Source organism: Burkholderia sp. SR8, assembly GCF_052851275.1.
The window spans coordinates 115,344-171,310 of the sequence record NZ_JAULUC010000002.1; the positions used below are offsets into that span (position 1 = coordinate 115,344).

Annotated in this window: 53 protein-coding genes (2 of these 53 cut by a window edge); 13 read left to right on the forward strand and 40 right to left on the reverse strand. The window is 67.3% G+C overall.

The genetic code is table 11. The annotated features are described in order from the left end of the window. The 3 genes in view from Q3A80_RS02805 to Q3A80_RS02815 are tightly spaced (at most 35 nt apart) and all read left to right on the forward strand, a layout consistent with a single transcriptional unit that may run on beyond the window. Positions 1-545, forward strand: partial view of an acyltransferase family protein gene (locus Q3A80_RS02805; protein ID WP_446327563.1) — the 3' portion only. It extends 520 nt beyond the left edge of the window; the window shows 545 of its 1,065 coding nt (coding positions 521-1,065); the start codon falls outside the window, past its left edge; it ends in the stop codon at positions 543-545. Positions 546-580: 35 nt separating this feature from the next. Continuing rightward, entirely contained in the window at positions 581-1,627 is a 1,047-nt protein-coding gene (gene gmd / locus Q3A80_RS02810; protein ID WP_446327564.1) for a GDP-mannose 4,6-dehydratase, read from the forward strand. After that, entirely contained in the window at positions 1,614-2,576 is a 963-nt protein-coding gene (locus Q3A80_RS02815; RefSeq protein ID WP_446327565.1) for an NAD-dependent epimerase/dehydratase family protein, read from the forward strand. The genes gmd and Q3A80_RS02815 overlap by 14 nt, the downstream gene beginning before the upstream one ends. Before the next feature lie 101 nt (positions 2,577-2,677). Here the strand turns inward: Q3A80_RS02815 and Q3A80_RS02820 are convergent, their stop codons facing one another. From Q3A80_RS02820 to leuC, 18 genes are all read right to left on the reverse strand, one after another. Then, entirely contained in the window at positions 2,678-3,868 is a 1,191-nt protein-coding gene (locus Q3A80_RS02820) for an O-succinylhomoserine sulfhydrylase (RefSeq protein ID WP_446327566.1), read from the reverse strand. Positions 3,869-4,126: 258 nt separating this feature from the next. Further along, positions 4,127-5,659: an amidophosphoribosyltransferase gene (gene purF / locus Q3A80_RS02825; RefSeq protein ID WP_446327567.1), complete on the reverse strand. Its 1,533-nt coding sequence runs from the start codon at positions 5,657-5,659 to the stop codon at positions 4,127-4,129. Between the two features lie 51 nt (positions 5,660-5,710). Then, entirely contained in the window at positions 5,711-6,205 is a 495-nt protein-coding gene (locus Q3A80_RS02830) for a CvpA family protein (protein WP_151062396.1), read from the reverse strand. 6 nt (positions 6,206-6,211) lie between these two features. Then, entirely contained in the window at positions 6,212-7,057 is an 846-nt protein-coding gene (locus Q3A80_RS02835) for an SPOR domain-containing protein (RefSeq protein ID WP_446327568.1), read from the reverse strand. A 29-nt stretch (positions 7,058-7,086) separates the two neighbouring features. After that, positions 7,087-8,397 (reverse strand): bifunctional tetrahydrofolate synthase/dihydrofolate synthase, encoded by a 1,311-nt coding sequence (folC, locus tag Q3A80_RS02840; RefSeq protein ID WP_446327569.1) that lies wholly within the window; start codon positions 8,395-8,397, stop codon positions 7,087-7,089. A gap of 100 nt (positions 8,398-8,497) precedes the next feature. Further along, positions 8,498-9,370, reverse strand: a complete 873-nt coding sequence (gene accD, locus Q3A80_RS02845; RefSeq protein ID WP_009691548.1) for an acetyl-CoA carboxylase, carboxyltransferase subunit beta — start codon at positions 9,368-9,370, stop codon at positions 8,498-8,500. Between the two features lie 64 nt (positions 9,371-9,434). Next, positions 9,435-10,253, reverse strand: a complete 819-nt coding sequence (gene trpA, locus Q3A80_RS02850) for a tryptophan synthase subunit alpha (protein WP_446327570.1) — start codon at positions 10,251-10,253, stop codon at positions 9,435-9,437. Positions 10,254-10,294: 41 nt separating this feature from the next. Next, a complete protein-coding gene (locus tag Q3A80_RS02855; protein ID WP_446327571.1) occupies positions 10,295-11,146 on the reverse strand; it encodes a DNA-methyltransferase in 852 nt (283 codons plus the stop codon). A 7-nt stretch (positions 11,147-11,153) separates the two neighbouring features. After that, positions 11,154-12,347: a tryptophan synthase subunit beta gene (trpB, locus tag Q3A80_RS02860; protein ID WP_446327572.1), complete on the reverse strand. Its 1,194-nt coding sequence runs from the start codon at positions 12,345-12,347 to the stop codon at positions 11,154-11,156. A gap of 56 nt (positions 12,348-12,403) precedes the next feature. Continuing rightward, a complete protein-coding gene (locus Q3A80_RS02865; protein WP_446327573.1) occupies positions 12,404-13,105 on the reverse strand; it encodes a phosphoribosylanthranilate isomerase in 702 nt (233 codons plus the stop codon). Then, positions 13,102-13,914, reverse strand: coding sequence for a tRNA pseudouridine(38-40) synthase TruA (gene truA, locus Q3A80_RS02870; protein WP_446327574.1), 813 nt, complete (start codon positions 13,912-13,914; stop codon positions 13,102-13,104). Before truA ends, Q3A80_RS02865 begins: the two co-directional genes overlap by 4 nt. Then, positions 13,914-15,992: a FimV/HubP family polar landmark protein gene (locus Q3A80_RS02875; RefSeq protein WP_446327575.1), complete on the reverse strand. Its 2,079-nt coding sequence runs from the start codon at positions 15,990-15,992 to the stop codon at positions 13,914-13,916. The genes truA and Q3A80_RS02875 overlap by 1 nt, the downstream gene beginning before the upstream one ends. Positions 15,993-16,297: 305 nt before the next feature. Next, a complete protein-coding gene (asd, locus tag Q3A80_RS02880; protein ID WP_440621608.1) occupies positions 16,298-17,419 on the reverse strand; it encodes an aspartate-semialdehyde dehydrogenase in 1,122 nt (373 codons plus the stop codon). Between the two features lie 82 nt (positions 17,420-17,501). Then, entirely contained in the window at positions 17,502-17,621 is a 120-nt protein-coding gene (locus Q3A80_RS02885) for a hypothetical protein (RefSeq protein WP_039319027.1), read from the reverse strand. Between the two features lie 118 nt (positions 17,622-17,739). Further along, positions 17,740-18,807, reverse strand: coding sequence for a 3-isopropylmalate dehydrogenase (leuB, locus tag Q3A80_RS02890; RefSeq protein ID WP_446327576.1), 1,068 nt, complete (start codon positions 18,805-18,807; stop codon positions 17,740-17,742). Between the two features lie 71 nt (positions 18,808-18,878). Beyond that, positions 18,879-19,529 (reverse strand): 3-isopropylmalate dehydratase small subunit, encoded by a 651-nt coding sequence (leuD, locus tag Q3A80_RS02895; RefSeq protein WP_040139419.1) that lies wholly within the window; start codon positions 19,527-19,529, stop codon positions 18,879-18,881. A gap of 65 nt (positions 19,530-19,594) precedes the next feature. Further along, positions 19,595-19,741: an entericidin A/B family lipoprotein gene (locus tag Q3A80_RS02900; RefSeq protein WP_446327577.1), complete on the reverse strand. Its 147-nt coding sequence runs from the start codon at positions 19,739-19,741 to the stop codon at positions 19,595-19,597. A 3-nt stretch (positions 19,742-19,744) separates the two neighbouring features. Beyond that, positions 19,745-21,154, reverse strand: a complete 1,410-nt coding sequence (gene leuC, locus Q3A80_RS02905) for a 3-isopropylmalate dehydratase large subunit (protein WP_124659968.1) — start codon at positions 21,152-21,154, stop codon at positions 19,745-19,747. 275 nt (positions 21,155-21,429) lie between these two features. On the opposite strand from leuC, the gene Q3A80_RS02910 reads away from it, so the two are divergent. Together Q3A80_RS02910 and Q3A80_RS02915 are read left to right on the forward strand one after the other, a co-directional pair. Continuing rightward, positions 21,430-21,762, forward strand: a complete 333-nt coding sequence (locus Q3A80_RS02910; RefSeq protein WP_446327578.1) for a cupin domain-containing protein — start codon at positions 21,430-21,432, stop codon at positions 21,760-21,762. A gap of 128 nt (positions 21,763-21,890) precedes the next feature. Further along, positions 21,891-22,616 (forward strand): glutathione S-transferase, encoded by a 726-nt coding sequence (locus Q3A80_RS02915; RefSeq protein WP_446327579.1) that lies wholly within the window; start codon positions 21,891-21,893, stop codon positions 22,614-22,616. A 34-nt stretch (positions 22,617-22,650) separates the two neighbouring features. Here Q3A80_RS02915 and Q3A80_RS02920 read toward each other — a convergent pair whose 3' ends face one another. The 5 genes from Q3A80_RS02920 to Q3A80_RS02940 form a co-directional block, all read right to left on the reverse strand. Further along, a complete protein-coding gene (locus tag Q3A80_RS02920; RefSeq protein ID WP_446327580.1) occupies positions 22,651-24,219 on the reverse strand; it encodes an amino acid permease in 1,569 nt (522 codons plus the stop codon). 141 nt (positions 24,220-24,360) lie between these two features. Continuing rightward, the gene (locus Q3A80_RS02925) at positions 24,361-24,825 is read right to left on the reverse strand and encodes an Lrp/AsnC family transcriptional regulator (RefSeq protein ID WP_446327581.1); all 465 of its coding nucleotides are present in this window, start codon (positions 24,823-24,825) and stop codon (positions 24,361-24,363) included. A 101-nt stretch (positions 24,826-24,926) separates the two neighbouring features. After that, on the reverse strand, positions 24,927-25,685 hold the full coding sequence (locus Q3A80_RS02930; RefSeq protein ID WP_446327582.1) for a dimethylarginine dimethylaminohydrolase family protein: 759 nt from the start codon (positions 25,683-25,685) through the stop codon (positions 24,927-24,929). Between the two features lie 208 nt (positions 25,686-25,893). Then, a complete protein-coding gene (locus Q3A80_RS02935) occupies positions 25,894-27,147 on the reverse strand; it encodes a DUF1479 domain-containing protein (RefSeq protein ID WP_446327583.1) in 1,254 nt (417 codons plus the stop codon). Positions 27,148-27,257: 110 nt separating this feature from the next. Next, positions 27,258-27,647 (reverse strand): VOC family protein, encoded by a 390-nt coding sequence (locus tag Q3A80_RS02940; RefSeq protein WP_446327584.1) that lies wholly within the window; start codon positions 27,645-27,647, stop codon positions 27,258-27,260. Positions 27,648-27,719: 72 nt separating this feature from the next. On the opposite strand from Q3A80_RS02940, the gene Q3A80_RS02945 reads away from it, so the two are divergent. Next, complete coding sequence (locus Q3A80_RS02945) at positions 27,720-28,709, forward strand: helix-turn-helix domain-containing protein (RefSeq protein ID WP_446327585.1); 990 nt, start codon at positions 27,720-27,722, stop codon at positions 28,707-28,709. A gap of 90 nt (positions 28,710-28,799) precedes the next feature. Here Q3A80_RS02945 and gltA read toward each other — a convergent pair whose 3' ends face one another. The 7 genes from gltA to Q3A80_RS02980 form a co-directional block, all read right to left on the reverse strand. Further along, entirely contained in the window at positions 28,800-30,101 is a 1,302-nt protein-coding gene (gene gltA, locus Q3A80_RS02950; protein ID WP_011881720.1) for a citrate synthase, read from the reverse strand. Positions 30,102-30,167: 66 nt separating this feature from the next. Further along, a complete protein-coding gene (locus Q3A80_RS02955) occupies positions 30,168-30,440 on the reverse strand; it encodes an FAD assembly factor SdhE (RefSeq protein ID WP_446327586.1) in 273 nt (90 codons plus the stop codon). Positions 30,441-30,446: 6 nt separating this feature from the next. Further along, positions 30,447-31,148 carry a succinate dehydrogenase iron-sulfur subunit gene (locus Q3A80_RS02960; RefSeq protein ID WP_038570896.1) on the reverse strand — a complete coding sequence of 234 codons (702 nt, stop codon included), beginning with the start codon at positions 31,146-31,148 and terminating at the stop codon, positions 30,447-30,449. A 21-nt stretch (positions 31,149-31,169) separates the two neighbouring features. After that, positions 31,170-32,945: a succinate dehydrogenase flavoprotein subunit gene (gene sdhA, locus Q3A80_RS02965; RefSeq protein WP_446327587.1), complete on the reverse strand. Its 1,776-nt coding sequence runs from the start codon at positions 32,943-32,945 to the stop codon at positions 31,170-31,172. A gap of 3 nt (positions 32,946-32,948) precedes the next feature. Next, the gene (sdhD, locus tag Q3A80_RS02970; RefSeq protein WP_006399546.1) at positions 32,949-33,317 is read right to left on the reverse strand and encodes a succinate dehydrogenase, hydrophobic membrane anchor protein; all 369 of its coding nucleotides are present in this window, start codon (positions 33,315-33,317) and stop codon (positions 32,949-32,951) included. A 4-nt stretch (positions 33,318-33,321) separates the two neighbouring features. Further along, positions 33,322-33,738, reverse strand: a complete 417-nt coding sequence (gene sdhC / locus Q3A80_RS02975; RefSeq protein WP_151062419.1) for a succinate dehydrogenase, cytochrome b556 subunit — start codon at positions 33,736-33,738, stop codon at positions 33,322-33,324. A gap of 170 nt (positions 33,739-33,908) precedes the next feature. Then, a complete protein-coding gene (locus Q3A80_RS02980) occupies positions 33,909-34,733 on the reverse strand; it encodes a GntR family transcriptional regulator (RefSeq protein ID WP_446327588.1) in 825 nt (274 codons plus the stop codon). Positions 34,734-35,021: 288 nt separating this feature from the next. Between Q3A80_RS02980 and Q3A80_RS02985 the strand changes: the two genes are divergently transcribed. The 5 genes from Q3A80_RS02985 (at position 35,022) to acnA (ending at position 42,173) form a co-directional block, all read left to right on the forward strand. Beyond that, on the forward strand, positions 35,022-36,008 hold the full coding sequence (locus Q3A80_RS02985; protein ID WP_006487742.1) for a malate dehydrogenase: 987 nt from the start codon (positions 35,022-35,024) through the stop codon (positions 36,006-36,008). Between the two features lie 182 nt (positions 36,009-36,190). After that, a complete protein-coding gene (locus tag Q3A80_RS02990) occupies positions 36,191-37,195 on the forward strand; it encodes an HpcH/HpaI aldolase/citrate lyase family protein (protein WP_446327589.1) in 1,005 nt (334 codons plus the stop codon). A 222-nt stretch (positions 37,196-37,417) separates the two neighbouring features. Beyond that, positions 37,418-37,927, forward strand: a complete 510-nt coding sequence (locus Q3A80_RS02995) for a hypothetical protein (RefSeq protein WP_446327590.1) — start codon at positions 37,418-37,420, stop codon at positions 37,925-37,927. A 24-nt stretch (positions 37,928-37,951) separates the two neighbouring features. Further along, positions 37,952-39,403, forward strand: coding sequence for a bifunctional 2-methylcitrate dehydratase/aconitate hydratase (locus Q3A80_RS03000; protein ID WP_446327591.1), 1,452 nt, complete (start codon positions 37,952-37,954; stop codon positions 39,401-39,403). A 52-nt stretch (positions 39,404-39,455) separates the two neighbouring features. Continuing rightward, positions 39,456-42,173: an aconitate hydratase AcnA gene (acnA, locus tag Q3A80_RS03005; RefSeq protein WP_446327592.1), complete on the forward strand. Its 2,718-nt coding sequence runs from the start codon at positions 39,456-39,458 to the stop codon at positions 42,171-42,173. A gap of 177 nt (positions 42,174-42,350) precedes the next feature. Here acnA and Q3A80_RS03010 read toward each other — a convergent pair whose 3' ends face one another. From Q3A80_RS03010 to Q3A80_RS03020, 3 genes are read right to left on the reverse strand one after another with little or no spacing between them, the layout of a single operon-like run. Next, positions 42,351-42,791 carry a DUF1801 domain-containing protein gene (locus tag Q3A80_RS03010; RefSeq protein WP_446327593.1) on the reverse strand — a complete coding sequence of 147 codons (441 nt, stop codon included), beginning with the start codon at positions 42,789-42,791 and terminating at the stop codon, positions 42,351-42,353. Then, positions 42,788-43,219 carry an SRPBCC family protein gene (locus Q3A80_RS03015; protein ID WP_446327594.1) on the reverse strand — a complete coding sequence of 144 codons (432 nt, stop codon included), beginning with the start codon at positions 43,217-43,219 and terminating at the stop codon, positions 42,788-42,790. The genes Q3A80_RS03010 and Q3A80_RS03015 overlap by 4 nt, the downstream gene beginning before the upstream one ends. Then, a complete protein-coding gene (locus tag Q3A80_RS03020) occupies positions 43,219-43,542 on the reverse strand; it encodes an ArsR/SmtB family transcription factor (RefSeq protein ID WP_446327595.1) in 324 nt (107 codons plus the stop codon). The genes Q3A80_RS03015 and Q3A80_RS03020 overlap by 1 nt, the downstream gene beginning before the upstream one ends. 698 nt (positions 43,543-44,240) lie before the next feature. Here Q3A80_RS03020 and Q3A80_RS03025 point away from each other — a divergent pair. Beyond that, complete coding sequence (locus Q3A80_RS03025) at positions 44,241-45,980, forward strand: S53 family peptidase (protein WP_446327596.1); 1,740 nt, start codon at positions 44,241-44,243, stop codon at positions 45,978-45,980. 91 nt (positions 45,981-46,071) lie between these two features. On the opposite strand, the gene Q3A80_RS03030 is transcribed toward Q3A80_RS03025, so the two are convergent. The 5 genes from Q3A80_RS03030 to Q3A80_RS03050 form a co-directional block, all read right to left on the reverse strand. Then, positions 46,072-47,490: an MFS transporter gene (locus Q3A80_RS03030; RefSeq protein ID WP_446327597.1), complete on the reverse strand. Its 1,419-nt coding sequence runs from the start codon at positions 47,488-47,490 to the stop codon at positions 46,072-46,074. A 274-nt stretch (positions 47,491-47,764) separates the two neighbouring features. Further along, on the reverse strand, positions 47,765-48,601 hold the full coding sequence (locus Q3A80_RS03035) for an ABC transporter permease (RefSeq protein ID WP_040141016.1): 837 nt from the start codon (positions 48,599-48,601) through the stop codon (positions 47,765-47,767). 37 nt (positions 48,602-48,638) lie between these two features. Continuing rightward, entirely contained in the window at positions 48,639-49,904 is a 1,266-nt protein-coding gene (locus Q3A80_RS03040) for an ABC transporter permease (protein ID WP_446327802.1), read from the reverse strand. 102 nt (positions 49,905-50,006) lie between these two features. Continuing rightward, on the reverse strand, positions 50,007-51,053 hold the full coding sequence (locus Q3A80_RS03045; RefSeq protein ID WP_446327598.1) for an ABC transporter substrate-binding protein: 1,047 nt from the start codon (positions 51,051-51,053) through the stop codon (positions 50,007-50,009). A gap of 76 nt (positions 51,054-51,129) precedes the next feature. Further along, positions 51,130-52,224 carry an ABC transporter ATP-binding protein gene (locus tag Q3A80_RS03050; RefSeq protein ID WP_446327599.1) on the reverse strand — a complete coding sequence of 365 codons (1,095 nt, stop codon included), beginning with the start codon at positions 52,222-52,224 and terminating at the stop codon, positions 51,130-51,132. Between the two features lie 107 nt (positions 52,225-52,331). On the opposite strand from Q3A80_RS03050, the gene pdxR reads away from it, so the two are divergent. After that, complete coding sequence (gene pdxR, locus Q3A80_RS03055; protein WP_446327600.1) at positions 52,332-53,855, forward strand: MocR-like pyridoxine biosynthesis transcription factor PdxR; 1,524 nt, start codon at positions 52,332-52,334, stop codon at positions 53,853-53,855. A gap of 54 nt (positions 53,856-53,909) precedes the next feature. Here pdxR and Q3A80_RS03060 read toward each other — a convergent pair whose 3' ends face one another. Then, the gene (locus Q3A80_RS03060; RefSeq protein WP_446327601.1) at positions 53,910-54,950 is read right to left on the reverse strand and encodes a lipase secretion chaperone; all 1,041 of its coding nucleotides are present in this window, start codon (positions 54,948-54,950) and stop codon (positions 53,910-53,912) included. A 3-nt stretch (positions 54,951-54,953) separates the two neighbouring features. Continuing rightward, on the reverse strand, positions 54,954-55,967 hold the 3' portion of the coding sequence (locus Q3A80_RS03065; protein ID WP_446327602.1) for an alpha/beta fold hydrolase. The gene runs 81 nt beyond the window's last position; the window shows 1,014 of its 1,095 coding nt (coding positions 82-1,095); the start codon falls outside the window, past its right edge — the gene reads right to left on this strand; the stop codon is at positions 54,954-54,956.

The following is a 55,967-nucleotide window of genomic DNA, read 5'->3' on the forward strand; positions in this document are numbered from 1 at the left end:
CGACGCCGTGGTTCGATTCGTTCTGGCCGATCTACTACCTGACGCCGTTCCGGATGGACCTGCTCGCCGCCGGCGCGCTGCTCGCGATCGTGCTGCGCCGCGACCGGCGCGCGCTCGACCCGTTCTATCCGCTCGCGATCGTCGGCGCGCTCGTGGCGCTCGCGATCCTCGGCTGGCTGCACCTGTCGTTCCCGCGCTTTCGCGCGGCGAACACGCCGATGTCGAATGCCGCGCTCTACAGCATCTCGCTGCTGCTGTGCACGTCGATCGTCGTGATCGCGCTGCGCGGACGCGGCCTCGTGCAGCGCGTGCTGACGAATCCGCTGCTCGTCTACGTCGGCACCGTCAGCTACACCGTCTACCTGATTCACCTGAGCGTGCTGTATGCGCTGTGGCCGCTGCACCTGAACCGCTTCGTCACCGCCGCGCTCGCCCTCGCGATCACGCTCGCGTACGCGACCGTGAGCTGGTACGGCTTCGAGCGCCGCCTGACGCGCGGCCCGGCCCGCGGCGCGGTGCCCGCCGCCGCGCGCACGACCGCCTGACTTTCTCAATCCATCGTTTCGACCAGGACATTGCCATGAGCCAAAACCGCAAGAAGGCCATCATCACGGGGATCACGGGGCAGGACGGCGCCTACCTGACCAAGCTGCTGCTCGACAAGGGCTACGAGGTCACCGGCACGTACCGCCGCACCAGCTCGGTGAACTTCTGGCGCATCGCCGAACTCGGCGTCGATACGCACCCGAACCTGTCGCTCGTCGAACACGACCTGACGGATGCCGGCTCGAGCCTGCGTCTGCTCGAACGCACGCAGCCGGACGAGCTGTACAACCTCGCCGCGCAGAGCTTCGTCGGCGTGTCGTTCGACCAGCCGGCGACGACCGCCGAAGTGACGGGCATCGGGCCGCTGAACCTGCTCGAGGCGATTCGCGTGGTGAGCCCGAAGACGCGCTTCTACCAGGCGTCGACGTCCGAGATGTTCGGCAAGGTGCAGGCGATTCCGCAAACGGAAACGACCGCGTTCTACCCGCGCAGCCCGTACGGCGTCGCGAAGCTGTACGCGCACTGGATGACCGTGAACTATCGCGAGTCCTACGACCTGTTCGGCTGCAGCGGCATCCTGTTCAATCATGAATCGCCGCTGCGCGGCCGCGAGTTCGTCACGCGCAAGATCACCGACACCGTCGCGAAGATCAGGCTCGGCAAGGCGACCAGGCTCGAGCTCGGCAACCTCGACGCGAAGCGCGACTGGGGCTTCGCGCTCGAATACGTCGAAGGGATGTGGCGGATGCTGCAGGTCGACGAGCCGGACACCTACGTGCTCGCGACCAACCGCACAGAGACCGTGCGCGACTTCGTGCGGATGGCGTTCGCGGCCGCCGGCTACCAGATCGAATGGACCGGCAAGGGCGAGCAGGAGCGCGGCGTCGACGCGTCGAACGGCAACGTGCTCGTCGAAGTGAATCCGAAGTTCTACCGCCCTGCCGAAGTCGACCTGCTGATCGGCTGCGCGGACAAGGCGAAAGCGAAGCTCGGCTGGGCGCCGGAGACGACGCTCGAACAGCTTTGCCAGATGATGGTCGAAGCCGATCTGACGCGGAATCGTCACCATGACACGTACTGAAGCCGGCCGCCCGTCGCGCCGTGCGTTCGTCACGGGCCTGACGGGCTTCACCGGCCGCTACATGGCGCAACGCCTCGAAGCGGCCGGCTACGACGTGTGGGGCACCGTCGCGCCCGGCGCGGCGCGCCCCGACGATCCGGCGTTCGCGAACTGCACGCTGCTGCCGGTCGACCTGCTCGACGCGAACGCGGTGCGCGCAGCGGCGGCCGATGCGCGGCCCGATGCGGTCGTGCATCTCGCCGCGCGTGCGCACGTCGCACAGGACGAACCGTCGCAAACCTACGCGGTCAACATCGTCGGCACGCGCAACCTGCTGGCCGCGCTCGCGGGCCTCGACAGCCGTCCGTCGGCGGTGCTGCTCGCGAGCAGCGCAAACATCTACGGCAATTCGACGGCCGGCGTGCTCGACGAAACGGTGCCGCCCGCGCCCGCGAACGACTACGCGGTCAGCAAGCTCGCGATGGAGTACGCGGCGAAGCTGTGGGCCGACCGCTTGCCGATCGTGATCGCGCGGCCGTTCAACTACACGGGCGTCGGCCAGGACGACGCGTATCTGCTGCCGAAGCTCGTGTCGCACTACGCGCGCAACGCGCCGCGCATCTCGCTCGGCAATCTCGACGTGAGCCGCGATTTCTCCGACGTACGCGACGTGACGGCCGCGTATCTGAAGCTGCTCGAAGCCGCGCCGGCCGGCGAGACGTTCAACGTGTGCTCGGAGCGCGCGTATTCGCTGAAGGAAGTGCTGGCGATGCTGTCGCGGATTGCCGGTTACGTGATCGACGTGACGATCGATCCGCGCTTCGTGCGGCACAACGAAGTCAAGCGTCTGTCCGGTTCGCGCGACAAGCTGCGGCGCGCGGTGGGCGAGCTGCCGGTGACGCCGCTCGACGACACGCTGCGCTGGATGATGGACGCAACGCGCAACGAGCCGGCCGCGCAGGCCGGCTGATCCGGGCAACACGCGGGCTCGGCATCAGCCCAAAAGAAAACGGGCCGCTCGATGTCGAGCGGCCCGTTTTCATGTCGGCCCGGAAACCGGTGCGGTCGTGCTCAGCCCTCGAGGCCGCGCGCGAGATCGTTGCGCAGGTCGCCGGCGTCTTCGAGGCCGACCGCGACGCGGATCAGCCCTTCGGTGATCCCCGCGGCCGCACGCGCTTCCGGCGTGATCCGCGCATGCGTCGTGGTCGCCGGGTGCGTGATCGTCGTGCGCGTGTCGCCGAGGTTGCCGGTGATCGAGATCAGCTTCGTGCTATCGATCACGCGCCATGCGTTCGCGCGCTGCTGCTCGGGCGTGTCGCCCTTCAGCTCGAACGACACGATCGCGCCGCCCGCCTTCTGCTGGCGCTTCGCGAGCGCGTGCTGCGGATGCGATTCGAGCCCCGGATAGAACACGCGCGCAACGGCCGGATGCGAATCCAGCCAGCGCGCGATTTCCAGCGCATTCGCCGACTGCTTTTCGACGCGCAGCGACAGCGTTTCCATCCCCTTCAGCAGCACCCACGCGTTGAACGCCGACAGCGTCGGGCCCGCACTGCGCACGAACGGGAACACCTTGCCCATGATGAAGGCCTTCGAGCCGACCAGCGCGCCGCCGAGCACGCGGCCCTGCCCGTCGAGGAACTTCGTGGCGGAGTGCATCACGACGTCCGCGCCGAGCTTCAGCGGCTGCTGCAGCACCGGGCTGCAGAAACAGTTGTCGACGACGAACAGCGCGTTCGCGGCCTTCGCGATCTTGCCGATCGCTTCGATGTCGGCGAGTTCGGTCAGCGGGTTCGACGGCGTTTCGAGGAAGAACATCTTCGTCTCGGGCCGCACCGCTTCCTGCCATGCGTTCAGGTCGGTCGGATCGACGAACGTCGTCGCGATGCCGAACTTGCTGAAGATCTGCGAGAACATGCCCAGCGTCGAGCCGAACAGGCTGCGCGAGCTGACGAGATGATCGCCCGCCTGCAGTGCGGACATCACGACCGACATGATCGCGGCCATGCCCGACGCCGTCGCGATGCACGCCTCGCCGCCTTCGAGCGCGGCGAGACGATCCTGGAACATGGTGACGGTCGGGTTCGTGAAGCGCGAATAGGTGAAGTAGTCTTCCGAATTCGCGAAGCGCTCGGCCGCCTCCGCCGCGCTCGTGAAGCAGAAGCTCGACGTGAGGAACAGCGCTTCCGAATGCTCGTTGTAGTCGCTGCGCTGCGTGCCTGCGCGCACGGCGAGCGTGTCGAAGTTGAGGGAGTCGTCCATGTTCCGTTTTCCGTATTCGAGGGCCGCGCCGGCGGTCATGCATCGGGCGCGCACCCAGCCACAAAGTCAGGCCAAAACAAAAAGCCCGCTATGCGTCGGCATCAGCGGGCTTCGGTGCGGTACGACAGCGATCGACTCGGGCCGGCTGCCGCCGGCCTTCGCTTTAGCTGTTTTGGGAAGTCGCCCCGCGTCCGCAAGCTGAATCAAATCGACGCAAGGCCACATCCTATCACGCTTCGTCGGAAGCGTGCGCCGGCATCACTCGACCGACAGTTGCAGGTTCATCTGCGAACGCGCGGTGTCGCTGGCCGTATCGCGATCGGCCTGCGACGCCGGCGCGAGGCGCGCGCGCTCGATCGCGTCGAGGTACTCGGGCGTCACGGCGCCGGTGATGTAGTTGCCGTCGAAGCACGACGCCTCGAAGCGTTCGAGCTTCGGGTTGATGTCGCGCACCGCGCGGCGCAGGTCGTCGACGTCCTGATAGATCAGGTAGTCGGCACCGATGATCTTCGCGACTTCCTCGTCGGTGCGGCCGTGCGCGACCAGCTCGCCGCGCGTCGGCATGTCGATGCCGTACACGTTCGGGAACTTCACGGGCGGCGCCGCCGACGCGAAGATCACCGACTTCGCGCCCGCATCGCGCGCCATCTGCACGATCTCGTGCGAGGTCGTGCCGCGCACGATCGAGTCGTCGACGATCAGCACGTGCTTGTCCTTGAACTCGATGCTCATCGCATTGAGCTTCTGGCGCACCGACTTCTTGCGCACGGCCTGGCCCGGCATGATGAACGTGCGGCCGACGTAGCGGTTCTTGAAGAAGCCTTCGCGATACTCGACGCCGAGCTTCGCGGCGACCTGCATCGCCGCCGGACGCGACGAATCGGGAATCGGCATCACGACGTCGATCGGCACGTTCGGCAGCTCGCGCTTGATCTTCTCGGCGAGGTAGTCGCCCATGCGCAGCCGCACGTTGTAGACCGGCACGCCGTCGAGGCAGGAGTCCGGACGCGCGAGATACACGTATTCGAACATGCACGGATTCAGCGTCGGGTTCTCCGCGCACTGCTGGCTGTGGAAGTTGCCGGCCTTGTCGATGAAGATCGCTTCGCCCGGCTGCACGTCGCGCACGAATTCGAAACCGATGCCTTCGACGGCCACCGACTCCGACGCGACCATCCACTCGGTGCCGTTCTCGGTCTCGAGCTTGCCGATGCAGAGCGGGCGGATGCCGAACGGATCGCGGAACGCGAGCAGCCCGTAGCCGGCGATCAGTGACACGATCGCGTACGAGCCCTGCAGGCGGCGGTGCACGCCGGCGACCGCCTTGAACACGGCGGCCGGATCGAGTTCGAGGCCCGTCGTCGACAGTTGCAGCTCGTGCGCGAACACGTTGAGCAGCACTTCGCTGTCGGAATTGGTGTTGATGTGCCGGCGGTCGATCCGGAACATCTCGTCCTTCAGCTGTTCCCAGTTCGTCAGGTTGCCGTTGTGCGCGAGGATGATCCCGAACGGTGCGTTCACGTAGAACGGCTGCGCCTCGGCTTCGCTCGACGCCGAGCCGGCCGTCGGGTAGCGGACCTGGCCGATGCCGAAGGTGCCGGGCAGGCTGCGCATGTTGCGCGTGCGGAACACGTCGCGCACCATGCCGTTCGCCTTGTACATGTGGAAATTGCTGCCGTCCGCCGTCGCGATGCCCGCTGCATCCTGACCGCGATGCTGCAGCAGCAGCAGGCTGTCATAGATCAGCTGATTGACCGGGGATTGGGAGATAACACCTACGATGCCGCACATGGCATGTCCTTCAAGATGACAAAATCGGTTCCGTCCTGCCCGGCCGCGTCGTCACACGCGTACGTACTGGGCCATGCCGTCGGGCAGGAGCTGCTTCAGCTCGTGCACGCCCTGTTCGGCGATAGGACGCAATAGCGCATTGCGCCAGAAATCCTGTTTGGGCAATTCGGTCAGCCCGGCCGCCGCGACCAGCAGCACCACCAGCACGCAGCCGCGGACCAGCCCGAACATCATGCCCAGCGAGCGATCGACCCCGCCGAGGCCCGTTGCCTGCGCGATCCGCGACAACAGCGCGTTCGCGACGCCGGCGACGAACACGACGCCGATCACGATCAGCGCGAACGCGAGCACCCACTGTGTCAGCGCGCCGCCCGGCCAGTTCGCCGGGATGTACGGCACCACGAGTCCGACATAGCGCGCCGCGATCACGACCGCCGCGATCCAGCCGATCAGCCCGAAAATCTCCGAGACGAAACCGCGCCACGCGCCACGCAGCGCAGACAACGCGATCACCGCCAATACAGCGTAGTCGAAAGCCGTCAGCATCGCACGTTACTGCGTGAGTCCGGCTTCGCGCACCTTCGCGATCGCGGCCGATGCCGCCGCGCGATCCGCAAACGGGCCGGCACGCAGCAGTGTAGCCGTGCTGCCGTCCGCCTGCTTGCGATGCTCGACATATGCGGGCACGCCCGCGGATTTCAACTTGGTGGCCCACGAGCGGGCCGTCGTGTCGTCCTTGAACGATCCGAGCTGCACCGCGAAGCGCGCACCGGCCGGCGACGCCGGCGACGATGCGTCGCCGCTGTCGGCTGCGGCATCGGCGTTCGCGACCGCCGCGGGCGCCGGCTTCGGTGCAACCGGCTTCGCCGCAGGCGCGGCCGCGGCCGGCTTCGCAGCGGGCTTCGGCGGCGCGACGCTGGCCGTGGTCGTCGAGGTCGTGGCATCGGGCTTCGCGGCCGGCTTGGCCGCATCCTTCGCGGGGGCCGGAACGGCTGCCACCGCAGCATCGGACGCCGGCGGCTCGTCGTGCGCGACGCCGGCCTGCACGTCGGCCGCCTCGTCGTCACGCGGCGCGACCGCCTGATGCGCGGGCCGGTTCGGGATGTCGATCGCGATGTCGTCCGTCACCGGCTTCGGGTGCGAATCGAGCACCATCGGCAGCACGATCACCGCGGCGACCACGAGCGCGATCGCGCCGACGAGGCGCCGGCGCGCGCGTTGCTTTTCAGGAAGGGTCGGATCGAGGAGCAGTGCATCCGATTCCGGACGCTCGGTGCGGCGCGTGCGGCGCTCGACACGTTCAGTGCGCTCCGTGCGCGCGTTCCGGGAGGCCCCGGTACGACCGCCGCGCCGCGAGGGCGCGTCGTCGTCTTTCTTGCCGAACGAGAAAATTCCCATGAATGGCTGAGTCCGAAACTGCCCGTCAGTCAGTGTTGCTGCGATTTCCGGTAGGCCATCACACCTGCCACCGTATGGAAACTGCCGAAAACCACGATTCTATCATTCTCGGATGCTCTTTTTAGTGCATCGCGAAACGCGTCGGCGGGCGATGCGAAGCGCGTCACGCTCGAATCGGCGCCGTCTTCCACGCCGGCCTTGCGCAGCGCGGCTTCGAGCTGCTCCGCGCTCGCCGCGCGCGGCAGCGGCAGATCGGTCACGCACCAGTGGTCGATCTCGCCCTTCAAGTGCCGCAGCACGCCGTCGATGTCCTTGTCGTGCATCGCGCCGAACACCGCGTACGTGTACGGGAAGAAGCCCATGTTGCCGAGATTCTGCTCGAGCACGGCCGCCGCATGCGGGTTGTGCGCGACGTCGAGCACGATCGCGGGCTTGCCCGGCAGCACCTGGAAGCGCCCCGGCAGCTCGACGTTCGCGAGCCCGAGCCGGATGTCCTGCGCGGACACCGGCAGCACCGGGCGCAGCGCCTCGAGCGCGGCGAGCGCGGCCGATGCATTGATCAGCTGATTCGCGCCGCGCAGCGCCGGGTACGCGAGCGCCGGATAACGCTTGTCGCGGCCGAGATAGCTCCATTGCTGGCGCTCCGCGCCCGGCTGCGCCTCGTAGCGGAAATCGCGCCCGACCAGCCACAGGTCGGCGCCGATCGCGGCCGCATGCTCGACCAGCGTGTCGGGCACCGCGGGATCGCCGCAGATCGCCGGCTTGCCGGCGCGGAAGATCCCGGCCTTCTCGAACGCGATCTTCTCGCGCGTGTCGCCGAGGTATTCGGTGTGGTCGATGTCGATGCTCGTGACGATCGCGCAATCGGTGTCGATGATGTTGACCGCATCGAGCCGGCCGCCGAGGCCGACTTCGAGGATCACCGCGTCGAGCCCGCGCGACGCGAACAGGTGCAGGATCGCGAGCGTCGTGAATTCGAAATACGTGAGCGACACCGGCTCCGGCAGCGACGTGCGCGCCGCTTCGACGGCCTCGAAGTGCGGCAGCAGCTCGGCATCGCTGACCTGCTGCCCGTTCACGCGCGCGCGCTCGCTGAATTCGAGCAGGTGCGGCGACGTGTGGCAGCCGACCTTGTAGCCCGCGTGCACGAGGATCGCCTCGAGGAACGCGCAGGTCGAGCCCTTGCCGTTCGTGCCGCCGACCGTGATCACCGGGCACGCGAATTCGAGCTGCAGCGCCGCCTTGACCTGCCCGATACGGGTGAGGCCCATGTCGATGCCGACCGGGTGCGCGCGTTCGAGATGCGAAAGCCACGCGTCGAGAGTGGGAAAAGTGCTCATCGGATCAAATCTGAATCGGTACCGCCACTACGCCAAAAAACGAAACGCGCCGCCCGGCGGTTCAGCCGGGCGACGCGCGCAGTTCACAACGCCGCGCCTGTCAGGCCAGCGCGTCGGCCGGCTGCCGCTGCAGCAGCGCGAGCAGCTGCGCGATCTCGTCGCGCATCTTGCGGCGATCGACGATCATGTCGATCGCGCCAGTCTTCAGCAGGAATTCCGCGCGCTGGAAGCCTTCCGGCAGCTTCTCGCGAACCGTCTGCTCGATCACGCGCGGGCCGGCGAAGCCGATCAGCGCCTTCGGCTCGGCGATCACGACGTCGCCGAGGAACGCGAAACTCGCCGACACGCCGCCCATCGTCGGGTCGGTCAGCACCGAGATGAACGGCAGCTTGGCTTCGGCCAGCTTCGTCAGCATCGCGGTGGTCTTCGCCATCTGCATCAGCGACAGCAGGCTTTCCTGCATCCGTGCGCCGCCCGACGCGGTGAAGCAGATGAACGGCACGTGCTGTTCCAGCGCGTTCTGCGCGCCGCGCGCAAAGCGCTCGCCGACCACCGAACCCATCGAGCCGCCCATGAACGAGAACTCGAAGCAGGCCGCGACGACGGGCAGCGTGTGGATCGCGCCGCCCATCACCACCATCGCGTCGGTCTCGCCGGTCTCGTCCATCGCTTCCTTCAGACGATCGGGATACTTGCGGCTGTCCTTGAACTTCAGCGAGTCGACCGGCACGATTTCCTGGCCGATTTCATAGCGGCCTTCCGGATCGAGCAGCCCGTCGAGGCGCTCGCGCGCGCCGATGCGCATGTGGTGATCGCACTTCGGGCATACGTGCAGGTTCGCGTCCACGTCGTTGCGGTACAGCACGGCCTCGCAGGACGGGCACTTGACCCACAGGCCTTCCGGAATGCCCTTGCGGCTTTTCGGGTCGGTCTGCTTGATCTTCGGCGGCAACAGTTTGTCGAGCCAGCTCATCGTGTATGGTTTCCTGTTCCGTGGCGGGGCGGGCCGACCGGCCCGTTCCCGCTTCCTGTTGTGTTTATCGCGCCGTGTTGCCGGCGCCGTCCAGCGCGGCGCGCAGCTCGGCGATGAACGCCTTCAGCGCGGCGGCGGCGCCTTCCGGCGCAGCGCTCTCGAGCAGCTGCACCAGGCGGCTGCCGATCACGACGGCGTCCGACACTTCGGCCACCGCGCGCGCCGTTTCGGCGTCGCGGATCCCGAAGCCGACGCCGACCGGAACCGGCACGCGCGACTTGATGGCCGGGATTTTACCCGCAATGCTCGAAACATCCAGATTTCCGGCGCCGGTCACGCCCTTGAGCGACACGTAATACACGTAGCCGCTCGCGATCTTGCCCACGTCGGCGATGCGTTCGTCGGTCGACGTCGGCGCGAGCAGGAAGATCGGATCGATCTGCGCGCCGCGCATTTTCTCGGCGAACACGCCCGCCTCTTCTGGCGGATAGTCGACGACCAGCACGCCGTCGACGCCGGCCGCCTGCGCTTCGGCTGCGAACGCGTCGACGCCCATCCGCTCGATCGGGTTGGCATAGCCCATCAGCACGACGGGGGTTTTCCGGTCGGTCTCGCGAAAGCGCTTTACGTCGGCGAGCACGCTCGTCAGCGTGACGCCGCGCGCGAGCGCGCGCTCCGACGAGCGCTGGATCACCGGGCCGTCGGCCATCGGGTCCGAGAACGGCACGCCGAGCTCGATCACGTCGGCGCCGCCTTCGGCGAGCGCGTGCATGAATTCGACGGTCTTCGCGGGATCGGGGTCGCCGGCCGTGATGAACGGGATCAGGCCCTTGCGGCCCTGTTCGGCGAGTGCGGCGAAGGTCTGCTGGATACGGGAGGACATGGCAATTTTCCTTGATGCGATCGGCACTGCGACGGCGCGACTCACGCGCACGCCTGCGCGGCGAGCGCGCTCACGCGCTCGTGCGCGATCGCGCAATAACTTTCGTTGATCTCGTAGCCGACGAAGTCGCGCCCCTGCCGTGCGCAGGCCACCGCGGTCGTGCCGCTGCCCATGAACGGATCGAGCACGCGGCCGCCCGGCGGGCAGCTCGCGAGCACCATCCGCTCGATGATTTCCAGCGGCTTCTGGGTCGGATGATCGACGCGCTCCGCGTGCTGCCGATGCAGGCGCGAGACCGACCAGACGTCCTTCGGGTTGTAGCCCATCTCCAGCCACTTGCTGCCTTCGAACAGCTTGCGCGAGCGGGCCTTCTTCGTGTCGGCGTCGTACGGGATGCGGACCGGATCGAGATCGAAGTAATACGCCTTGGAAACCGCGAAAAAGCCGATGTTGTCGTGCACCGACGTGAAACGGCGCGTCGTGCCGCCCATGCTCGGCACGCGCCGGTCCCAGATGATCTCGTTGACCATCGTGAGCTTCGTCTTCAGGAAGCTGAAGATTTCCGGCGCGTACTGCCACGTGCAGAAGATGTACATCGACCCGCTCGGCTTCAGCTTCGGAATCGCGAGCTCGAGCCACTCGCGCGTCCACGCGAGGAAATCGTCGCCCGAACGCTTGTCCGAGTCGTTGCCGTAGTCCTTGCCGAGCCCGTACGGCGGATCGGCGACGATCAGGTCGATCGACGCGTCCGGCAGCCGCCCGGCTTCGGTCAGGAAATCGCGGTTGTGCAGCTCGATCCCGGACGGCAGCGCGCACGGCACGGCGGCGACGGGTTGCCCCGCGTCCGCTTCGCTCGCGGCGCCGCCGCCCGGTTGCTCGATCAGGTCACGCATCGGGGGGTCAGAGGGCGATGCCCGATCGCTCGGCGACCGTGTGCATGTCCTTGTCGCCGCGGCCCGACAGGTTGACGAGCAGGATCTTGTCCTTCGGCAACGTCGGCGCGAGCTTCACGCCATACGCGATCGCGTGGCTCGACTCGAGCGCGGGGATGATCCCCTCGATCCGGCAGCAGTCGTGGAACGCCTTCAGCGCCTCGTCGTCGGTGATCGGCACGTACTGCGCGCGGCCGCTGTCCTTCAGCCATGCGTGCTCGGGGCCGACGCCCGGATAGTCGAGGCCGGCCGATACCGAATGCGTCTCGATGATCTGGCCGTTGTCGTCCTGCAGCAGGTACGTGCGGTTGCCGTGCAGCACGCCGGGGCTGCCGGCGATCAGCGACGCCGCGTGACGGCCGGTGTCGAGCCCGTCGCCGGCCGCTTCGACGCCGATCAGCTGCACCGACGTATCGTCGATGTACGGATAGAAGATGCCCATCGCGTTCGAGCCGCCGCCGACGCAGGCGATCACCGCGTCCGGCTGACGGCCGGCGAGTTCGGGCATCTGCACCTTGCACTCGTCGCCGATCACGCGCTGGAAGTCGCGCACCATCGCCGGGTACGGGTGCGGGCCCGCGACCGTGCCGATGATGTAGAACGTGCTTTCGATGTTCGTGACCCAGTCGCGCATCGCTTCGTTCAGCGCATCCTTCAGCGTGCGCGAACCCGATTCGACCGGCACGACCGTCGCGCCGAGCAGCTTCATCCGGTACACGTTCGCGGCCTGGCGGCGCACGTCCTCGGCGCCCATGTAGACGATGCACTCCATCCCGAAGCGCGCGCAGATCGTCGCGGTCGCGACGCCGTGCTGGCCGGCGCCCGTCTCGGCGATCACGCGCTTCTTGCCCATCCGCTTCGCGAGCAGCGCCTGGCCGATCACGTTGTTGATCTTGTGCGCGCCGGTGTGGTTCAGGTCCTCGCGCTTCAGGTAGATCTGCGCGCCGCCGAGCGTCTCGCTCCAGCGCTGCGCGTGATAGATCGGCGACGGACGTCCGACGAAGTACTTCAGCTCGCGCTCGTATTCGGCGACGAAATCGGGGTCGTTCCGGAATTTTTCATACGCGTTGCGCAATTCGTCCAGCGCGTGAATCAGCGTTTCGGCGACGAACACGCCGCCATACGGGCCGAAGTGGCCGCGATCATCAGGAAGGTTGTACATGGTGTCACTCTCGATCGGTCGGTGCGTCCCGCGGGTCGGGGCCGCACCGGCTTGCATCACCTGGCATCCGCGTCGCGCACCGCGCGTACGAACGCCGCCATCCGGGCGTGATCCTTCACGCCCTTTGCGCCCTCCACTTCGATGCCACTCGAGACATCGACAGCAAACGGGCGCAACTGGCGGATCGCATCACCGACGTTTTGCGCGTTCAAGCCACCACTCAAAACGGCCCGATGCGCGAGCTCTGCGGGAATAAGTGACCAATCGAAGACCTTGCCGCTACCGCCGTAGTCCGGCACCAGGGTGTCGAACAGGAGGCCGCGCGCTTTCGAATAACGAAGAGCCGATTCTACCAAATCGGCCGGCTGCGTCGAGGGGCCGACGCGCACCGCGCGCAACCACGGCAGGCGCGCCGCGCGGCCGAGCGCGTCGCACTGCTCGGGCGTCTCGTCGCCATGGAATTGCAGCACCGTGAGCGGCACGTCGCGCACGACCGCCTCGATCTCGGCCTCCGTCGCGTTCACGAACAGCCCGACCACCGACACGAACGGCGGCGCGAGGCTGGCGAGTTCGGCCGCCTGCGCGATCGTCACCGCGCGCGGGCTCTTCGGATAGAACACGAGGCCGATCGCGTCGGCGCCGAGCGCCGCGGCATGCAGCACGTCGTCGCGGCGCGACAGGCCGCACAGCTTGATGCGCGTGCGCGGCGCGAGGCCGGCCGCGGCGGAAGTCGAAGAAGACACGGTGTGATCCGTCATGATTGCGGGTCCAGATCGGCCCAGACGCTGCTCCACGGCACGCTGCCGAGCTGCGCGGGCGGGACGGCGAATTCCGCCGGGTAGCCGACATGGGCGAGGTACAGCCCGTCGGCCATGAACGTGGGCGCGGCGAGGTTGCGATCGCGCCCGGCCAGCACGTCGGCGACCCAGTCCGCCGGGTAGCGGCCGCGCCCCACCGCGACGAGGCAGCCCATCAGGTTGCGCACCATGTGGTGCAGGAACGCATTCGCGCGGAAGCGGAAATGAATGAAGTGGCCCGCGCGCCGCACGTCGATCTGGTACAGGTGTTTGACCGGCGTCTTCGACTGGCATTCCGACGACCGGAACGACGAGAAATCGTGCTCGCCGAGCAGATGCGCGGCGGCGGCGCGCATCGCGTCGTCGTCGAGCGGCGTGTGGACCCAGCCCGCGCGGCCGGCCAGCATCGGCGAGCGCACCGGATGCACGTACAGCGCGTAGTAGTACGTGCGTTCGAACGCCGAGAAACGCGCGTGGAACGTGTCCGGCATCGGCTTCGCCCATTGCACCGACACGGTCGGCGGCAGGAACGCATTGGTGCCGCGCACCCACGAGAAATCCGCGCGGTCGAGTTCCGTGTCGAAGTGCACGACCTGCCCGAGCCCGTGCACGCCCGTGTCGGTTCGTCCCGCGACCGTCGTGTGCAGCGGCACACAGGCGAATTCGCCAAGCGCGCGCTCGAGCGCGTCCTGCACGGTCTTGCCGTGCGGCTGCGCCTGCCAGCCGCAGAACGCGGCACCGTCGTACTGAATCCCGAGCGCGATCCGCATCACGCGTGATCCGCCAGTTTCGCGAGCAGTGCGCGCGCGTCGTCGCGGGTCGCGGCGTCGTTCGCATCGATCACTTCCTGCAGCAGCGTGCGCGCGCCGGACAGATCGCCCAGCTCGACGTACTCGGACGCGAGATCCAGCTTGTTGCGCGCGATGCGGGCGAGCTCTTCCGGCGTCAGCGCGGGCAGTACGGCACCGGGCGTCGACGGCAGGTCGAGATCGAAATCGAGCTTCAACGCGCCGAACTGCGCGCCGCCGAGCGGCGGCAGCGACGACGGCGCGGACGCCCCGCCGCCGCCCGTGCCGGCGGCAGGTGTGGCCGCATCCGGCTCCCAGTCGAGCTCGTCGTCGTGGTCGGCCCGATGTTCCGGCGGCAGATTGTCCGCGCCAATCGGCGGGTGCTGCGCGGATTGACCGTTAGTTGCGATTTGCCCGCTTTCCGCGTGCGCTGCGTCGGCGGCCGGCTCGTCCGCCGTTCTCGGCGGCAGCGGCATGTCGAGGCTGTTGAGCGCGCTGATCGCGTTCTGCATCAGCGCCGCGTGCTGGGCGTCGTTGTTCGCCGGTGCGGCGGGCGCTTCGGTCGGCGTCTCGGCGGCCGCTTCCGCGACCGGCTTCACGTCGTGCGGGGCCGGCGCTGCGTCACTGTCCGGCGCGGCGGGCGCGGACGGCGCATCCGCGTGATCGTCATGCGGATGCGCCGTATCGGACGGCGACGAGACTTCGGGGGCGCGCGTATCGACCGTTTCCGCCGCTGCGGCAGCCGCCGTGACCAGACTCACATCGCCGGCCGCATCGCGGGCAAGCGGCGTCTCGGGGAGGATCGGTGCCAGCGGTTCGACGGGCGACGTCGATGGGCCGGCATCCGCTGCAGCCGATCCGCCGGATACCGGCGTGACGTCATCCGCACGCCGCGCCTTGCGGCGCTTGCGCCACGCAAATCCGGCAGCCAGCACGATAACGGCCGCACCGGCCGCCGCGGCCGGGCGCCAGTCGATCTGCTGCGAATCGCGGGCGGGCGCAGCGGACCTCACCGGCACGGCCGGTTGCACGGGCGCCGAGGCCGGCTGCACCGCGCTCGCGACCACGCCGGACGCCGCTTCGCTCGCAGCCGGCGACGGCGCGGCAGCCGATGCGCCGGCGTCACTCGCGGCCGAACGCGGCGCAGCGGGTGTCGGTGCAGGCACTGGCGCCGGTGCCACGTTGTTCGTCGTGGCCGGCTTGCCGATTCCGTGCTTCTGCAGTTCCATCAGCACGCGATTTTTCAGCGCAAGCAGCTGCTGCAGGCTCGACGGCCGCGCCTGCGACGCGGCCGCGACGGGAGCCGCCGACGACGGTTCGTGCATCCCATGCGCCGGGCCGCCCGGTGCGAGCGGGACAGACGCTTCGCTCGCGGACGACGGCGCGGACTGGATCGAGCCACTCCACACGTGCGGCCCGCTTGCGCCAGCCGCAGGCGTTGCCGGCGATACGGCTTCGACCGTCGACGCACCGTGCGCGACGGACGCCCCGCTCGGCGCCGATGCGCCGGCCGCACTCGTGCCGCTCGCACCGCTCACCGGTGCCGGATGCGCGACCGGCGCAGCCGGAGCGGCTTGCGCCACTTGCGCGGCCGACCCCGGATGCGACGCGGACGCGCCATGCTGCGCGACGGCGGCCGTACCCGACGCGGCGGCCGCAGCGGAAGCAGTCGAGACGCCCGACGCTGCCGATGCCCCGGCCGGCGCGAGCGCCGCCCCGGTCGCATCGAGCGCGGGCACCGTCAGCGTCGCGCCGACCTTCAGGCGGCTCGGGTCGCGCTTCATGAACGCTTGCGGATTGGCGTCGAACAGCGCGCGGCCGGCGCGCGCGAGCACGGCCGGGTCATGCGACTGCGTCGCGGCTTTCGCGAGATCGTTCAACGACTGGCCCGGCTGGACCGTCACGGTGAGCGGCGCGGGGCCGCCTGCGGCGGACGCCGGCAGGTCGCCGGCGCCGGCCGCCCAGGCCGACGCGACCGCGCCGAGCGCCAGGATCGCCAGCGCGCCACGCACGGCGCGCGACAAACGGGACTGACGCGGAAACAAGGAAATTCGGGACATCGTAGGCTCTATCGCCGCGCGCGGGCGCAGCTCGGATTCGCGTAGGGAAGCGTCAATAAAGTTGCCGCAGAAATGCAAAAGCGTCGCGCTGAACGCGACGCTTTCGGCGGCTCTGCGCGTCGTAACCGCATAGTTTACTTCACACGATCGGATTCCGGCCGAATTCGTCGCCGATGGCGCCGGCTGCCGCGCTCGTGCCGCGGCACGCCGGCCGGCGCGCACCAACAAAAAACGCCTGCCGCCCGGCGAAGGGCTGGCAGGCGTTTCGCGTCGCGCGCCGATGCGCGCGCAGCGCGGCCCGATCGTTACTTGTCGAGCAGGATGCGCAGCATGCGGCGCAGCGGCTCGGCCGCGCCCCACAGCAGCTGGTCGCCGACCGTGAACGCCGACAGGTATTCGCCGCCCATCGCGAGCTTGCGCAGACGGCCGACCGGCACCGTCAGCGTGCCGGTGATCTTCGCCGGCGACAGGTCGCGCATCGACGCTTCGCGCTCGTTCGGCACGACCTTCACCCAGTCGTTCGCCGATGCGAGGATGCCGTTGATCTCGTCGAGCGGGACGTCCTTCTTCAGCTTGATCGTCAGTGCCTGCGAGTGGCAGCGCATCGCGCCGATCCGCACGCACAGGCCGTCGACCGGGATCGAGCCCGGCTCGCCCATCGCCGGCTTGCCGAGGATCTTGTTGGTTTCCGCGCCGCCTTTCCACTCTTCCTTCGACATCCCGTTGCCGAGATCCTTGTCGATCCACGGGATCAGCGAGCCGGCGAGCGGCACGCCGAAGTGGCTCGTCGGCATCGCATCGCTGTTCATCGTCGCGAGCACGCGGCGGTCGATGTCGAGAATCGCGGAAGCCGGATCGGCCAGTTGTTCCTGCACCGAACCGTGCAGCGCGCCCATCTGCGACAGCAGTTCACGCATGTTCTGCGCGCCCGCGCCCGATGCGGCCTGGTACGTCATGGCCGTCATCCAGTCGACGAGGTTCTCGCGGAACAGGCCGCCGAGCGCCATCAGCATCAGACTGACCGTGCAGTTGCCGCCGACGAAGTTCTTCGTGCCCTTGACCAGCGCGTCCTTGATCACGTCGAGGTTGACCGGATCGAGGATGATGACCGCGTCGTCCTTCATCCGCAGCGACGACGCCGCGTCGATCCAGTAGCCGTTCCAGCCGGCCGCGCGCAGCTTCGGGAACACGTCGTTCGTGTAGTCGCCGCCCTGGCACGTGATGATCACGTCGCACTTCTTCAGCTCGTCGACGTTGGTCGCGTCCTTGAGCGTGGTCTCGTTTTTCGCGAACGACGGCGCCTTGCCGCCCGTGTTGCTGGTGCTGAAAAACACCGGTTCGATCAGGTCGAAATCACCTTCTTCCTGCATGCGTTGCATCAGCACGCTGCCGACCATGCCGCGCCAACCTACGAGACCTACGTTCATGACTAACCCTTTGAATGGAGCTTCCCCGCCATTTCCGCCCCCGGCGTGACCGCGCGGGGAAACAGGCGGGCACGACGGACGATCAGCGTTTGATGATCGTTTTCGTGGTAATGGTTTTCGTGATGACGATGGCGCGCGTACCCGCACGGGCAGTGTTGCCGTGGAGTTTCAGGACCGGGGAGATCAGGGAAATCAGCGCCATCGTTCGAGTCTACACAAAGCCGGTTGCCCGCACAACGGCCAACCGTGCGCGAACCGGCCGTTTTTGCGGCCCGTTCGCGCCCTTTCACCATCAATTACCGCACTTCGTTTCCGTCCGCTTACAGCGCCGCGATCACCGCGTCGCCCATCGCGGCCGTGCCGACCTGCTTGCAGCCCGGCGTCGCGATGTCGCCGGTGCGATAGCCTTGTTCGAGCACCGTTTTCACCGCGCGCTCGATGCGATCGGCCTGCTCCGCGCGGTTCAGCGAGTAGCGCAGCAGCATCGCGGCCGACAGGATCGTCGCGAGCGGGTTCGCGATGCCCTTGCCCGCGATGTCCGGCGCCGAACCGTGCGACGGCTCGTACAGGCCCTTGTTGTTCTTGTCGAGCGACGCCGACGGCAGCATGCCGATCGAGCCCGTCAGCATCGACGCTTCATCCGACAGGATGTCGCCGAACATGTTGCCGGTCACGATCACGTCGAACTGCTTCGGCGCCTTCGCGAGCTGCATCGCCGCGTTGTCGACGTACATGTGCGACAGCTCGACGTCCGCGTATTCCTTCGACACGTCGATCATGATGTCGCGCCAGAACTGCGACGTCTCGAGCACGTTGGACTTGTCGACCGACAGCAGCTTCTTCGCGCGCTTTTGCGCGGCCTGGAACGCGACGTGCGCGATGCGGCGCACTTCCGGTTCCGAATAGCGCATCGTGTCGAAGCCTTCGCGCGCGCCGGCGAACGGGCCGTCCGGCGCCGCACGCACGCCGCGCGGCTGGCCGAAGTAGATGTCGCCGTTCAGTTCGCGCACGATCAGGATGTCGAGGCCCGCGACGAGCTCCGGTTTCAGCGGCGATGCGTCGACGAGCTGCGGGTAGCAGATCGCCGGGCGGAAGTTCGCGAACAGCTCGAGATGCTTGCGCAGCCCGAGGATCGCCTGCTCGGGGCGCAGCGCGCGCTCGAGCGAGTCGTACTTCCAGTCGCCGACCGCGCCGAACAGGATCGCGTCGGCTTCCTTCGCGAGGTTCAGCGTCGCGTCCGGCAGCGGATGGCCGCTCGCCTCGTAACCCGCGCCGCCGACCGGCGCGTGCTCGAGTTCGAACTTCTCGTCGAGGGCGTTCAGCACCTTGACCGCTTCGTTGACGATTTCCGGACCGATGCCGTCGCCGGGCAGCACTGCAATCTTCATGCGTTATTCCTGACTGGGTAGGTTAGGGGCAGGTCGGCGAGCGCGTCGCGCGCGCCCGCCCGGAGGCAATCTCAGCCGACCAGCTTGTTGTTGAGCCACGGCTGCTTCGCGAGCCGCTCGGCTTCGAACTGGCGGATCTTGTCCGCGTGGCGCAGCGTCAGGCCGATGTCGTCGAAACCGTTCAGCAGGCAGTACTTGCGGAACGCGGTGATCTCGAACGGATACTCGCGGCCGTCGCCCGAGCGCACGACCTGCGCGTCGAGATCGATCGTCAGCTGATAGCCGTTGAACGCATACGTGTCGTTGAACAGGTGATCGACCTGCTGCTCGGTCAGCACGATCGGCAGCAGCCCGTTCTTGTAGCAGTTGTTGAAGAAGATGTCCGCGAAGCTCGGCGCGATGATCGCGCGGAAGCCGTACTGCTGCAGCGCCCACGGCGCGTGCTCGCGCGAGCTGCCGCAACCGAAGTTCTTGCGGGCAAGCAGCACCGATGCGCCCTGGTAGCGCGGCTGGTTCAGCACGAAGTCCGGGTTCAGCGGGCGCTTCGAGTTGTCCTGGCCGGGCTCGCCGTGGTCGAGATAACGCCACTCGTCGAACGCGTTCGGACCGAAGCCCGTGCGCTTGATCGACTTCAGGAACTGCTTCGGGATGATCGCGTCGGTGTCGACGTTCTCGCGATCGAGCGGCGCCACGACGCCGGTATGCACAATGAATTTTTCCATGATCCGTCTATCCGGTTGAAGGGCCGGCATTCAGCCGGCGCACATCGACAAATTCTCGGTGAGCGTCAGTCCGCGGCGCGCTGCAGCGCGTTGCCGGCGGCGTTGACGTCCTCGCCGAAGCCTCGGACGGTATTGCAGCCCGCAAGGCCGAAGACGAGCCCCGCGAGCGCCAGCACGGCGGCGAGCCGCGCGATCAGCTTCGATTTCGTCACGCGTTACCCCAGCTTGCGAATGTCGACGAAGTGGCCTTCGATCGCGGCTGCCGCCGCCATCGCGGGGCTCACGAGATGCGTGCGGCCGCCCGCGCCCTGCCGGCCTTCGAAGTTGCGGTTCGACGTCGATGCGCAACGCTCGCCCGGGTCGAGCCGGTCGGCGTTCATCGCGAGGCACATCGAGCAGCCCGGCTCGCGCCATTCGAAGCCCGCGTCGGTGAACACCTTGTCGAGCCCTTCGCGCTCGGCCTGCGCCTTCACGAGACCCGAACCCGGCACGACCATCGCGAGCCGCACGTTGGATGCGATGCGGCGGTTCAGCTTCTTCACGACGTATGCGGCCGCGCGGATGTCTTCGATGCGTGCGTTCGTGCACGAGCCGATGAAGATCTTGTCGACCTTGATCGATTCGATCGGCGTGTTCGGCTCGAGCGCCATGTAGGCCAGCGCGCGCTCCATCGCGTCGCGCTTGACCGGATCCTTCTCGCGCTCGGGATCGGGCACGCGACCGTCGATCGACGTGACCATTTCCGGCGACGTGCCCCACGTGACCTGCGGGACGATCTCGGCCGCGTTCAGTTCGACGACGCGGTCGAACTGCGCGCCTTCGTCGGACTTGAATTCGCGCCAGTACTCGACGGCCTGGTCCCATTCCGCGCCGGTCGGCACGAACGGACGGCCCTTCAGGTAGTCGATCGTCGTGTCGTCGACGGCGACCATGCCCGCGCGCGCGCCGGCTTCGATCGCCATGTTGCAGACGGTCATCCGGCCTTCCATCGTCAGCGCGCGGATCGTCGAGCCGCCGAATTCGATCGCGTAGCCCGTGCCGCCGGCCGTGCCGATCTTGCCGATGATCGCGAGCACGATGTCCTTCGCGGTACAGCCGCGCGGCAGCGTGCCTTCGACCTTCACGAGCATGTTCTTGCTCTTTTTCTGCAGCAAGGTTTGCGTCGCGAGCACGTGCTCGACTTCCGACGTGCCGATGCCGTGCGCGAGCGCGCCGAACGCGCCGTGCGTCGACGTGTGCGAATCGCCGCAGACGATCGTCATGCCCGGCAGCGTCGCACCCTGCTCCGGCCCGATGATGTGCACGATGCCCTGGCGCACGTCGTTCATCTTGAACTGCGTGATGCCGAACGCGTCGCAGTTCGCGTCGAGCGTGTCGACCTGCAGCTTCGAGACCGGATCGGCGATGCCGTGGCTGCGATCCGTGGTCGGGACGTTGTGGTCCGACACGGCCAGGTTCGCGCTGATGCGCCACACCGGGCGGTGCGCGACGTTCAGCCCTTCGAACGCCTGCGGGCTCGTGACTTCGTGCAGCAGCTGACGGTCGATGTAGAGCAATGCCGTGCCGTCGTCCTCGGTGTGGACGACGTGGGTATTCCACAGTTTGTCGTAGAGAGTCTGTGCCATGGGTATGCGGGGTCGTTGTGACTACAAGCCTTACTGGTGCGATCGATTATGCCACGCAGAACGCGTCGCGGCGCAGGCTCGACACGAAAAAACCCATTAAAAACAGTGGTTTGGCTGGTAGTGCCAATACCTGTATCGGCATTACCCGGCAAACGGGTGCGCATCGCCCGGAGTGCGCCGCGCGACCGGAACGTTCGCCGCGCACCGGATTCCGGCATACGATGGGACGGTCACGCGTGCACGCCCGCACGACCCGCCCTCCGGAGCCCACGACGATGAAGCTCGGCATCCACGACTCGCTCGCCCGCCTCGACGCTGAAGGCACGCTGTTCACGACGCTGTTTCGCCACGGCACGCTCGACATCGAGCTGTACCGGCCGCGAGGCGAGGACCGGCAAACGCCGCACACACGCGACGAGGTCTACGTGATCGCGGCAGGCACGTCGCGGTTCGTCCTCGACGGACGCGAATGCGGGGTCGCGGCCGGCGACGTGCTGTTCGTCCCCGCATTCGCGGAACACCGCTTCGCCGGGTTCTCCAGCGACTTCTCGGCATGGGTGTTGTTCTACGGGCCGGAAGGCGGCGAGCGCGACGAACGCGGCGCATGACCCAACGCGCCCCAGGCATTTCCCGCTCGATCTCCTAGACTGTCTATTCGCAACGGGCGGCACGCGGCCGCCCTCCCCGCCATCCCGATGCGGGCATCGCCTGACGCATCGACGGACAGGAGCATTGCATGCGATACGAACTCTATTACTGGCCGGAAATCCAGGGCCGCGGCGAATACGTGCGGCTCGCGCTCGAGGCGGCCGAGGCCGACTACGTCGACGTCGCGCGCGAATCGCGGCGCGGCATGGGCGTGTCGGCGATGATGCAGATGATGGACAGCACGAAGGCCGAATGCGTACCGTTCGCGCCGCCGTTCCTGAAAGCCGGCGACGTGGTCGTCGGACAGACCGCGAACATCCTGCTGTTTCTCGGCGCGCGGCTCGGGCTCGCGCCCGCCGACGAAGCCGGACGGCTGTGGGTGCACCAGTTGCAGCTGACCGTCGCCGACTTCGTCACCGAGATCCACGACACGCATCATCCGATCGGCAGCGGCCTGTACTACGAGGACCAGAAGGCAGAGGCCGCCGAACGCGCGGCCGATTTCCTCGCGCACCGGCTGCCGAAGTTCCTCGGCTACTTCGACCGCGTGCTCGCGCAGAATCCGCACAAGAGCGGCTACATCGCCGGCAGCGCGCTCAGTTACGCGGACCTGTCGCTGTTCCAGCTGATCGAAGGGCTGCGTTACGCGTTCCCGAACGCGATGAAGCGCGCGGAACGCAAGGTGGCGGGGCTCGTCGCGCTGCACGACCGCGTCGCCGAGCATCCGCCGATCGAGCGCTATCTCGAGTCGGAGCGCCGTATCCCGTTCAACGACATGGGGATCTTCCGGCACTATCCGGAGCTGGACACCTAGCGGCGGCGCGGCATCCGCGCGCGCCGCCCGGCGCTCAGCGCGGCTGCCCGTGCTGCTCGCGCTGCCCGTGCTGCTCGCGCTGCCCGTGTTGCGTCAGCACCGCATCGACGGCGTCGACCGAGCGCGTGAGCCACGGCCCGATATCCATCTCCTCGTACCGCACGAGCCGGCTCTTGCGCACGCGGCGATACGCGCACCAGATCGCGACGAACAGCGGAATCCACACGTAGATTGACAGCACTTCCATCCAGTCGATGCGCGCCGCGAAGAATGCCTGGTAATCCTGCCCGAGCGAGATCGCGATGCAGATCGCGATCGCGAACAGCGGTCCGAACGGAAACCACTTCGCGCGGTACGGCAGCTGGTCGAGCCGGTAGCCCTGCTTCAGGAAGCCCTTGCGGAAGCGGTAATGGCAGACCGCAATGCCGAGCCACGCGATGAAGCCGGTGATGCCGACCGTATTGAGCAGCCACAGGTAGATGCTCTGGTTGCCGGTCAGCGACGTGAGGAAGCACAGCCCGCCCACCGCCATCGTCGCGTACAGCGCGTTGCGCGGCACGCCGCCCGGCGACAGCGTCGCGAACATCGCAGGCGCCCGCCCTTCCGCGGCGAGGTTGTACAGCATCCGCGCGGCCGCATACGTGCCCGAGTTGCCGGCGGACAGCACGGCCGTCAGGATCACGAGGTTCATCGCGCCGGCCGCGAGCGGAAACCCGGCATGGCTGAACACGAGCGTGAACGGGCTCACGCCGATATCCGTCACGTCGCTCTTCAGCAGGTTCGGATCGGTGTACGGCACCAGCAGGCCGATCACGAAGATCGCGAGCACGTAGAACAGCATGATCCGCCAGAAGATCTGCTTTACCGCGCGCGGAATCGTCTTGCGCGGGTTTTCCGATTCGCCGGCCGTGATGCCGACCAGCTCGGTGCCGAGAAACGAGAAGCCCGCGATCAGCGCGACGCTCATCATCGCGTGCACGCCGCCGACGAACGGCGCGTCGCCGGTCCGGAAATTGCGCCACCCGACCGGATGTCCGTTGCCGAGCACGCCGGCCGCGATCAGCAGCCCCGCCGCGATGAACGCGATCACGGTGACGACCTTGATCAGCGAGAACCAGTATTCCGATTCGCCGAAACCGCGCACGGACAGCGTGTTCAGCAGGAAGATCAGCACCAGGAACGCCGCGCCCCACCACACGCCCGGCACGGCCGGAAACCAGTAGCGCATCACGATCTGCGCGGCGACCAGCTCGATCGCGATCGTCACGGCCCAGCTGTACCAGTAGGTCCAGCCGAGCGCGACGCCGAACCCCGCGTCGACGTACTTCTCGCCGTAGATCGCGAACGAGCCCGACACCGGCATCAGCGCGGCCATCTCGCCGAGCCCGGTGACGACGAAGTAAACCATCAGCCCGATCGCGATATACGCGGCGATCGCGCCGCCCGGTCCCGCCTGCGCGACCGACGCGCCCGACGCGACGAACAGCCCCGTGCCGATCGAGCCGCCGATCGCGATCATCGCGATGTGGCGGCCCTGCAGCCGGCGCTTGAGCGCCGTCCCGGACGGCGCGGCCGTCTGCGCTGCCGCTTGCAAAGCATCCATAGTGTTCACCCTGAGTGGAGCCGGGCCGCTCGAATTGATTCGGAATACCAATCAATCAGCCCGGTTATTCGCGTCGAAAAACCGTCGTACCTGGCGTGCCGCGCATCCGGTGCCGGCGGGCGCCGGACGCGCTCGACGATGTCAGACGATGCTGCGCTTGATCGCCTGCAGCTCGGCCGTCGTCACGATCTTCTCGATCCGGAACCGCGGGCTCTCCAGCCACAGGTTCGCGATCCGCCGGTATTCGTCGAGGTCCTCGCACGCGAGCCGCACGAGAAAATCGAACGTGCCGCTGACGAGCCAGCAATCGAGCACCGCCGGGTTGTTCCGCATCTCGTCCTCGAACGGCGCCTGCGAACGCCCGTGATCGGCCAGCACGATCTGCGCGATCACGACGATCGGCTTGGTCGCGCGCGGCGCGTTGATCACCGCGCGGTAGCCTTCGATCACGCCGAGCGCCTCGAGCCGCTCCACGCGTGCCTGGCACGGGCGCGCCGTGAGGTTCACGAGCTCCGACAGCTTCCGGTACGAAATCCGGCCGTCGGTGCGTAGGATGTCGAGGATCCGGAGATCGATCTTGTCGAGCTGCATCTTCTTGTCGGTCATCCGCGTTTGCTCCGGTCGGGTCGTGGCTGGTGCGCGGAGCGTCTTCTCCCGTTCCGCGCGGGGGCCACATTATCCGGCCGAAGCGGCCGCGCGCCAATCGGCTAGAACCGCAGCGACAGGCAGGTCAGCCCGCCGTCCATCTTGCGGAACTCGCTCGTGTCGATCACGTGCAGCGGCAGCCCGAGCGCGCCAATCGCGTCGTGCACGCGCGGATAGCCGGCCGGCGTGATCAGCGTGCCGTTCACGCGCAGCGTGTTGCCCGCGTATTCGTCGGCGGCCGAGATCGCGATCCGGCGATAGTCGGCGAATGCCGGATGCGCGGCCAGCGCGTCGGTCACGAGCAGCGTGTCGTCGCCGAGCGCGTTGACGACCGACTTCAGGTGCAGGCCCGCGCCGACCGGCACCGCGACGACCGAATAGCCGTAGCGCGACACCAGCGCCTCGAACGCGGCGATGCCTTCGGCGTCGGTGCGGCTCGTCAGCCCGATGTAGAAACGCTTGCCCACCTGCATCACGTCGCCGCCGTCGAGACGGCCTTGCTGCATCGGCAGCAGGTCGCGATGCACGCGGAGCGCGGCTTCGATGTGCGCGGTCTCGCCGCGCCGCGCAGGCGCGCCGGGGCGCGTGATCACCGCGAATTCGGGCGTGACGACCGCGACGTCCTCGACGAAGTGCGAATCGGGGAACGCGTCCAGCGGCGGCAGCTCGGTCAACTCGACGCCGAGCCCGCGCAGCGCGTCGCAGTATGCGTGGAACTGCGTGAGCGTCTTGTCGTAGTCGGGCGCGCCGAGTGCGGCAGTGGTGAGGCCCGCGCCACAGGACGGCGCGGGACGGCGAACGATCGCTTGCGTGAATTGCATCGACTCCTCCTTGGTCTCGCTGCCCCGTGCGGCGCACCGGGCAGCTGCGTGGTGTGTCCGGACCATTATCGGAAGCCAAATTGCGCAATTCGCGTCGATTTCGCGCGCGAGCGCAGCCGATCGCGTCGAAATGCATGCAGCGCGCAGCCGATTCGGCACACGGCCGGCCGGCGCGACGGGAACGGCCGTTCCCGGTGCGCGGTGCCCGTTACGCGGCGGCCGGCCCGAATCCCATTTGCGCACGGCCGAGCGCCGTGAGGTCGCCCTCGCCCGCGCGTCCGTCGAAATCGACCTCGAAATGGTCGGCCGGGAAATCGGGCGGGCTGTCGCCGCGCACGAACGCGAGCCGCTGGCGCTGCAGGTACGCGTCGTTCTTCGCGCAGCCGGGCGCGGCCGCGATGTACATCACGTTGCTGTCGCCGCTGCCGCGATGCGCGTCCTCGACCGCATGCACGACGTCGCCGTGCCAGAACACCGCATCGCCCGGTTCCATGTGCGGGATCGGCACCAGCGCATCGAGCAGCAGCGCATGCCATTCGGGCAGGATCGACAACGCGCGGCCCGGACGTGCGCCGCACAGGTCGTCGTCGGCGACGTCGTCCTGCAGCGCGCGCAGCACGACGTACGCCATCGCGTTCGCGACCGGAATCAGCTGCAGCGTGCCGTCGCCGGGCCCTTGCGGCGTCAGCGCGGTCCAGCCCTGGAACGTGCGGAACATCGAGCACACGGCCGGCGACGGAATCTCCTCGACGTCGGGACGAAACGCAGCGTCGAACGGGTCGTAATCGCGCCACTGGCCGGCCAGCACATGGCGATAGACCTGCCGGAAATTCGCGCCGAGCCAGCGCTCGACCGAGCCGCCGTCGACATGCGGCGACAACCCGAGCGACGTCGAGCCCGGCGGCCGGCGGCGGATCCGGTCCGCATAGGCCGGCACCTGCTCAGGATCGAAATGCGTGTGGGTGCCGTCCGCATGGCGCCACAGGCGGTTCAGGAACACGCGCGCCTGCGTGAGTGCCGGCGACTGGCGCGCGGCCACTTGCGGCTTCGACCAGTAGACGCCGTAGATCTGCGGCTTGCCCGACGCGAGATTGCCGAAATAACGGTCCTCGGCGCGCGCATGCAGCCGCTCGGCGAAGCGGTTCGCGTCGAGGTAAGCGCCGATCTCGTCGTTCCAGTCGCGCGCCTGCTGCGCGTCGAACACGCCGCGGATCACCGCCGCGCCGCGCGTGCGGATCGCGGCGATCGCGTGCGGATCGACGCTGCCGTTCGCGATATCCGCGAACCGCAGCACCGGAATCACGTCGTGGCGTTGCGCGTGCGCGCGGCGGATCGCGTCCACCTGCCGCGCGATGTCGCCTTCCAGTTCGCGGAACGTGGCCGCGTAGCCGGGCAGATCGGCGCGCAGCGCCCGTTTCGCCGCGCGGATCGCGGTCGGCAGATCGTCAATCGTCAGGTGCATCGTGGTCTCCTCGCTGAATCGTGCTGTGACGAGTGCCCAGCGTACGGCCGGCGCACGCGCGCCATCGACACTATCCGGCCAACAATCGATACAATCCTGACAACCGTGTGCTACTTGGGACGATGGCAGACCACGCACAGCTTGTTGCCGTCCGGGTCGCGAAAGTACGCGCCGTAGTAGTCGGGATGGTAGTGCGGCCGCAGGCCGGGCGGCCCTTCGCAGGTGGCGCCGTGCTGCAGCGCAAGCGCATGGCAGCGGTCGACCTGCGCACGGGTCTGCGCGTCGAACGCGACTGTATGGCCGTTGCCCGGTTCGGGCGCGCGGCCGTCGAGCGGCCGGCCGAAGAAGAACAGCGGCCGGTCGGTGTCGGCCGGCATCCAGCCCGACCAGCCGTCCGGCTCGTTGAATTTGAGACGCAGCCCGAGTTCCGCGAACAGCGGCGCGTAGAAGTCGTACGCGCGCGCCGTATCGCTGACGCCCACGCAAACATGTGAAAACATGGCATCGCTCCGTCGTGACGATCGATCGCGATCATGCCACGGCGCGTTGCCACCGTCGCGCGGGAGGCCGCGATGAAACCGCAATACGAACACGTGACGTTCGCGCCCGGCTGTTCGATCCGCGTGTACCACCGCCAGCTCGCGCGCATTCCGTTCGAATGGCATCGCCATCCCGAGTACGAACTGACGCTGACGCTGAACAGCCGCGGCCGGCGGTTCATCGGCGATCACGTCTCCAGCTACACGCAAGACGATCTGGTGCTCGTGCCGCCCAACCTGCCGCATACGTGGTCGTCGAACGCACGCATCGATCGCGACGCGCCGGAAGTGGCGCTCGTGGTCTGGTTCGATGGCGACTGGGCGCGGCGCGTGGCCGACTGCTGCCCCGAGTATGCGCCGCTGCGCTCGCTGCTGCGGCGCGCGGCGGCTGGCCTGAGCTTCGACGCGGATACGGCCCGTGCGATGCGCGCGCGGCTGCCGCAATTGCTCGATCCGTCGCCGCGCGTACGCCTCGCGGCCGCACTCGACACCCTGGCCGATCTGGCGGAAGCCGGCGGCGAGCCGCTCGCCACGGCGCAGGCGTACGGCCGGCCCGACGCGGCAGCGTCATCCGCCGACACGACCGTCCCCGAAGCCGAACGCCTCGACCGCGTGCTCGACGCGATCGACCGGCACTTCCACGAACCGCTGCGCATCGATGCACTTGCCGCCGTCGCGCACATGTCGGAGCGCACGCTGCAGCGGCTCTTCGTGCGGCATCTCGGCGAAAGCGTCGGCCGCTACGTGCAGCGGCTGCGTCTCGCGCATGCGTGCCGCCACCTGGTCGGCACGGACTGGCCGATCGCGACGGTGGCCGCGCGCTGCGGGATTCCGAATGCCGCGAATTTCAATCGCCAGTTTCTCGCCGCCCGCGGGATGACGCCCGGCGCGTACCGGCAGTTCTTCGCGCAGCACGGCCACGCGCCGGACGCCGACGCGCCGCCGCTCGACACGCGCCCGCCGTCGCTGGAACGCGGCACCGCGCCGGCTCGGGAACGAGGCCAACGCCGGCCGCGCAAATGAAAACACCCCGGCGGGATGACCCACCGGGGTGTCGGGGCGTTGCGATTGCCGGACGCGAACGGCGTTGCGGCCGCTCGCGCCGTGCACGAATTAACGTGCGTTGAGCGGCTTCGCTTCGCGCGGCGTGTCGCCGATGAACAGCTGACGCGGACGGCCGATCTTCTGCTCCGGATCCGCAATCATTTCGTTCCACTGTGCGATCCAGCCGACCGTACGCGCCATCGCGAAGATACACGTGAACATCGACGTCGGGATGCCCAGCGCGCGCTGGACGATGCCCGAGTAGAAGTCGACGTTCGGGTACAGCTTGCGCGACACGAAGTATTCGTCTTCCAGCGCGATCTTCTCGAGCTGCATCGCGAGCTTGAACAGCGGGTCGTCGTGCAGGCCCAGTTCGTTCAGCACTTCGTAGCACGTTTCGCGCATCAGCTTCGCACGCGGGTCGTAGTTCTTGTACACGCGGTGACCGAAGCCCATCAGCTTCACGCCCGAATTCTTGTCCTTCACCTGCTTGATGAATTCGGGGATGTTGTCCGGCGAGCCGATCTGCTCGAGCATGTTCAGCGCGGCTTCGTTCGCACCGCCGTGCGCCGGGCCCCACAAACAGGCGATACCGGCAGCGATACACGCGAACGGGTTCGCGCCCGACGAGCCGGCCAGGCGGACCGTCGACGTCGATGCGTTCTGCTCGTGATCGGCGTGCAGGATCAGGATGCGGTCGAGCGCGCGGACGAGCACGTCGTTGACCTTGTACTCTTCGCACGGGTTCGAGAACATCATGTGCATGAAGTTCGCGCTGTACGACAGCGAGTTCTTCGGATACACGAACGGCTGGCCGATGCTGTACTTGTACGCCATCGCGACGAGCGTCGGCAGCTTCGCGATCATGCGGATCGCCGACACTTCACGGTGACGCGGGTCGTTGATGTCGAGCGAGTCGTGGTAGAACGCGGACAGCGCGCCGACTGCGGCGACCAGGATCGCCATCGGGTGCGCGTCACGGCGGAAGCCACGGAAGAAGAAGTGCATCTGCTCGTGCACCATCGTGTGCTTCGTGACGGTGTCGACGAATTCCTTCTTCTGTGCGGCGTTCGGCAGCTCGCCCTTCAGCAGCAGGTAGCAGGACTCGAGGAAGTCGGCGTTCTGCGCGAGGTTGTCGATCGGGTAGCCGCGGTACAGCAGTTCGCCCTTGTCGCCGTCGATGTACGTGATCGCGGAGTTGCACGAAGCCGTCGACATGAAGCCCGGGTCATACGTGAACTTGCCGGTCTGGCCGTACAGCTTGCGGATGTCGATCACGTCCGGGCCCATCGTGCCCTTGTAGATCGGCATTTCGACGCTCGGCGAGTTGTCGCTGAACGATAGCGTGGCTTTAACATCAGACGGAGTCATGGCACATCCTCAATCGAAATAAAGAAACGGGATTCGATAACGGGCACAACGCGTTACACCTTGGCGTTACACGTTGCGCAGCATCTCCAACAGCCGGTGAATGTCCGGGCTGTCTAGGTCGCCCTCTGGTTCCTTGCGCGCGAGGAGCAAGTCCATCAGGTCGTTGTCGCTCAGATCGAGCAGGCGCGACAACGCGCCTACGTCTGCATCGGTGAGGTCATGCTCGTATCGGCTGAAGAAACGCTCGAATACGATGTCGTTCTCCAGCAGACCCCGCCGCGCGCGCCAGCGCAGGCGCGCGCGGCGGTGAGGGTCGGATTGATGCGATTCTTCGCTCATCTCGACTTAAACCGCGCGGCGGACCATCAGTTCCTTGATCTTGCCGATCGCCTTCGTCGGGTTCAGCCCCTTCGGGCAAACGTCGACGCAGTTCATGATCGTGTGGCAACGGAACAGACGGTACGGGTCTTCCAGGTTGTCGAGACGCTCGCCGGTAGCGGTGTCGCGGCTGTCCGCGATGAAGCGGTAAGCCTGCAGCAGGCCGGCCGGGCCGACGAACTTGTCCGGGTTCCACCAGAAGCTCGGGCACGACGTCGAGCAGCTCGCGCACAGAATGCACTCGTACACGCCGTCGAGCTCGTCGCGCTCTTCCGGCGACTGGAGGCGTTCCTTCTCCGGCGGCGGCGCGTCGTTGATCAGGTACGGCTTGATCGAGTGATACTGGTTGAAGAAGTGCGTCATGTCGACGATCAGGTCGCGCACGACGGGCAGGCCCGGCAGCGGGCGCAGCACGATCTTCTGCGGCAGGTCGTTCAGGTTCGTCAGGCAGGCGAGACCGTTCTTGCCGTTGATGTTCATCGCGTCCGAACCGCACACGCCTTCGCGGCAAGAGCGGCGGAACGACAGCGTCTCGTCCACGGCCTTCAGCTTCACCAGTGCGTCGAGCAGCATGCGTTCATGCTTGATCTCGAGCTCGTACGTCTGCATGCGCGGTGCCGCGTCCTTGTCCGGATCGTAGCGGTAGACTTCAAAAATGCGTTTTGCCATTTCGGATTCCTTTGACTCGGCTTAGAACGTGCGCGGCTTCGGCGGCACGGATTCGACCGTCAGCGGCTTCATTTGAACCGGCTTGTAGTCGAGGCGATCGCCTTCGCTGTACCACAGCGTATGGCGCAGCCAGTTTTCGTCGTCGCGGTGTTCGAAGTCGCTGTGCGCGTGCGCGCCGCGGCTTTCCTTGCGTGCTTCCGCCGAGACCATCGTCGCGCGCGCGACTTCGATCAGGTTCTCCAGCTCGAGCGCTTCGACGCGCGCGGTGTTGAACACCTTCGACTTGTCCTTCAGGTGGATGTTTTCCACGCGTTCCTTCAGGCCGGCCATCTGGTCGACGCCTTCCTTCAGCAGCGCCGACGTGCGGAACACGCCTGCGTGCTTCTGCATCGTTGCGCGGATGTCGTTCGCGACGTCCTGCGTGTACTCGCCCGAGCTCGACTTGTCGAGCTTGTTCAGGCGCGCCAGCGAGAACTCGCCTGCATCCGCCGGCAGCGGCTTGTGTTCCTTCTGGTTCTTCACGTGCTGGACGATGTGGTTGCCGGCCGCACGGCCGAACACGACGAGGTCCAGCAGCGAGTTCGTGCCGAGGCGGTTCGCGCCGTGCACGGACACGCACGAGCATTCGCCCACTGCGTAGAAGCCGTTGATCGGTTCCTTGTGATCGCGCGACGTGCCGACGACCTGACCGTGGATGTTGGTCGGGATGCCGCCCATCTGGTAGTGGATCGTCGGGACGACCGGGATCGGCTCCTTGATCGCGTCGACGTTCGCGAACTTCAGCGCGATCTCGCGGATCGACGGCAGACGCTTCATGATCGTCTCGGCGCCGATGTGCGACAGGTCGAGCAGCACGTGGTCCTTGTTCGGACCGACGCCGCGGCCTTCCTTGATTTCCTGGTCCATCGAACGCGACACGAAGTCACGCGGCGCCAGATCCTTCAGCGTCGGTGCGTAGCGTTCCATGAAGCGCTCGCCGTTCGCGTTGCGCAGGATACCGCCTTCGCCGCGCACGCCTTCGGTGATCAGCACGCCCGCGCCGGCCACGCCGGTCGGGTGGAATTGCCAGAACTCCATGTCCTGCAGCGCGACGCCCGAGCGGGCCGCCATGCCGAGGCCGTCGCCGGTGTTGATGAACGCGTTCGTCGATGCCGCGAAGATCCGGCCTGCGCCGCCCGTCGCGAACAGCGTCGTCTTGCCTTCCATGATGTAGACGTCGCCCGTTTCCATCTCGAGGGCCGTCACGCCGAGCACGTCGCCGTCCGCGTCGCGGATCAGGTCGAGCGCCATCCACTCGACGAAGAACTGCGTCTTCGCCTCGACGTTCTGCTGGTACAGCGTATGCAGCAGCGCGTGACCGGTACGGTCTGCGGCCGCGCAGGCGCGCTGGACCGGCTTCTCGCCGTAGTTCGCGGTGTGGCCGCCGAACGGACGCTGGTAGATCGTGCCGTCCGCGTTACGGTCGAACGGCATGCCGAAGTGTTCCAGCTCGTACACGACGTTCGGTGCTTCGCGGCACATGAACTCGATCGCGTCCTGGTCGCCGAGCCAGTCGGAGCCCTTGATCGTGTCGTAGAAGTGGAAGTGCCAGTTGTCTTCGCTCATGTTGCCGAGCGACGCACCGATGCCGCCTTGCGCGGCGACCGTGTGCGAACGGGTCGGGAACACCTTCGACAGCACGCCGACCGACAGGCCCGCGCGCGACAGTTGCAGCGCTGCGCGCAAGCCCGAGCCGCCCGCGCCGACGATCACCACGTCGAACTTGCGGCGCGGCAGGGAAGTTTTGATTGCAGCCATTCTTTACACTCTCCAGAGAATCTGCGCGGCGTAGCCCGCACATGCGAGCAGCCAGACGATGGTCAGCGATTGCAGCAGCAGGCGCACACCGACGGGCTTCACGTAGTCCATCCAGATGTCGCGCACGCCGACCCATGCGTGGTAGAAGAGGGAAAGCAGCGTCACGAAGGTCGCGAGCTTCATCCATTGCGCGGAGAAGATCGATGCCCAGCCTTCGTACGAGAAGTCGTGCGCGCCGAAGAACAGGACGAGCAGAATGACCGTGTAGACCGCCATGATCGTGGCGGTGACGCGCTGCGCGAGCCAGTCGCGCAGGCCGTAGTGAGCGCCGACGACGAGGCGCTTCGAGCCGATTCGGTTGTTGGCTGCCATTTTCTTAGAATGCTCCGAACAGTTTGAGTGCCATGGCGATCGTCAGCGCGATCGAGACGACAAAGACGACGACGGCCGTCCGCTTGCCGCCTTCCTTCGAGACGGCGTCGTGGTTGACGTCCATCAGCAGGTGGCGAATGCCGGCGCAGAAATGGTGGAAGAACGCCCAGGACAGCGCGAGGACGATCAGCTTGACGACGATGTTGGAGAGGAAAGCCTTGAAGACTTCGAAGCTGAGCTCGGAGGTGAGGCTCTGATCGAAGAGGAACAGCAGGAACGGCAGGAACAGGAACAGCAGCGCGCCGCTGATACGATGGAGAATCGACAATATCGCCGCCAGGGGCATGCGATATTTCAACGTGATGTCGCCGATTCCGATGTTCCGGTATTCCGGCCTCGGCTTTCTTACTGCGTCAGTCATGCTAGACCCCTACTATGTTGTCACACTAATCCGCGATTTTAGCGCCTTTTTATATCGCGCTGCAGCGAAAGTCTGCTCTGGATCGTTACGCGAACGGGAATAAAGGCGGCCCGAAACGTGCTACGCGAACGTGGGAAACGCGCATACACGCTGCTTGTGCCGATACGTCGTCAGCTCAAGTCATTGTGATAGTAATACCCGGTCGTGACATACCAGCCGCGCCGCACTTCCACCGGGCGATCGCCGTATGTATAGGACACGCGCTCGACCGACAGCAGCGGAAAACCCGCCGGCACGTGCAGCAGGTCGGCCACCGCCGGCTCCGCCGCGACCGCGCGGATCTTCTCCGTCGCGCGGATCATCCGCGTGCCGAATTCCGTCTCGAACATTGCGTACAGCGGCCCCTTGTACTCGCTCAGCCGCTCGAACGTGAGCCCGCGGAACATCGCGCCCGGCAGCCAGATCTCGTCGAGCACCGTCGCTTCGTTCTCGAACTCCAGCAGGCGGCGCACCTGCACGACCGGATCGGCCGGCTTCAGGTCGAGCTGCCGGGCGATCTCGGCCGGCGCGCGCAGGCGCCGGCATTCGAGCAGGCGGCTCACGTGCGGATGCTCGGCACCGTCGTCGGCCAGCAGCCGCAGGAAGCGGAACTGCGCGCGCTCTTCATTGTGCGTTGCAACAAACGTACCCTTGCCCTGGCGCCGCACCACGAGGTTTTCGGCGGCCAGTTCGTCGATCGCCTTGCGCACGGTGCCCTGGCTGACCTTGTAACGGGCCGCGAGCTCCACCTCGCTCGGGATGATCTCGCCCGGCTTCCATTCGCCGGACTCGAGACTCTGCGTGATCAACGACTTGATCTGCTGGTATAAAGGACTGAACGTCGGCGACGTCGCGGCCGCCGGGGCCGGCACGGAATCGCCCGCGCCCGGCTGCCCTGGGCCGCCTGCGCCGGTTGGATTCGCGTTGTTCGCCTGGTTCGATGTCATGGCGCGCATTTCATCACAAACCGCGCTTTTCCGTCCACTCAAATTCCGCAAAACATCTGTCTTATATAAGACATATGATACCGTTTGACTTTGGGCGCGGCGGCTCCTACACTCCGGGGCGAGCAAGGGTTCGCGGGTGCAAAACGCGTCCCCGGCTACGTGCCACGGCCGTCTCCAGGTTCACCGCGTCTGCCTTTCGCGAGTCCTCCGCCCTGCTTCAATGCAACGCTACGCGTAACGCGCATAGAATGGCGTTTTGCCTAGCGTCCACCGCTTCACCCGTCCTGGAGATTTTCAATGGCTAAGCCCGCAAAGCGCGTTGCCGTCACCGGCGCCGCAGGTCAAATCGCTTACTCCCTGCTGTTCCGCATCGCGAACGGCGACCTGCTCGGCAAGGACCAGCCGGTCATCCTGCAACTGCTCGACCTCCCGCAAGCCCAAGCCGCCGTCAAAGGCGTCGTGATGGAACTCGACGATTGCGCGTTCCCGCTGCTCGCGGGCGTCGTGATCACCGACGATCCGAAGGTTGCATTCAAGGATGCAGACGTCGCGCTGCTGGTCGGTGCACGTCCGCGCTCGAAGGGCATGGAGCGCAAGGACCTGCTGTCGGCGAACGCCGAGATCTTCACGGTCCAGGGCGCCGCGCTGAACGAAGTCGCGAGCCGCGACGTGAAGGTGCTGGTCGTCGGCAACCCGGCGAACACCAACGCGTACATCGCGATGAAGTCGGCGCCGGACCTGCCGAAGAAGAACTTCACGGCGATGCTGCGCCTCGACCACAACCGCGCGCTGTCGCAACTGGCAGCCAAGTCGGGCAAGCCGGTCGCATCGATCGAGAAGCTCGCCGTGTGGGGCAACCACTCGCCGACGATGTACCCGGACTTCCGCTTCGCGACCGCAGAAGGCGAATCGCTGCTGAAGCTGATCAACGACGACGTGTGGAACCGCGACACGTTCATCCCGACCGTCGGCAAGCGCGGCGCGGCGATCATCGAAGCGCGCGGCCTGTCGTCGGCAGCGTCGGCAGCGAACGCGGCGATCGACCACGTGCGTGACTGGGTCCTCGGCACGAACGGCAAGTGGGTCACGATGGGCATCCCGTCGGACGGCTCGTACGGCATCCCCGAAGACATCATCTACGGCGTGCCGGTCACCTGCGAAAACGGCGAGTACAAGCGCGTCGAAGGCCTCGAGATCGACGCATTCTCGCGCGAGAAGATGGACGGCACGCTGGCCGAGCTGCTCGAAGAGCGCGACGGCGTCGCTCACCTGCTGAAGAACTAAGCAGGCTGCATGGCCGGCCCGCCTGCGGGCGGCCGGTCACGGCACGAGCGGCGGGCCTGCAGCCGGCCCGCCGCCCGATCCGATCCGGGCACGTTCTGCCGCTCGACGCGCGTCCCGCGCCGGCCCAGAGCGCGCCCGAATCCGATTTTCTCCACGTTGGCCGCTTCCTTGACGTAGAAGAGATGTCCGCGCTCACTCCTGCACAAGTGCTGTACGACGGGGCGTCCCCGCCCGCGATCCTGCCCTGCTGCGATCACTACGCGGGCAGCGAGAAGCTGATGCGCAAGTCGCTCGCGCTCCAGGCCGAACTCGGCCCCGTGTTCGACATCACGCTCGACTGCGAGGACGGCGCCTCCGTCGGCCAGGAAGCGGCGCACGCGCAGCTCGTCGCCGACCTCCTCGGCAGCGCCGAGAACCGCTTCGGACGCATCGGCGTCCGCATCCACGACTTTTCCCATTCCCACTGGCGCGACGACGTGCGCATCGTGCTGCGCGCCGCGCGCGCGCCGGCCTACATCACGCTGCCGAAGATCGCGAGCGCGGCCGACGCGGCCGAAATGATCGCGTTCATCGAAGGCACGCGCCGCGAGCTCGGCCTCGCGCAGCCGATCCCCGTCGACGTGCTGGTGGAGACGCACGGCGCGCTCGCGCAGGCCGCCGCCCTCGCCGCGCTGCCGCTCGTCGGCACGCTGAGTTTCGGGCTGATGGACTTCGTGTCCGCGCACCACGGCGCGATTCCCGATGCGGCGATGCGCTCGCCGGGCCAGTTCGACCATCCGCTCGTGCGCCGCGCGAAGCTGGAAATCGCGGCGGCCTGCCATGCGCACGGCAAGACGCCGTCGCACAACGTGACGACCGAGGTGCGCGACATGGACGTCGTCGCCGCCGACGCCCGCCGCGCGCGCGACGAATTCGCGTTCACGCGGATGTGGAGCATCCACCCCGCGCAGATCCGGCCGATCGTCGACGCGTTCGCGCCGCGCACCGATGAAGTCGCGTTAGCCGCCGAGATCCTGCTGGCCGCGCAGGCCGCCGACTGGGGCCCGACGCGCCACGGCGACACACTGCACGACCGCGCGAGCTACCGCTATTACTGGTCGGTGCTGCGCCGCGCGAAGGCGACCGGCCAGCCGGTTCCGGCCGAAGCCGCGCCGCTGTTCGGCCCGGCCGCCGGGGACGCGCGGTGAGCGCGCGCCGACACATGCATTTCATCGACGCGCGGCGCGCGAACCGGCGACAGGTGTGCGAAACGACAAAAAACGTAACGGAGCCCGAAAACCTGAAATATGCGCGGCCAAATAGGTGAAAATAGCGGCCGCTGCGCGCTTCCGGGGCGCGTGCAGTTTCAAACCGGCCGGCGGTGTCAGCCGCCGGCCCTTGTCAACTGATAATCGAAAGGTTCTGACTCCATGAAGAAACTCCTGATCGCTACCGCCATCGGCGCGTTGTCCGCCACGATGCTGGTGTCGGCTCCGAGCGCGTTCGCGCAGGGCACGGCAACGACCGCGAAGAAGACGGCCAAGCGCCCGGCACCGGCCAAGCGCATCGTTCCGCGCAGCAAGAAGGCCCAGGCACGTGCCGCGGCCAAGGTCGATCCGGTGCCGGACGGCGCAGTCAAGTGGTCGTGCAAGGAAGGCCTGTCGTTCGACCTCGCCGGCGACATGAAGCGCGACCAGGTGGTCACGGTCCACTGGGCGAAGAAGAACTACAAGCTGCCGCGCGAAGCGACGACGACCGGCGCGGACACGTTCTACGATCCGGCCGCCGGCTTCAAGCTGGTCGTGATCCCGAGCAAGGCGATGCTGTTCAGCGACGCGAACGGCGGCGAGCGTCTCGCCGACGAATGCGTAACGCCGGAAATGGCACAAGGCAACGCGGCGCCGACGCAGTCGAACGAGCTGAAGCCGGCAACGAACTAAGCGCGTCCCCCCCCAGGCTCCTCGATGTCCGCCTCGGTCTCCAACGTCCGCCCCGCTCCGGATTCGGTACTCGTCGATATCGTCGACTACGTGCTGAACACCGGCATCGACAGCGCGCTTGCGCTGGAGACGGCGCGTCATTGCCTGATCGACACGCTCGGATGCGGACTCGAGGCGCTGTCCTACCCCGCCTGCACCAAGCTGCTCGGCCCCGTCGTGCCCGGCACGATCGTGCCGAACGGCGCGAAGGTGCCCGGCACGTCCTTCCAGCTCGATCCGGTCCAGGCCGCGTTCGACATCGGCGCGATGATCCGCTGGCTGGACTTCAACGACACCTGGCTCGCCGCCGAATGGGGGCATCCGTCCGACAATCTCGGCGGGATCCTGGCGACGGCCGACTGGCTGTCCCGCACGGCCGTCGCGGCCGGCAGGCTGCCGCTTACGATGCGCGACGTGCTCGTCGCGATGATCCAGGCCCACGAGATCCAGGGCTGCCTCGCGCTCGAAAATTCGTTCAACGCGGTCGGGCTCGACCACGTGCTGCTCGTGAAGGTCGCGTCGACGGCCGTCGTCGGCCGCCTGCTCGGGCTCACGCGCGACGAACTGATCAACGCGGTATCCAACGCGTTCGTCGACGGCCACGCGCTGCGCACCTACCGCCACGCGCCGAACACCGGTTCGCGCAAGTCGTGGGCGGCCGGCGACGCGACGTCCCGCGCGGTGCGCCTCGCGCTGATCGCGAAAACCGGCGAGATGGGCTATCCGTCGGCGCTCACCGCGAAAACCTGGGGCTTCTACGACGTGCTGTTCAACGGACAGCCGTTCCGGTTCCAGCGCCCGTACGGCACGTACGTGATGGAGAACGTGCTGTTCAAGATCGCGTTCCCCGCCGAATTCCACGCGCAGACGGCCGCCGAGGCCGCGCTGCAGCTGCACGCGCTGCTCGCCGCGGCCGGCCGCACGGCCGCCGACATCAGCCGGATCACGATCCGCACGCACGCGGCCGCGCTGCGCATCATCGACAAGCAGGGGCCGCTCGCGAACCCCGCCGACCGCGATCACTGCATCCAGTACATGGTCGCCGTGCCGCTGCTGTTCGGCCGGCTGACCGCGGCCGATTACGAAGACGCGGTCGCCGCCGATCCGCGCATCGACGCGCTGCGCGCGAAAACCGTGTGCGTCGAGGATCCGCAGTTCACGAAGGATTACCATGACCCCGCGAAGCGCTCGATCGCGAATGCATTGACGATCGAGTTCGCGGACGGATCGACGCTTGCCGAAGTGGCGGTCGAATACCCGATCGGCCATCAGCGACGCCGTGCGGACGGCATCCCGCTGCTGATCGAGAAATTCCGGACCAACCTTGCCCGCCGTTTCCCGGCAAAGCAGCAACAAGCGATTCTCGACGTGTCGCTGGACCAGGCAAAGCTCGAAGCGATGCCGGTCAATGAGTACGTCGACTTGTATGTGATATAGCCGTCATCTACAGGACACGTAGTTTCCTAGCCTTAAACCCAGGAAAATCACCATGGCCCACAATCTCCACAAGACCCTCAAGGAATTCGACAGCGGTTCCGGCAAAGGCAAGTTCTACTCGCTGCCGCAGCTCGGCAAGGAACTGAAGACGAAGATCGAGCGCCTGCCGGTGTCGATCCGTATCGTGCTCGAGTCCGTGCTGCGCAACTACGACGGCAAGAAGATCACCGAAGAGCACATCGAGCAGCTCGCGAACTGGCAGCCGACCGCGAAGCGCGTCGACGAGATTCCGTTCGTGGTGTCGCGTGTGGTGCTGCAGGACTTCACCGGCGTGCCGCTGCTCGCCGACATCGCGGCCATGCGCGGTGTCGCCGAGCGTTCGGGCAAGAATCCGAAGAAGATCGAGCCGCTGGTGCCGGTCGATCTCGTCGTCGACCACTCGGTCCAGATCGACTACTTCCGCCAGAAGGACGCGCTCGACCTGAACATGAAGCTGGAATTCCAGCGCAACAACGAGCGCTACCAGTTCATGAAGTGGGGCATGCAGGCGTTCGACACGTTCAAGGTCGTGCCGCCGGGCGTGGGCATCGTCCACCAGGTGAACCTCGAATATCTCGCGCGCGGCGTCCACAAGAAGGCGGAAGGCGGCGACACCGTGTACTACCCGGACACGCTCGTCGGCACCGACAGCCACACGACGATGATCAACGGCATCGGCGTGGTCGGCTGGGGCGTGGGCGGCATCGAGGCCGAAGCCGGCATGCTCGGCCAGCCGGTGTACTTCCTGACGCCGGACGTCGTCGGCGTCGAGCTGAAGGGCAGGCTGCGCGAAGGCGTGACGGCGACCGACCTGGTGCTGACGATCACCGAAATGCTGCGCAAGGAAAAGGTCGTCGGCAAGTTCGTCGAGTTCTTCGGCGAAGGCACGCGCTCGCTGTCGCTGCCGGACCGCGCGACGATCGGCAACATGGCGCCGGAATACGGCGCGACGATGGGCTTCTTCCCGGTCGACGAAAAGACGATCGAGTACTTCGAAGGCACGGGCCGCACGAAGGCCGAGATCGCCGCGTTCGAAAACTACTTCAAGGCGCAGAACCTGTTCGGCATTCCGAACGCCGGCGACATCGACTACACGAAGACGGTGACGCTCGACCTCGCGACGGTCGCACCGTCGCTGGCCGGCCCGAAGCGCCCGCAGGACCGCATCGAGATCGGCAACGTCAAGTCGACGTTCACCGAGCTGTTCTCGAAGCCGGTCGCGGAGAACGGCTTCGCGAAGAAGGCTGACGACCTGAACGCGCAGTACACGACGAGCAACGGCGTCGACGTGAAGAACGGCGACGTGCTGATCGCCGCGATCACGTCGTGCACGAACACGTCGAACCCGAGCGTGCTGCTGGCCGCCGGCCTGCTCGCGAAGAAGGCCGTCGAAGCCGGCCTGACCGTCGCGCCGCACATCAAGACGTCGCTCGCGCCGGGATCGCGGATCGTCACCGAGTACCTGACGAAGACGGGCCTGCTGCCCTACCTCGCGAAGCTCGGCTTCGAAGTCGCGGCGTACGGCTGCACGACCTGTATCGGCAACGCGGGCGACCTGACGCCGGAACTGAACGAAGCGATCACGAAGAACGACATCGTCGCGGCGGCCGTGCTGTCGGGCAACCGTAACTTCGAAGCGCGCATCCACCCGAACATCCGCGCGAACTTCCTCGCGTCGCCGCCGCTCGTCGTCGCGTACGCGATCGCCGGCAACATCACGCGCGACCTGATGACCGAGCCGGTCGGCAAGGGCAAGGACGGCTACGACATCTACCTCGGCGACATCTGGCCGACCAGCGAGGAAATTCATGCGCTGCTGAAGTTCGCGCTCGATCCGAAGAAGTTCGAGGACAACTACTCGAAGCTGACCAAGAAGGGCGACCTCTGGAGCAAGATCGAGGGCGAGACGGGCCAGGTCTACGACTGGCCGAAGTCGACCTACATCGCGGAGCCGCCGTTCTTCGGCAACGACTTCTCGATGGAGCCGGCCGCGGCGATCCCGACCGTCAAGGGCGCGCGCGCACTGGGCATCTTCGGCGACTCGGTCACGACCGACCACATCAGCCCGGCAGGCTCGATCAAGGAAGACTCGCCGGCAGGCAAGTGGCTGAAGGAAAACGGCGTGCAGAAGGCCGACTTCAACAGCTACGGCTCGCGCCGCGGCAACCACGACGTGATGATGCGCGGCACCTTCGCGAACGTCCGGATCAAGAACCTGATGATCCCGGCGAAGGCGGACGGCACGCGCGTCGAGGGCGGCCTGACGATTCACCAGCCGAGCGGCGAACAGCTGTCGATCTACGATGCGGCGATGAAGTACGTCGACGCCGGCACGCCGACCGTCGTGTTCGCGGGCGAAGAGTACGGCACGGGCTCGTCGCGCGACTGGGCCGCGAAGGGCACGCAACTGCTCGGCGTGAAGGCCGTGATCGCACGCAGCTTCGAGCGCATCCACCGCTCGAACCTCGTCGGCATGGGCGTGCTGCCGCTGCAGTTCAAGGGCGCGGACAGCATCCAGTCGCTCGGCATCACCGGCGAAGAGACCTACGACATCGAAGGCCTCGGCGACGACTTCAAGCCGCAGCAGGACGTCACGCTCGTGATTCATCGCAAGAACGGCGAAACGACGCGCGTGCCGGTGCTGCTGCGCATCGATACGCCGATCGAAGTCGACTACTACAAGCACGGCGGGATCCTGCCGTTCGTGCTGCGCTCGCTGCTCGCAGCGTAAGCGTCCTGCCTTTGCAGGTGCCGCAGCCGCCTCGCGGGCGGTTGCGGCCGATTTGGATGCCCGACCTCGTGTCGGGCTTTTTTTCGTGCGGCGGTCGGCGGTTGGCGCAGTGCCGATCGCACGGCGGCGGCCGCCCCGCTTTCGCGGAACGTCACCGGCCGGGATCCGGCTCGCGCGTCACGCCGTCTTGCTGGTTCGCGCCTTCGCGCCCGCGGAGGAACCCGACCGCGCGTTCTTCTTCAGATGCGTGCGGTTGTATTCGATCGCCGCGCGCACGAGATTCTGCAACGCCCGCTTGTCGATCCGGTCGCCTTCGAAGAAGTCGATCGCACGCCGCGCGTTGCCGTCGAGACCGTCGTTGAACAACCGGTCGGGATCGGCCAGCTTCGCACCGTGCATGAAGGTCACCTTCACCTTGCCCTTGTGCGCGTTCGCCACTGCGATCATCCCGTCGCACGACCAAACGGGGCTGCCCATCCATTTCCATTCCTCGACGATGCCCGCTTGCGCGTCGAGGATCGTCTGGCGCAGGTCCGCGAAAGTCTTGCCGCGCCAGTCGGCGATGCCGGCGATCAGCGCGTCGATGCGCTCCGACGGCGTCAGGTCGGTCGTGCTCATGCGCGGGCCTCCGTGCCTTCGTCGGGACGCGCCAGCACCTGTTCGAGCGACGCGAAGAACTGCGCCCACCCGTGCTGCGCACCGCGGTATGCCTGCTCCTGGTCCGTGCGGAAGCCGGCCTGCTCCATCCGCAACAGCGTGCCGCGCGGCGTCGGCGCGAGCGTCCACGTGACGACGCTTTCGAGGCCGTAAGCGGCCCACGTATAGGAGAGCACGCGCTCCGGCTCGATCGTCAGCACCGTGCAGTCGACCGAACCCCAGTCCGCGCGGAAACTGAACGCGCGGCCCGCGACGGGCTCGAAATCGCTCTGCATCAGCCACGCCTCGATCAGGTGCGGCTGCGTGAGCGCGCGCCAGATCTTCTCCGGCGGATGCGACAGTTCCCGTTCGACGACGACGGTACGCGTTTCGGTATTGGCCTGGTTCATCACTGGTCCATCCTGTTGAGCAGATCTTCGAGAGCGTCGAACCGGTTCTGCCAGAAGCCCGCCATCTGGCTGGTCCAGTCGATCAACGGAGTCAGCGCCTGCGGTTGCGCGCTGTAATGCGTCTGCCGGCCTTCGTGGCGGTCGCTCACGAGCCCGGCCTGCTTCAGTACGCCCAGATGCTTCGATACCGCCGGCTGCGACACGCCGGCGCGGGCCGTCAGCGCGGCAACCGTCAGCTCGCCCTCCGCGCACAGCCGCTCGAAGAGCGCGCGGCGCGTCGGATCGGCGAGTGTCCGGAACAGCATGTCGGGAGCGTTTTGCATGGTCGAATACATAACCTGGTGGTTATGGATTGAAGGATAGCGGCTGATCGGGAAGCGTCAAGGAGGAATTTCGGGACGCCCGTCGCTCGGGTCGCTTGGCCCGTTCGTCGCGGAGCGCCGAGCGGTGGCTAGCCGGCTGGTGAGGACATCGGGCGCCTGCCGATGCGGCGCCGCCATCCGAACTCGAGCATCTCCTCTAATGCGGTGATGCGCCCCGCGAACCGAAAGCGCGCTGCAAGACTCGGCCATGCGCTGTTCCACACTTCGGGAAACGGACGCGTTCGACCGGCGCCGTCTTTGCGTCTCATCGTACCGGGACGCAGTCGCATACGCGCAGCGGCGGCACGTGACCACATAGTGCAACTTGCGATACGCGCACGCCCGGTCTTCGGCGATGCACGCGCACGGCGAAACGCTCCCGCGATCGCGCACATTCCGATACCGCAACGAACGAGTCGCGCGTGCAAACGTCGCCGACCGTCGCGCGTTCGTGCGGCGAACCGGTTCCCTTTGCCGGCCGCCGCTGCGGCATGCGTGAACGGCCCATCGCGGGCGCGCGAGCACGCCGATGTCAGAACTGACAGCTATGAAAACTGGCAGCTACCTGAACGGCACCGACGCCCTACGCTCGTCACCGCTCGCGGCCCCACAAGGGCCGGGGCTTCCAGCAACGTCGTCTCTCCTAAAAAGGACTCCCGATGAAAAGGAACGCCCGGTTTGCCCTTCCTATTCCGTCGCCCCGCCGCTTCGCGTGCGCGTGGCCGCTCGTGTTCGCGGCCGGCGCCGCGCATGCGACGACGGACTGGGTCGACACTCACACGAAGGCCTTTCTGACCGGCCCGCAACTGACGGCGCGCAGCGCGGCGCCGTCGCTCGAGCTCGCGGCCGGCGAAACGGCCGACGTCGTCGTCAGCCTGAAGCTGCGCAATGCCGCGCAGCTCAAGCAGCTCGCGCACGACGTGAACCGGCCCGGCAACGCGCACTATCGGCAGTACCTGACGCACGAGCAGTTCCTCGCCCACTATGCGCCGACCGACGCGCAGGTGAAGTCGGTCGTCGACTACCTGCGCAAGAGCGGCTTCGTGAACATCGAGGTCGCGCCGAACCGGCTGCTGGTGTCCGCGCGCGGCACGGCCGGTACGGTGAAGACCGCGTTCAACACGTCGCTCGTGCATTTCGAGTATGCGGGCCGCTCGGGCTTCGCGAATGCGTCGACCGCGCAGGTGCCGCGCGCGCTCGGCGACATCGTCGGCTCGGTGCTCGGGCTGCAGAACGTCGCACGCGCAAGACCGATGCTGCGCATCGGCAACGTCGCGAAGCCGCAGGCGCTCGCGGCCGGCACGGCCACCGGCCATTATCCGAAGGAATTCCCCGGCCTCTACAACGCGACCGGCGTGCCGACCGCGGCGGGCGTGACGGTCGGGATCGTCACGATCGGCGGCGTATCGCAGACGCTCCAGGACCTGAAGCAGTTCACGTCGAGCAACGGTTACGGCACGGTCACGACCCAGACCGTGAAGACCAACGGCACCGGCACGACCGGCAGCTACAGCGACGACCAGGAAGGCCAGGGCGAATGGGATCTCGACAGCCAGTCGATCGTCGGCTCGGCCGGCGGCCAGGTCGGCAAGCTCGTGTTCTACATGGCGGACCTGAACGCGGCCGGCAACACCGGGCTCACGCAGGCGTTCAACCGGGCGGTGTCGGACAACACCGCGAAGGTGATCAACGTGTCGCTCGGCTGGTGCGAAACCGACGCGAACGCGGACGGCACGCTCGACGCCGAGGAACAGATCTTCACGACGGCCGCCGCGCAGGGCCAGACATTCTCGGTGTCGTCGGGCGACGAAGGCGTGTACGAATGCAACAACCGCGGCTATCCGGACGGCGCGAACTACACGGTGTCGTGGCCGGCCGCGTCGCCGCACGTGCTCGCGATCGGCGGCACGACGCTGTACACGACGTCGGCCGGCGCGTTCTCGAATGAAACCGTGTGGAACGAAGGCCTCGACGGCAACGGCAAGCTATGGGCGACGGGCGGCGGCGTCAGCACGATCCTGCCGGCGCCGTCGTGGCAGTCGGGCAGCAACCGTCAGTTGCCCGATGTGTCGTTCGACGCCGCGCAGAGCACGGGCGCGTACATCTACAACTACGGCCAGCTGCAGCAGATCGGCGGCACGAGCCTCGCCGCGCCGATCTTCACCGGCTTCTGGGCGCGTCTGCTCGCGGCGAACGGCACGGGCCTCGGTTTCCCGGCCGGCAAGTTCTATGCGGACATTCCGTCGAACCCGTCGCTCGTGCGCTATGACGTCGTGTCGGGGAACAACGGCTATCAGGGCTATGGCTACACCGCCGGCACCGGCTGGGACTACCCGACCGGCTTCGGCAGCCTGAACATCGCGAACCTCAACAAGCTGATCCAGACGGGCGGCTTCTGAGCATGACGTGATGTGACGTGACCGGCCGGCGCGCGGCGGCGTTCGTCGCGCGCCGGCCCGGGACATTCAGGCAGCGGCTTCAAGGGCGACGCTACTCCGCCGCGGGCTCCTTCACCGGCACCGACGCAACGGGCGCGCCGGCCCGATGCGACGGCGCGAAAAGCCGCAGCCCGCTCGCGACGCTCGCGGCTCCGGCGAAGCCCGCACCGAGCATCAGCGCGAGCGTCGGCCCGTGCCGCCCCGCGATCCCGAACGACAACGCGACGAGCGCCGCGCCGGTCGCCTGTCCGATCAGCCGCGCGGTCGCAATGATCCCGCTCGCACCGCCGCTGCGCTCGGGCGGCGCGCTCGACATCAGCGCCTTCAGGTTCGGCGACTGGAAGAATCCGAAGCCCGCGCCGCACAGCATCATCCGCCAGCCGATGTCGACGACGCCCGGCGCCGCCGGCAGCGCGGCGAGCGACACCATCCCCGCGCTCAGCAGCGCGAGCCCGATCGCCCCGAGCAATCCGGGCGGATAGCGATCGGACAAGCGGCCCGCGATCGGCGCGGCGAGCGCGACGATCGCCGACCACGGCGTCATCAGGAAGCCGGTTTCCACCGCACTGCGATGCAGGACGGTTTCGAAATAGAACGGCAGCGACACGAACGCGAGCCCCTGCGCGGCGAACGCGCACACGGCCGTCAGCGCGGACAGCGTGAACACCGGACGCCGGAACAGGTCGACCGGCAGCATCGGCGCCGGGTGTCCGGCCTGACGGCGGATCAGCAGCCAGCCGAACGCGAGCGCGACGGCGGCGGCCGCGAACACGACGGACAGCGGCCCGCGCTGCGCGAATTCGCCGAGCGCGAAGATCAGCGACGCGAACGTGATCACGTTGAACAGCGCGGCGAGCGGATCGAATGCATGCTTGCCGCGCGCCGTCTGCGGCAGCGACGGAATCGCGACGGCGAGCGCGAGCACGCCGAGCGGCACGTTGACCGCGAACAGCCACGGCCATGCGGCCACCGACAGGATCAGCGACGCGATCGTCGGCCCCACCGCGAACGACACGCCGACGACGAGCGCGTTGAACCCGACGCCGCGCCCGAGCCGGTGCGCGGGAAACAGGTTGCGGATCAGCGCGACGTTTACGCTCATGATCGCGCTCGCGCCGAAGCCCTGCACGATCCGCGCTGCCGTCAGCTGCGGCAGCGTCGCCGCGAGCGAGCAGCCGAGCGACGCGAGCGTGAACACCGCGAGCCCCGCGACATACACGCGCTTGTGGCCGACGATGTCGCCGAGCGACGCGAACGGCAGCAGCGTCGCGACCATCGCGAGCTGGTACGCATTGATGATCCACACCGACGCGGCCGGCGACGCGTGCAGGTCGGCGGCGATCGCGGGCAGCGCGGTGTTCGCGATCGCGGTGTCGAGCGTCGCGAGCGCGACGGCGAGCAGCACGGCGGACATCGCGCGCCAGTTGACGGCCGGCTCACGGGCGCCGGCGGAAGAAGCGAATTCGGACAAGATGAGGCTCGGCTGACGAGCGACGCACGGCGTCGCGGATTGAGCGGCGCGGCAACGGACGTTCCGTGCGGCAGGAACGGAACGCGCGGCACCGCGAGCCGTATTGTTGCAGAGCCGCATCGAACGTGCAGGCAACTGCGTCGCCAGTCAGCGAAACGAAAGGTTCGGCGTGCCGCATGCGACGTGCGGCATCGTTGAGGACGCAACGATCAGGGGATGGCTGGCGGGCGGCTCGACGAGCCGGCATCCCGCCGACCGTTACACGTGCACGCCGTTACGACACCGCGCGCCGCGCGTTGCGGCCGCGCAGCCATTCGAGCGCGAGCAGCAGGCTCGTCGAGAAGATGATCAGGATCGTCGCGAGCGCGGCGATCGTCGGGCTGATGTTCTCGCGGATCCCGGTGAACATCTGGCGCGGCAGCGTCGTCTGGTCCGCGCCGGCGAGGAACAGCGTGACGACGACTTCGTCGAACGACGTCGCGAACGCGAACAACGCACCCGACATCACGCCCGGCGCGATCACCGGCAGCGTCACGCGAAAGAACGTCGTGACGGGATTCGCGCCGAGCGACAGGCTTGCGCGCACCAGGTTCTGGTTGAAGCCCTGCAGCGTTGCCGCAACCGTCGTCACGACGAACGGCACGCCGAGCGCCGCGTGCGCGGCGATCAGCCCGGTGTAGGTATTCGCGAGCCCGAGCGGCGCGAAGAACAGGTACATGCCGACGCCGACCACGACGACGGGCACGATCATCGGCGACAGCAGCACGGCCATCAGCAGCCCCTTGCCGCGGAAGTCGGCCTTGGTGAGGCCGATCGCGGCGAGCGTGCCGAGCACGGTCGCGACGACGGTCGCCGACGGCGCGACGATGAAGCTGTTCTTCGCGGCCATCCGCCATTCGTCGGATGCGATCAGGTTCTCGTACCAGCGCGTCGAGAAGCCGGGAATCGGATACACGAGGAACGTGCTCGACGAGAACGACAGCGGTACGATCGCGAGCACCGGCAGGATCAGGTACAGCAGCGTCAGCACGACGAGCACGCGCAGCGCGACGTACCACGCGCGCTCGACGAACGACATGTGCGGCGCGAACAGCGGCCTGGCGAGTTTCATGGTGGGCATCCCCTTCCCGTTTCCCTGTGCCCGGCGCTCAGCCGAGACTCACGTTGGTGCGCGTGAAGCGCCCGTACACCGCATACAGCACGAGCGTCGCCGCGAGCAGCAGCCCGCCGAGCGCACACGCCATGCCCCAGTTGATCGTCACGTTCGTGAAGTACGCGACGTAGTAGCTGACCATCTGGTCGTTCGGGCCGCCGAGCAGCGCGGGCGTGATGTAGTAGCCGATCGCGAGGATGAACACGAGCAGCGCGCCGGCGCCGACGCCCGGATAGGTCTGCGGCACGTACACGCGCCAGAACGCGGCGAACGGATGGCTGCCGAGCGACACGGCCGCGCGCTGGTAGGTCGGCGGAATCGACTTCATCACGCTGTACAGCGGCAGGATCATGAACGGCAGCAGGATGTGCGTCATCGAGATGTACACGCCGACACGGTTGAACAGCAGCGTCAGCGGATGCGAGATCAGCCCGCTGCCGATCAGCGCCTTGTTCACGAGCCCCTCGCTCTGCAGCAGCACGATCCACGCGGCGACGCGCACCAGCACCGACGTCCAGAACGGAATCAGCACGAAGATCATCACGAGGTTCGCGCGGCGCTCCGACAGCGTCGAAATCCAGTATGCGAGCGGATAGCCGAGCAGCAGCGCGAACAGCGTGACGGCGACGCCGATCACGAACGTGCGGCCGAAGATCGCGAGATAGATCGACTGATCCGGGTCGGCCTGCACGATATGGCCGAAGCCGTCCTGCTTGTGGTCGAGCGCGGCGAGCAGGTAGAACGGCGACACCTGGCTGCCGTTCTTCGCGATCGACTGCCAGTACGCGGCATCGCCCCAGCGCGAATCGAGCTCGATCAGTTTCGCGCGCGTCTGCGCGGGCGTCAGCGCCGTGTCGCCCGCGCTCCCATCGCCCTTCAGCGGCATCGCACGCGCCGTCTTCGCGACGAGCGAGCGATAGCCGGGAATCTCGGTGTTCAGGCGCCGCGCGAGCGCGCCCATCGCCTCGCTGTCGGCGACCTTCGTCATGTCGGCGGCGAGCGCGGCATACGCGGCGTCGGACGGCGGCGCCTTGCGGTCCCAGCCCGACAGCGCGGCGATCGTGTTCGGCAGCGCGGTCGCGATCTCGGGGTTCTGCACCGCGCGCGTGAGCAGCGTGCCGATCGGCACGACGAAGATGAGCAGCAGGAAGATCGCGAGCGGCGCGATCAGCAGCAGCGCCATCGTGCGCTTGCGGGCCTCGGCGGCCTTCAGTTCGCGCTTGAGCGCGGCTGTCGACGGCGAGGAAGGAGCGATCGTCATCGTGTTCAACGGTTCTCTCCGGCCGGGCTCGATCCGGCGGAATGCCGCGCGGCGCGTTCGCTGCGCCGCGCGGCAGGTTGCATCAGGACGCCTGAGTAGCGGTTACTTCGTCGCCCACGCGGCGAAGCGCTGCTCGAGCTCGTCGCTGTGGTCGGTCCAGAAACCGATGTCCTCCAGCACCGCGTTCTTGCCGTTGGCCGGCGAGTTCGGCAGGTTCGCGAGCGTCTTCGCATCGAGCGACTTGATCGCCGCGACGTTGGCCGGGCCGTACGCGATGTGCTGCGCATACGCCTGCTGCGGCTTCGGCGTCAGCGTGTACGCGATGTACTGCTCGGCGAGCGCCTTGTTCGGCGAGCCCTTCGGAATCGCCCAGTAGTCGAGGTCGTAGATGCTGCCGTTCCACACGACCTTCAGGTTCTTGCCTTCCTTCTGCGCGGCGTCGATGCGGCCGTTGTACGCGGTCGACATCACGACGTCGCCGGCCACCAGGAACTGCGGCGGCTGCGCGCCGGCTTCCCACCACTGGATGTACGGCTTCAGCTCGTCGAGCTTCTTGAACGCGCGGTCCTGGCCGGCCTTCGTGCCGAGCACCTTGTACACGTCCTTCGTCGCGACGCCGTCGGCCATCAGCGCGAACTCGAGGTTGTAGCGCGCGCCCTTGCGCATCCCGCGCTTGCCGGGGAATTTCTTCACGTTCCAGAAATCGGCCCAGCCGGTCGGCGCGGTCTTCAGCTTGTCCGCGTTGTACGACAGCGCGGTCGACCACACGAAGAAGCCGACGCCGCACACCTGCGGCGCTTCCGGAATCAGGTCCGATTTCTTCGCGATCTTCGACCAGTCGAGCTTCTCGTACAGCCCTTCGTCGCAGCCGCGGTTCAGGTCGCCCGATTCGACCTCCACCACGTCCCAGTTGACGTGCTTCGCCTCGACCATCGCCTTCACTTTCGCCTGCTCGCCGTTGTATTCGACGGCCGTGACCTTGTTGCCGGTGGCCTTCTCGAACGGCTGGTTGAACGCGGCCTTCTGCGCGTCGCCGTTCGCGCCGCCGAAGTTGACGACCGTGAGTTCGGCCGCCGAGGCCGATGCGCCGACGGCGGCGAGCGCCAGGGCGAGCGCGGTACGACGCGCGGTAGAGCTTGCTCCGTTCATGATGGTTCCTCTCCTCTCGTGGTGGAAGTGGGCGTTGTTGTTGACGACGTGCTGCGAAAAAACGGGAAACCCTGCGTCACGCGAACACGCGCAGGTGCTCGGGCGAGAATGCGAGCGATACCGGCGCGCCGGGCGCGAACGCGTCGAGCGCGCCCGTGCCGAGCGGCACCTTCACGAAGCATTCGTCCTGGCCCGGCAATGCGCAGCGCATGCGCACGTGATCGCCGAAATAGATCAGGCTGCGCGCCTCGCCGGTCACGCGGTTCGCGGCGCCGCCGTTCAGGTGACCGTTCGCGAGGCTCATGCGTTCGGGGCGAATGCACGCGACGGCCGGCGCGCCTTCGGCCGCGTCGCCGATGCGGCGTCCGACGAGCTGCGTGCCGTCGTCGAGCCGGAACTCGCAGAATTCGCCGTCGATGCGCGCGATGGTGCCGCGCAACCGGTTGCTGTCGCCGATGAAGTTCGCGACGAATTCGTTGCACGGCGATTCGTACAGGCGGTCGACGGTATCGAGCTGCTGCACGATGCCCTTGTCGAACACGGCGACGCGATCGGACATCGTCAGCGCCTCGCCCTGGTCGTGCGTCACGTACACGAAGGTCACGCCGAGCTTCTCGTGCAGCGCCTTCAGTTCGTACTGCATGTGTTCGCGCAACTGCTTGTCGAGCGCGCCGAGCGGCTCGTCCATCAGCACGAGCTTCGGCTCGAACACGAGCGCGCGCGCCAGCGCGATGCGCTGCTGCTGACCGCCCGACAGCTGCGCCGGGTAGCGCTTCGCGAAACGCTCCATCTGGACCATCTTCAGCGCATGCGCGACGCGCTCCGCCCGCTCGCCGGCCGACAGCTTGCGCACCGTCAGCGGATACGCGACGTTCTGCTCGACCGTCAGGTGCGGAAACAGCGCGTAGTTCTGGAACACCATGCCGATGTTGCGCTTGTGCGGCGGAACGGTGTTCAGCAGCTCGCCGTCGAGGCGGATCTCGCCGCCCGTCGGGAACTCGAAGCCTGCCAGCATCATCAGGCAGGTGGTCTTGCCCGAGCCGGACGGCCCGAGCAGCGTCAGGAATTCCCCTCGACGGATATCGAGGTCGAGCGATTTGACGACCAGCGTCTCGCCGTCGTAGGTCTTCCGCACGCCGCGAAAGCTGACGATCACATCATCGGACTTCATCGTGGCTGTCCCCTTGCTGCGCGACAATCATTTTTGAGATGGACCCACTATACGGCCGGCACGGTTCTATACTAGGGAACCATTTCAATATTCCTAGTAGGACCACTTTGGATACCGTGATCCTCGCCGACTGGCTCTCCGCCCGCATCGACCGCAGCTCGCCCGAGCCGATGTACCGGCAGTTGCTGCAGCTGATGCAGCAGGCCATCCTGACCGGCGAATTGGGGCCGGGCACAAAACTCCCGAGTTCGCGCACGCTGGCGGCCGACCTGTCGATCGCGCGCAATACCGTGCTGCACGTGTACGACCAGCTGACGGCCGAAGGCTACGTGCTGACGACCACCGGCAGCGGCACGTACGTGGCCGACACGCGGCCGGACGCAGCCGCGATCCATGCACCGGGTGCCGCGGCGCCGTCGGCCGGCAGCGGTGCGCTATCGCTGCCGGACGCGCAGGGCGGGCTGTCGATGCGCGGCCGCCAGCTGATTGAGCACGCGGGCGTGTCGCGGCGCCAGTGGGGCGCGTTCATGCCCGGCGTGCCGGACGTGTCGGAATTCCCGAGCCGCACGTGGAGCCGCCTGCAGGCGCGCCTGTGGAAGGAAGCGAATCCCGAGCTGCTGACCTATGCGCCTGGCGGCGGCTACCGGCCGCTGCGCCGCGCGCTCGCCGACTACCTGCGCGTCGCGCGGTCGGTCAAATGCTCGCCGGACCAGGTGATCATCACGACCGGCATCCACCAGTCGATCGACCTCGCGGTGCGGCTGCTGTCCGACATCGGCGATCGCGCGTGGGTCGAGGAGCCGTGCTACTGGGGCGTGCGCAGCGTGCTGCAGGCGACCGGCCTCGCGCTGACGCCGGTGCCGGTCGACCAGGAAGGAATCGATCCGAGCGCGAGCGACATGCAGCAACCGCCGCGGCTCGTGCTCGTCACGCCGTCGCACCAGTATCCGCTCGGAATGGTGATGAGCCTCGCGCGGCGCCGGATGCTGCTCGAATACGCGCGCCAGCACCGCTGCTGGATCATCGAGGACGACTACGACAGCGAATTCCGCTATGGCAGCCGCCCGCTCGCGTCGCTGCAGGGCCTCGACGACGGCGGCCGCGTGATCTACGTCGGCAGCCTCGGCAAGATGCTGTTCCCCGGCCTGCGGATGGGCTACATGGTGGTGCCCGAGCATCTGGTCGACACGTTCCGCACCGGGCTGTCGGAGCTGTATCGCGAAGGCCAGCTGATGCAGCAGGCCGTGCTCGCCGAATTCATCATGGACGGGCACCTGACGTCGCACGTGCGGCGGATGCGCACGCTGTACGGCGAGCGCCGGCAATTGCTGATCGATGCGATCCATGCGCGCTTCGGCGACGCGCTCCCCGTGATGGGCGACGAAGCCGGGCTGCATCTGGTGCTCGGCCTGCCCGACACATGCGACGATCGCGCGGTCACGCAAAGCGCGTTCGACGCGGGCGTGATCGTGCGCCCGCTGACCAGCTACTACAGCTGCGCGGACACCGCGCGGCGCGGGCTGCTGCTCGGCTATGCGTGCGTCGCGCACGAAGGCATCGGACCCGCGTTCGATACGCTCGCGGGGACCATCGAACGGCATCTGCCGCGGGAGTTCACGCACGCGGCATGAGCGTGTGCGGGAGTGCGCGCGGGATCGTACGGTTCGTGCACGCGATTGCCTGCATCATTGCGCGGCAGCGGCGCCGCGGTCGAGTGAAGCCGCGCGCACGGCTTCGCCCGGCTTCGTGAACATCCGTTGCCGCAGCGCGGCAATCTGCGCGTCGCGATCCTGCGCCGATAACCCGGCCCCATCGATCTGCGCGCGCTGTGCCGCATAGTCCGCATAGCGGCTCTGCCACGCCGCGTCATCCTGCTGCATCTGCGCGACGCGCGCGGCGGCTTCGGGACCGAGCGTCTGCATCAGTTGTGCGCGCATCGCGTCGGGCGTCGCGCCGCTCTTCTGCAACTGCGCGATCCGGTCGATCGCGGCGCGTTGCCGGTCGGCCTTCTGTTGCGCCGCGCGTTCGTCGGCCGGCAACTGCTGTGCGAGCGCCGCGAGCCGCTCCGCCTTCTGCGCGTCCGTCAGCGTGCGGTCCTGCGCGATCTTGAGCCGCGCGAGATCGTAGCGCTGCCGCCACTGCTCCGCGCCGAAGAACGGCTGGCTCCAGTCGCCGAGCGTCCGGTATCCGATCGACGCGCGCTGGTCCAGCGCGAGCTGCAGTGCGCCCGGATCGGACTTGTCGACCGCACCGGCCTGCGGCAGTTTCGCGAGCGCGTCGAGATACGCGCGATAGCGATGCCAGACGTCGAGCGCCTCGGGCTGCGCGATCGTGCCGTCGAGCTGCGCGGCGATCTCGCGCACGACGAGCGCATCGAGCGCGGTGGCGCTCAGGTCGCTCCGCGCGGTCAGGCAATAATCGAAGAAATCGCGCACCGCGCGCGACTTCGCGAGATGGCCGCCGGCATCGAGCGGCAACCGCGGCGCGCTCGACCCGGCCAGCGACGACGGCAGGCCGGCGCTCGCCGGCAACGCGGCCTGCGGCACGCCGGCCGCCGCGTTCGAGCTGCCCGGCGCTCCCGCATCCGGCGACGCATGCGTGGCAACCGTTGCGTGCGGCGGTGCCGCGCCGCTCCAGAACGCGACGCCGGCCATCGCCGCCAGCCCGACCGCCCCGTAGATCGCCACGCGCCGCGCGAGCGGCGCGCGTCCTTCACGTACGGCCATCGATCACACGCCCGCGAGCTTCAGCCGGTTCGCATGCGTGCGGATCACCGCGACCGGATCTTCCGCATACGCGCCGCGCACGCCGAGCAACTGGTTGATCTCGTCGAGATGGTTCCACTTGTAGCTCGTGCTCAGCACCTTCCCGTACAGCGCGCTGCACCTGGACACGAGCCCGTCGTTCTGCCCCGAGCCGCGATTGATCATCACCGTGCCGGTGCCGAGCAGCGCAAGCGTCGACAGGTCGAGCGCGTTCGCCGGGTCGATCACCGGAAGCGTGCTGGTATCCGTCGCGCCCGTGACGCCGAATGCGGAAATCGTCGGCTGGATCGCCGTGCCGGCCCACGAATACAGCAGGTGCGTATTGCCGCCGACGGTCTCCGTCGGCGCGCCCGTCTGGCAACTGCCCGGCGCGCCGAGGCCCGCGCTCGGATAGTTCTGGTTGTACGTCGCGGCCTGCGCGGTCGTCAGCGTCTTCAGCGCCGCGAGCGCGTCCTGGTCCGTGTTGTTGTTGCTGCTCGTCAGGATCCCGAACACATTGACGAACGCGGCGATCACCGACGACGACAGTCCGGTCGGATCGTACGCGAGCACGCTCTGCACGAAGTCGGCGAACTCCGAGCCGCGGTGCGGCGTGCCGATCGTCGTCACCGAGGCGACGAGATCGGGCGCGACGGCCGCGACATAGCGCGACGTGAGGCCGCCCTGGCTGTGACCGACCAGGTTCACCTTCGTCGCGCCGGTCGCGGCGAGCACCGTCTTCACGTAAGCGAGCAGCTGCTCGCCGCGCCCGTTCGGACCGTCGTCGCTCTGGAAGCCCGACAGGTTCGCGACATAGACGTTCGCACCGTGCTGCTGCAGGTCCTCCTGGATGCCGTACCAGTACTCGAGCACGCCGGCGTACTTGTCGGTGCCGGTGAGTCCGTGCACGAGAATGATCGGATAACGTGTTGCCGCGTAGTCGTCCGCCGGCGCGGTTGCCGCCCTCGCCGCGTGCGTCGTCGCGAGCGTCATCGCCGC

Excerpts from the sequence above, each read along its gene's own strand:
- gmd (WP_446327564.1), top strand. The coding sequence starts at position 581 with ATGAGCCAAAACCGCAAGAAGGCCATCATCACGGGGATCACGGGGCAG.
- Q3A80_RS02815 (WP_446327565.1), top strand. The coding sequence starts at position 1,614 with ATGACACGTACTGAAGCCGGCCGCCCGTCGCGCCGTGCGTTCGTCACG.
- Q3A80_RS02820 (WP_446327566.1), bottom strand. The coding sequence starts at position 3,868 with ATGGACGACTCCCTCAACTTCGACACGCTCGCCGTGCGCGCAGGCACG.
- purF (WP_446327567.1), bottom strand. The coding sequence starts at position 5,659 with ATGTGCGGCATCGTAGGTGTTATCTCCCAATCCCCGGTCAATCAGCTG.
- Q3A80_RS02830 (WP_151062396.1), bottom strand. The coding sequence starts at position 6,205 with ATGCTGACGGCTTTCGACTACGCTGTATTGGCGGTGATCGCGTTGTCT.
- Q3A80_RS02835 (WP_446327568.1), bottom strand. The coding sequence starts at position 7,057 with ATGGGAATTTTCTCGTTCGGCAAGAAAGACGACGACGCGCCCTCGCGG.
- folC (WP_446327569.1), bottom strand. The coding sequence starts at position 8,397 with ATGAGCACTTTTCCCACTCTCGACGCGTGGCTTTCGCATCTCGAACGC.
- accD (WP_009691548.1), bottom strand. The coding sequence starts at position 9,370 with ATGAGCTGGCTCGACAAACTGTTGCCGCCGAAGATCAAGCAGACCGAC.
- trpA (WP_446327570.1), bottom strand. The coding sequence starts at position 10,253 with ATGTCCTCCCGTATCCAGCAGACCTTCGCCGCACTCGCCGAACAGGGC.
- Q3A80_RS02855 (WP_446327571.1), bottom strand. The coding sequence starts at position 11,146 with ATGCGTGACCTGATCGAGCAACCGGGCGGCGGCGCCGCGAGCGAAGCG.
- trpB (WP_446327572.1), bottom strand. The coding sequence starts at position 12,347 with ATGTACAACCTTCCTGATGATCGCGGCCACTTCGGCCCGTATGGCGGC.
- Q3A80_RS02865 (WP_446327573.1), bottom strand. The coding sequence starts at position 13,105 with ATGACGGATCACACCGTGTCTTCTTCGACTTCCGCCGCGGCCGGCCTC.
- truA (WP_446327574.1), bottom strand. The coding sequence starts at position 13,914 with ATGCGGATCGCGCTCGGGATTCAGTACGACGGTGCCGCGTTCTGCGGC.
- Q3A80_RS02875 (WP_446327575.1), bottom strand. The coding sequence starts at position 15,992 with ATGTCCCGAATTTCCTTGTTTCCGCGTCAGTCCCGTTTGTCGCGCGCC.
- asd (WP_440621608.1), bottom strand. The coding sequence starts at position 17,419 with ATGAACGTAGGTCTCGTAGGTTGGCGCGGCATGGTCGGCAGCGTGCTG.
- Q3A80_RS02885 (WP_039319027.1), bottom strand. The coding sequence starts at position 17,621 with ATGGCGCTGATTTCCCTGATCTCCCCGGTCCTGAAACTCCACGGCAAC.
- leuB (WP_446327576.1), bottom strand. The coding sequence starts at position 18,807 with ATGAAGATTGCAGTGCTGCCCGGCGACGGCATCGGTCCGGAAATCGTC.
- leuD (WP_040139419.1), bottom strand. The coding sequence starts at position 19,529 with ATGGAAAAATTCATTGTGCATACCGGCGTCGTGGCGCCGCTCGATCGC.
- leuC (WP_124659968.1), bottom strand. The coding sequence starts at position 21,154 with ATGGCACAGACTCTCTACGACAAACTGTGGAATACCCACGTCGTCCAC.
- Q3A80_RS02910 (WP_446327578.1), top strand. The coding sequence starts at position 21,430 with ATGAAGCTCGGCATCCACGACTCGCTCGCCCGCCTCGACGCTGAAGGC.
- Q3A80_RS02915 (WP_446327579.1), top strand. The coding sequence starts at position 21,891 with ATGCGATACGAACTCTATTACTGGCCGGAAATCCAGGGCCGCGGCGAA.
- Q3A80_RS02920 (WP_446327580.1), bottom strand. The coding sequence starts at position 24,219 with ATGGATGCTTTGCAAGCGGCAGCGCAGACGGCCGCGCCGTCCGGGACG.
- Q3A80_RS02925 (WP_446327581.1), bottom strand. The coding sequence starts at position 24,825 with ATGACCGACAAGAAGATGCAGCTCGACAAGATCGATCTCCGGATCCTC.
- Q3A80_RS02930 (WP_446327582.1), bottom strand. The coding sequence starts at position 25,685 with ATGCAATTCACGCAAGCGATCGTTCGCCGTCCCGCGCCGTCCTGTGGC.
- Q3A80_RS02935 (WP_446327583.1), bottom strand. The coding sequence starts at position 27,147 with ATGCACCTGACGATTGACGATCTGCCGACCGCGATCCGCGCGGCGAAA.
- Q3A80_RS02940 (WP_446327584.1), bottom strand. The coding sequence starts at position 27,647 with ATGTTTTCACATGTTTGCGTGGGCGTCAGCGATACGGCGCGCGCGTAC.
- Q3A80_RS02945 (WP_446327585.1), top strand. The coding sequence starts at position 27,720 with ATGAAACCGCAATACGAACACGTGACGTTCGCGCCCGGCTGTTCGATC.
- gltA (WP_011881720.1), bottom strand. The coding sequence starts at position 30,101 with ATGACTCCGTCTGATGTTAAAGCCACGCTATCGTTCAGCGACAACTCG.
- Q3A80_RS02955 (WP_446327586.1), bottom strand. The coding sequence starts at position 30,440 with ATGAGCGAAGAATCGCATCAATCCGACCCTCACCGCCGCGCGCGCCTG.
- Q3A80_RS02960 (WP_038570896.1), bottom strand. The coding sequence starts at position 31,148 with ATGGCAAAACGCATTTTTGAAGTCTACCGCTACGATCCGGACAAGGAC.
- sdhA (WP_446327587.1), bottom strand. The coding sequence starts at position 32,945 with ATGGCTGCAATCAAAACTTCCCTGCCGCGCCGCAAGTTCGACGTGGTG.
- sdhD (WP_006399546.1), bottom strand. The coding sequence starts at position 33,317 with ATGGCAGCCAACAACCGAATCGGCTCGAAGCGCCTCGTCGTCGGCGCT.
- sdhC (WP_151062419.1), bottom strand. The coding sequence starts at position 33,738 with ATGACTGACGCAGTAAGAAAGCCGAGGCCGGAATACCGGAACATCGGA.
- Q3A80_RS02980 (WP_446327588.1), bottom strand. The coding sequence starts at position 34,733 with ATGCGCGCCATGACATCGAACCAGGCGAACAACGCGAATCCAACCGGC.
- Q3A80_RS02985 (WP_006487742.1), top strand. The coding sequence starts at position 35,022 with ATGGCTAAGCCCGCAAAGCGCGTTGCCGTCACCGGCGCCGCAGGTCAA.
- Q3A80_RS02990 (WP_446327589.1), top strand. The coding sequence starts at position 36,191 with ATGTCCGCGCTCACTCCTGCACAAGTGCTGTACGACGGGGCGTCCCCG.
- Q3A80_RS02995 (WP_446327590.1), top strand. The coding sequence starts at position 37,418 with ATGAAGAAACTCCTGATCGCTACCGCCATCGGCGCGTTGTCCGCCACG.
- Q3A80_RS03000 (WP_446327591.1), top strand. The coding sequence starts at position 37,952 with ATGTCCGCCTCGGTCTCCAACGTCCGCCCCGCTCCGGATTCGGTACTC.
- acnA (WP_446327592.1), top strand. The coding sequence starts at position 39,456 with ATGGCCCACAATCTCCACAAGACCCTCAAGGAATTCGACAGCGGTTCC.
- Q3A80_RS03010 (WP_446327593.1), bottom strand. The coding sequence starts at position 42,791 with ATGAGCACGACCGACCTGACGCCGTCGGAGCGCATCGACGCGCTGATC.
- Q3A80_RS03015 (WP_446327594.1), bottom strand. The coding sequence starts at position 43,219 with ATGAACCAGGCCAATACCGAAACGCGTACCGTCGTCGTCGAACGGGAA.
- Q3A80_RS03020 (WP_446327595.1), bottom strand. The coding sequence starts at position 43,542 with ATGCAAAACGCTCCCGACATGCTGTTCCGGACACTCGCCGATCCGACG.
- Q3A80_RS03025 (WP_446327596.1), top strand. The coding sequence starts at position 44,241 with ATGAAAAGGAACGCCCGGTTTGCCCTTCCTATTCCGTCGCCCCGCCGC.
- Q3A80_RS03035 (WP_040141016.1), bottom strand. The coding sequence starts at position 48,601 with ATGAAACTCGCCAGGCCGCTGTTCGCGCCGCACATGTCGTTCGTCGAG.
- Q3A80_RS03040 (WP_446327802.1), bottom strand. The coding sequence starts at position 49,904 with ATGACGATCGCTCCTTCCTCGCCGTCGACAGCCGCGCTCAAGCGCGAA.
- Q3A80_RS03045 (WP_446327598.1), bottom strand. The coding sequence starts at position 51,053 with ATGAACGGAGCAAGCTCTACCGCGCGTCGTACCGCGCTCGCCCTGGCG.
- Q3A80_RS03050 (WP_446327599.1), bottom strand. The coding sequence starts at position 52,224 with ATGAAGTCCGATGATGTGATCGTCAGCTTTCGCGGCGTGCGGAAGACC.
- Q3A80_RS03060 (WP_446327601.1), bottom strand. The coding sequence starts at position 54,950 with ATGGCCGTACGTGAAGGACGCGCGCCGCTCGCGCGGCGCGTGGCGATC.